The organism is Celerinatantimonas sediminis (assembly GCF_046054195.1).
Taxonomy (GTDB): Bacteria; Pseudomonadota; Gammaproteobacteria; order Enterobacterales; family Celerinatantimonadaceae; genus Celerinatantimonas.
The window spans coordinates 1-56,192 of record NZ_JBEQCS010000023.1; the positions used below are offsets into that span (position 1 = coordinate 1).

Genomic DNA, 56,192 nt, shown 5'->3' on the forward strand with positions numbered 1-56,192 from the left:
CGGAGTAGACGGGACTCGAACCCGCGACCCCCGGCGTGACAGGCCGGTATTCTAACCAACTGAACTACCACTCCGCATCTGTCCTCAGCTGCGGCGCAGATAATACGTATCTGCGCAGAGCGAGTCAACTAGCTTTTCCCTTTTTTCTGTAAAAAATGTGTCAACTGCTGTATAAACAGCCAACTTATTGGGGAGGTGGCTCTTTTTCATCATCTTGAGTTAAATCAGGCTCATCCCCTTCAATGCCTGGCGTAACTGCATCCGAAGGTGCCGTTGCACTATTACCTGTCGCATTCGGCTGTGGATCAAGCTCAATATTTTCATCGGCTTTAATCGATGCCTCTTCAAGTGCTTTTTTAAACGCTCTGCGTTTGCGCCACCAGATCCAAGCAAATCCACCACCGACAAGCATCAACACCACTATAACAACTGCAATAGTCCATCCAAGCCAATGTGATTTAGCTGGCGGCGGTGGCGGAGGGGCTGCCTCAACTGGCACATCAACAACAGGCGCAGGCTCTCTTTTAGGCGCTAGATAGAAGCTTTTTTCTGGCATATCCATCACCACCGCTCTGCCACCAATCGTATCGGCATAAACAGTGGCGTTCATACGATAAGTCCCGGGTTTTTTAGGCGTTGGGAGGGTGAAAATTAGATCTTTAGGCGCATTGCGAGAGCGAACTTCAAAATGCTGATTCAAATCTACATTATTATAAATCCGACCATCGATAATCAGTGAATCCGGGGCAATTTCATCTTTGTTAATCTTTAGCTGCATCTTCAGCGGCTGATCATCCTGCGGGAGAATAAGCTCTGCTGAATATGGCTGATGAGCCACCAGCAAAATTTGCTGATACGCTCGGGTGAAAACATCATTGGCTGTAGAGACTTTAAAATCGTATTTGCCCGCTGGAATATCTAACTTAACGTAGCCGGTGTATATCCCATCGTGGGGATAACCATCATAAGCTTTGCCATTATCAGCTAACGCAGTGAGCTCTTTATGCCCTACCGTAAAGTTTTCATCCTGAACCTTGCCTGCGCTATCAACACTGACGCCCAACAGGACGTTATCCATATATGGGCCAAATACAATCGGTTTGCCACTTTCTAGCAAACTAGCCTTTAGAACGAGTCGCTCACCAACAAAGACTTCCACCGGGAACGGCTCGACATGCAACGCCACGTCACTAATGACCTGCACTGCATTTTTGTCGCTATTGGTTTCAACCAGCGCTTGCCAAGGCCCTGGCATTGGATTGGTAATAGTCACCACATCTAAATTGCGATTTTCCAACCAAGCAACATTCTTTGGCAGTGCCCAAGAATAGACTTTGCTACCATCTGGGCGAACCAATATTCCCGAAGGCGACCCAGCGCGTCGATGCAACATAAATGTTGCCTGCTTTACTTTTGGGTCGATGCGAAAGCGGTTATCAATAAGCGGAATATTATGATTACGATAAACGTCGATAAGCGGCGTGCTATTTGCAGCCCACGCGGATGGAGCTTGAATGCTCCCCAAGCCAATAAGTATGAAAACAAACCAACGTTGCAGGCTCAGCACACAATTACTCCCTTATAGATTCGTCTTGCTCTTCAAGCCAGAGACAGTGACCGCCTTTTTTCTTAACTAATTCAAGTCGCTGTTGATGAGCCTGTAATTCTTCGGCATCGGGTTGCACGACTTTAAGTGGTGGACGATTTTTTGTTAAGCGCTGAATATAACTATCGGCACCACTTCCTTGATCATCAGTTAAATTTAACCGACTTTGACCACCGGTCATTTTCAAAAAAACTTCAGCGAGTAACTCCGCATCAAGTAACGCGCCGTGATAAGTCCTTGAGCTACTATCAACGCCGTAATAATCACATAGGGAATCTAAGTTTTTGCGTGATGGTAGTGGTTTGCCAAGAACCTGCTGAACTTCTCGTCCTAGATATTCCCCTCGCCTTGCCACCATTAAGGAGTCGGTAACCTGACACATATCTTCGATAGTTTCACTGACATTGCGCAACCTTGAGAATTCATGATTCAAAAAGCTAACGTCGAATCCCGCGTTATGAGCGACAATCTCGGCGTCGCGTATAAACGCAATAAAATCATCGGCAATATCTTTAAATTCTGGCTTGTCCGCCAAAAACTCATCGGTAATGCCATGGACTTCTATCGCTTCAGGATCTACGGGACGGTCGGGTTTAATATAAACATGATAGGTTCGCCCGGTTAGTTTTCGATCGATCACTTCCACGCACCCAATCTCGATAACGCGATGCCCTAAATAAACTGGGCCATCATTGTTCATACCCGTGGTTTCTGTATCGAAAACAATCAATCGTTTCTGTTGAATTTGGCTCACTCGTTCACCTATGCGAAACTAAAGATAACTTAGCTAACATTTTATCAAAGCATGACTAAATCAGTGCAACTATTTACCGATGGATCTTGTCTGGGAAATCCTGGACCGGGTGGTTACGGTGCCATCCTACAATATGCAGGCAAAGAGCGCGAATTATCCGCAGGTTTTCGTCTGACGACCAATAACAGAATGGAACTAATGGCAACGATTGTTGGCTTAGAAACGCTCACTCGTCCATGTGAAGTCACTCTAACCACCGACAGCCAATACGTCCGTCAAGGCATTACTCAGTGGATCCATAACTGGAAAAAACGCGGTTGGAAAACAGCGAGCAAACAACCGGTCAAAAATGTCGACTTGTGGCAACGCTTAGATAAAGCAGCGGCTCGCCATCAAATCCAGTGGCACTGGGTTAAAGGACATGCGGGGCACGAAGAAAACGAACGCTGTGATGAATTAGCCCGCAGTGCGGCTTGCTCAGATGATTTGGGCATTGATACAGGGTATGAGCAATCAACTAGCTAATGGCGTTACTGGAATCGCTTTTTTGACCCGCCATTTGTTACTAATCGGTGTCAAAAACGAAGTCCGTTTACGAGCCACAATAAAGTAGCACGATGAAAATGTTCGGGCATAACTACGCCCGCCATTTTCCAGCCACTCGCCGATAGGCTTAACACCTGCGAAGCTAGTAAATGCATAGCGATCATCATGCAACACCTCAAATCCTAAAAGATGTAACCAGTCTTTTACGCGCATGGGAGCAAACATTCGACATGCCCAAGGAATAATCCGTCGGCGTCCCAGATATCCGCGAATGCCCATTAAGCTTAATGGATTAAACCCACTAAGGATAATATAGCCATCACTGGTGAGAACACGCTCAACTTCACGTAAAATTTGATGAGGATCGCTTGCAAAATCAAGGGTATGACTTAGTAAACATAAATCAACACTACTTTGCTGAATTGGCAAAGCAGTGAGCTCAGCTACGATTCCTTTCGTAATATTGGGCGCAGCAGCAACATTAATGTGATTTCGAATCATCGACTGCTGACAATCCATCTCGGTACTTAAATGACCCAGTTTAAGCAAATAATAACCATAAATTTTAGCTAGATAACGCTCCAGAAGCATTTGTTCCTGCTCTTTTAGCCATTCGCCACCAGAGAAGTCCTGCCAATGCAAAGGACTTATGATTTTATGACTAATTTTTGCTGGCTTCATCGTACTCCATCCATTGTTTCTGGCATACTATCAATATGATGCTCCATAATTTTAAAAATTAAGGGAAACGTTACTATGCAAGTTATGACAATCCCCGCATTTAATGATAACTATATTTGGTTACTTCACCAACCAAACGAAACAGCCTGTGCCGTCGTTGACCCAGGAGAAGCAGAGCCTGTTATAGAGCGACTTCAAGCTCTTGGTTTGCAACTTAAATATATTTTACTCACCCACCATCATATGGATCATATTGGCGGAGTTAAACAGCTAAAAGCTTATGCTCCTGAGTGTCAAATTATTGCCGGAGCCGATATCAAGCTACCGTTTCACGCAACGGCGGTCCATGACGGGGATACCATCTCATTGAGCGAATTAAATTGCTCTTTAAAAGTAATGGCAACCCCAGGGCATACACTCAGCCATGTAGTTTATTATACTGATGATATGTTATTTTGTGGCGATACTTTGTTCAATTGTGGATGCGGACGCCTTTTTGAAGGCAGCTGCGAACAAATGCTCGGAAGTCTATCCGCCATTGCCAAACTCAATCCAGAAACTCAAGTTTATGCGGCCCATGAATACACCATGGCAAATCTTAAATTTGCCTTAACAGTTGAGCCTTACAACCCATCATTGCAAGAATATCAAGCCGAGATGCTTAAACAACGCGCCCAGGGGCTACCAACTGTGCCTTTTTCGTTAGCATCACAGAAAAAGCTTAATCCTTTTATGCGTTGTCATGAAACTACACTGCAACAAGCGCTTAGCCACCATTTACAAATAAACTGTGGCACTGAAATTGCTACATTTACGCAATTAAGAGGCTATAAAGACCGATTCTGACTTGAATAGATTAAAAACTATCCGTAACATAGCAGCATTTTTTTCAAGGTGACAAAAAAGACGATGCGTTTAACATTGGTCAGTTTGATGGTGATGGCTTTAACTGGGTGTCAGATGACCCAGCTTCATCATCAAGCAGATACCCCGACTCAAGCAGTAAAGTCGCCGCAGACGCCAACTGAGCCCGATTCAACAAAGACGACCAATGTTGACGTGACCAAGTCTCAGCCAGTCGAAGTGGACAGCGCCGAGCAAGAAGCTCAGCCAGTAGTCTATACCGATATTTGGAAGCGTCTTGCCGATAATATGAGCTTTGATATTCCAGTTCATGACAAACGAGTACAAGCTCAACTGAACTGGTTTCGTCATCACCCTTCTTATTTAAAGCGAGTCTCCAAACGCGCGACTCCTTATATGTATTGGGTGGTCGAGCAGCTGAAGAAGCGTCAAATGCCAATGGAGCTGGCATTATTGCCAGTTATCGAAAGTGCCTATGATCCGTTTGCCTATTCTCATGGGCAAGCATCAGGAATGTGGCAAATTATTCCAGATACCGCCACTCATTTAGGGCTACGCCGAAACTGGTGGTACGATGGTCGCCGTGATGTTGTTGCATCAACGGATGCAGCACTTGATTACCTTGAATGGCTCAATAAATTATTCGATGGCAACTGGCTGAACGCCATTGCCGCGTATAACTCAGGCCAAGGTCGAGTGTTAGACGCCATTCGGGATAATCGCCGTCATCATCGCGCAACTGATTTTTGGCACCTCGACTTGCCTTCTGAAACAGAAGCTTATGTTCCTAAATTGCTCGCGCTATGCGAAGTCATTAAATATCCAGAAAAATATGGAATTAAGCTGCCAATTATTGCCAATAAAGCATATTTGGAATCAGTTAATGTCGGCAGTCAAATCGACTTAGCTTTGGCAGCCAGAATGGCTGGTATGAAATTAGCGCAGCTTTATCAACTTAATCCAGGTTTTAATCGTTGGGCAACCGATCCAAATGGTCCGCACCATTTACTGATCCCAATGGATAAAGTTGATGCGTTTAAAACAGCTCTAGCGAAACTTCCTAAAAGTAAGCGAGTTCAATGGGAGCGCCACTTAGTTAAATCTGGTGATAGCTTAAATAAAATCGCTGCGAATTATCATACAACGACGAAGATGTTGCGCAGCGTTAACCATTTGAGCTCTAACCTGATTCGGGTTGGTCAACATCTGGTGGTACCTGTTTCGGTACGCAAACCAAGCCAGTATATTTTGAGTGAAACGCAGCGACTGGCAAAAATTCAGTCTCGCTCTCATCCATCGACGATTAAGATGCACTATCAGGTGCGCTCTGGTGACAGCTTATGGACGATTGGCCGTAAATTTCATGTCGATTACCACACTCTGGCAAAATGGAATGGCCTATCCCCCAAAGATGCTCTGCACAAAGACCAAAAGTTGGTTATCTGGCAGAAAATATCAGCCAAGAAAACCGGTGTAACCCGCAAAATCGTTTATGAAGTACGCAGTGGCGATTCGCTGTCAGTGATTGCGAACAAATTTAAAGTGCATGTGACTGATTTGGTGAAATGGAACGATCTGAAAAGCCATAGCTACCTGCAACCTGGTCAGAAGTTACGCGTTTATGTCGATATCACTCGTTTGAACGTATAGTCTGAAATGTGGCAAGTAGCGCATTATGATCGGATGCGTCAGTCGTAATCACACGACTACGCACCGATTTCAAACCGCGATAGAACATATGATCGAGAGCGTGGCCAAAAAAACGGCTGCGCTTATCATTTTTAAAGCGCACAGGAATTAACTTATATTTCGACATCCACTCCTGCAATACCTGCTGACGGCGCTTACTCCAAGTATTGAAATCTCCGGCGATGACCAATGGCCCATCATGCTGCTCAATTAAACGAGCTATTTCATTCAATTGCTGTAAATATGGCGCGATTTGCAAAGAAAAGTTGATTGAATGAAGACTAATCACCCAAAGCTCATTGTTTTGATCTGCCAGCGGATAAACACCAACGATCAATGATTTGGGTAGTCGAATTAATGGCTCGCGTTGGCGGCTACCGCAAACCTGCAGAGGTGGTTTGGCTGACGCCAACTGCACACCCACACTTTGTCGCCCCATTGAAAAAGCCTCAAGCATGGTCGCAGACCAACCTAATTGGCGCCAAAAGTTTTGCGTTGTTGATTCGCGAGCTTCTTGCAAAGCTATCACATCAGCCTGGCGCGATAACTTCTCTAAAACCTTATTCCAACCTGTATTTTGCGTTTTATAGATATTCCAGCTGGCGATACTAAATTGCTTTGGCAAAGTAGACACTTGCTCATCGGCTAATTTAACCCAACCGGGACATTCAGCTGCATAACGCTGCTGTTGAACTGTCATAACATTCGTCTTCTGTGGGATATCAAAATATGAAGCTACTGCCACGACACTACCAAACATGCCTACAATAGCAATGATCCACCATAATCTTTTATGACTCTTCGATATGATGACAACTCTCCATGCTCGAAATAAACCAGTTATGTATTCTTATTGCTTATAAAAAGCGTAGATGAGTTTATCGTATTCTGTTCATTGAATACCCTAAACCATATCTAATATGGAGATAACTATCAGAAAAACAAGCGCTCAAAGCTATAATACCAAGCAATAAAGCAATGGGAAAAGAAACCTTAAGTAAGTGACGGATTGGTTCGATGGCGCATTAAACACCATAACGGCAGTGGTAGTGCAGTGACTAGCAATAACCATAACAAGGTATAAACAGAATTCACACCGCTATCTTGTAAGTTAATATAGAGCTTGACCGGGATACCTTGCGGAAAATAACAAAAGACCATGACAACACCAAATTCGCCGATAATACGGCTCCAGGCTAAAGCGGCTCCGGTTGCTAATCCTCGAGCGGACAAAGGAAGGGATAATCGAATAAAAATTTGCCGCCAATTAGCTCCTAGCGTTTGTGCTACATCTTCAATATCTCGCGGAATATGCTCAAATGCAGCTCTGGCACTTAAAACATACCAAGGCATTGCCGCATAGATCTGCGCAAGAACAAACGCTGGGGGATTATTATTTAATGATACTCCCACAAAATGCAGTAAGCGGCCAAGCGAGCTGTAAGGGCCATAAGCAGAAACCAGTAACATCCCCATCGCAAGCGGCGGAGTTAATAGCGGCACTAATACAATAATTTCTGCAACTTTTCGCCAATGCGAATGGCTACGAGCCAGCCACCATGCCAGCGGTGTCCCAAGGATAATAATAAATGCCAGAGCAATACCACCTAAGCCTAGCGATACAATAACAGACTGACTGTCACCATAATCAAGGTGAAAATTGCCCCAAGGGGTGATACAAAATAAAGTGATGAACGGCGCTAACAATAATGCTAGCGCCGGAGTTGACAGAGAGAACGAACGCAAAACTAAATTTTTCCGCCTTTAGGGGCGCTATAACCACTTTTTTCAAGCAACATCAATCCTTGATGGCTCTGCATAAATTTAATAAAAGCCTCCCCTTCTTTTGGTTCTGGTGCATTTTTAAGTACCGCGGCATAGTAAACCAACGGCTGAGTACTCATATGTTCCACTTTTCCTTTAGCATCTTTGATACTAAAGCCGGCTTTGCTATACCATTTAGCAGACATATCTGGGTTACTTAAGTTAATTTGATCAGGCAAACTAATAAATGGCAAACCTGCCGATTTGACCGAAGCTTCATAGCCAGATGAAGCGTCAATTTGCCCGGCTTCAAGACGTGTTAACAAGCCACCCTCAGTGAAAACCTGTTTAGGATTCTGTATGCCACCTAAGACTTTATCCGCCATTTTAGGATGGTGATAATACAATCCGGCTAACTGCATCGTAAAAATGATGTTTCGCCCTTGAGGGTCAGTTTTAGGATCGGAGCGACCAAAACGTACATCTGGTTTTTCCAGCACGGTCCACCATGCATCATTGGGGTTTTTCGCAGCTTGAGCAAATTGTTTCGCATATTTACCTTTAGGATTATATGCGATCACCATACTGGTACTGGCTACCGGCACAGCATGGTCAACTAATCCTGCTTTTTGTAAAATTTCAATAGGTCCAGGAGTAATTGAAACAAATACATCGGCCACAATTTTTTTCGATGCAAGCAGATGCGCCATGCCATAAGCACCTTGCCCCTGGCCTTGGAAATGAACGTCATTTTGTTTCGCAAAAGCAGGCCCTAGCACTTTATCCATCACTACGCCCATTGAACCGGCATAAGTGACATGGACATTTTCGGCGGCTTGTACACCACAACTTAAAACCATTGCAGCAGTCGCTAACGCTAAAGATTTATACCGAAGCATTCGAAAACTTAACTGACTCATAGAAACTCCATTCTTAAAATAGTTTTAAATCTCCTTAATATCTACGACACAAATGACAGTAACAAGCAGAGAAAAAATATATAATATTTTGATTTTATTAAATTATTTTAAGGACTAAAATTCCATATTAGCAATCAAAAAATTCAGTGCTAGTACACTTTCACCGAGAACACCAAGCAATCGTAATATACTAAGATACATAACGATAGTACTGCCGAAGTGAATCATTTTTCCAGTACTTTTATAAAAAATATGGTTTTTATTGCTAAGTAGTTAGCTGTATGATGAAATTTTTTTATCCGAAAAGATAAAAAAATGAAGTTCATTAAGCAACAGTTAAGAAAACCCCGATAGTTTTAGTGATAAATATTGGTAGAATTACGCATCGTTTATCTCTGATGGGGCTCGCTTTGAAAAAAACGCTATTATTACTTCTTATAACCCTTACCTGCACAGTCGTTAGCGGGTGTGGTTATAAACTCTCTGAAGCAGATATCAGTCAGTATCTTCAAAAACATATTGATTATAAAAAATCATACAAAATTGGAGCTCTGGCAGAAGTCGATTCCAACTTAAGTCAATTACACGTGCAAATTGGTCGCGATAATACGCAACAAATTGTGCTGACGGGACAAATTCAACTTCATATCACTAGCATCATTAAAGATTTTGAAGTAACCAGTCAAGGAACCTTTAGCTCCAAACCAGTCTATAACAAAAAAGAGGGAGCGATTTATCTGACAAATTTGCATATCGATCTTAAAGATATCCAACCGGCTAAACTAGCTCCAGTGGTTGAGCGCTTTTTGCCTAAAATTCAAAAATCGTTGGCTATTTATCTCAAGCAAAAACCAATTTACAAACTAGATCCAAATAAAACCAAACAGTGGTTAGCCAAACGCTTTGCCGATGATATTGAAATTACTCCAGGTCAAATCCAGCTTAATTTCAGTTTATAATCAATGACAAGCTGACATTGCGTCAGCTTGCTCCTCTGCACCTTTGAATACAATTGCTACTTCATCTTGGCGCACATATAATGTCTTATCAGTACATTAAACGCTGACTACATCATGGGTGGATAATTTAATAGTGATGTCGCACTATCAATATCTGGCGCTAACCAGCGGTCAGATTGCCAGCTCGATACCTTCTCTCTTAAATGCTGCCAAGCGACAAAAGTGCCAGAGCCCATCAGCTCAGAGCCGATAAACTCAACCGCTTGCGCTGCCAAAATATATTCAATGGCTAAAATATGACGAGTATTGGCAACTACCGAATGCAATTTCAGAGCAGATCTTGTTCCAAAGCTTAAATGGTCTTCTTGTAAAGCTGAAGTGACATAATTATCTAATACAGCTGGTTGAGCAGCCGCTTTATTATCAGCACATAAAGACGCAGCGGTATATTGAGCAATCATCATGCCTGAATTCACGCCTGGCTCTGCAACTAAAAAGGCAGGTAGCTGACTCACTAGTGGGTTAAGTAATCGATCAAGGCGTCGCTCACTCATTGAGCCAATTTCAGCAAGTGCAATAGCCAGTAAATCCGTTGCCATTGCAACAGATTCACCATGAGGGTGAGCTTGTGAAATAACACGCCACTGCTGAACAGATCCTAAAATTAATGGATTATCTGTTGCCGAATTTAATTCACAATTAATCTGTTTTTCACAATGTTCAAACTGATCCCGACAAGCCCCATGGACCTGCGGCATAGAGCGAATACTTAGGGCATCTTGCGTTCGAATCCCCTGACATTGGCTTAAAATTTGACTGTCTTTGAGACACTCTCGAATACGCTTACCGACCGTTTGAATGCCAGGACTTGGTTTAAGCGCAAGCATCTGTTCATCCAGGCAATCTAACTGTCCTTTAAGCGATTCAAAACTCATAGCACCGATAATGTCCGCCCAATCAAGGAGCATACTTGCATCGGTTAATGCCAAACTTGCCAGCCCCGTCATGCATGGCGTGCCATTCACCAGACTTAACCCTTCTTTTGCACCTAGCGTAACCGGTTTTAATCCAGCAAGTTGCAAAGCCTGCTTGGCACTCATGGTTTGATTTTGATAATGAACCTCACCCATGCCGATTAACGCCAAGCTGATATGAGCCATATGCGTTAAATAGCCAACAGAGCCTTGGGAAGGCACTATAGGGGTAATTTGCTGATTAAGCAGCGCAAGCAATGCTTTTACAACATCTGCAGAAATCCCCGAATGGCCATGACTATAATTGGCAATGGCTGCACAGATAATGGCTCTTGTTTGTTCGTCGGTTAAAGGCTCGCCAACACCGCAGGCATGACTTTGAATTGTGTTATGCGATAACTGACTAAGCTTATCTGAATCCAACACCACATCACTTAGAGCCCCTAACCCAGTGGTAATACCATAGGCTCTGGTTTGACTTGTCACAATTTGCTGAACGATATCCCGAGATTGATGAATGCGTTGCCAAACAGACTCAGAAAGCTGCAAAACAAAGTGGTGACGGGCAACATCAACCACATCTTGCCAAGTGATTTTTTGGCCCTGCCACAGTACGGTATTTTTCGATTCGCTCATATATCACTCGTGACTATTAGAAATAAACTGACTAAATCGCTGAGAGCCACCTTGCTTAAACATCTCATCTGGCGTGCCCTGACAATCGATAACCCCCTGATGCATAAAGATCACCTGATTTGACACATTACGGGCAAACCCCATTTCATGAGTCACGACCAGCATTGTCCGACCTTCGTCAGCAAGGCTGCGCATCACTTTTAAAACCTCACCCACTAATTCAGGGTCTAAAGCTGACGTTGGCTCATCAAATAACATCACATCAGGCTCCATCGCCAAAGCTCTGGCTATCGCAACTCGCTGCTGCTGACCACCAGAGAGTTGTTCAGGATAAAAATGACGCTTTTCAAACATTCCCACCCGGTTAAGCAAACTATGTGCTTGTTCGATACATTCAGCTTTAGATCGCTTTAAAACATATCTTGGACCTTCAATCACATTCTGTTCTACCGTTAAATGAGACCACAAATTAAAGCTTTGAAAGACCATTCCTAAACGTGTGCGAATGTATTCGATACGTTTATTGGAAATACTCTGATTCATCTTTTTTTCACGCTCAAAAATGACTTTTTCACCAGCAACATGAATAATTCCTGAATCAGGCTGCTCTAAAAAATTTAAGCAGCGTAAAAAAGTACTTTTCCCAGAGCCACTTGAGCCTAAAATGGAGATGACATCACCTTTTTTAGCCTCTAATGAAATGCCTTTGAGGACCTGATTTGCACCAAATGATTTATGTAATGACGACACATTTAAAGTTGTGGGAAGAACAGAATTCATTAACAAGACTCCTCAGAAATGGCCTTAGGTTCTGCCATTTGGTCAGCCGGTTTAGTATGCACCGTTAGTTTCTTTTCGATACAGCCATAGATTTTCACAATGACATAATTGATGATGAGGTAAATGACCGCCGCACAGATAAATACCTCCATGGTTCGGTATGTTCTTTGAATAATTTGCTGCGCCACACCAGTGACTTCCCAAACCGTAACAAGACTGGCAAGAGTCGTTGATTTGATGAGCATAATTGCTTCGGTTGAATAAGCAGGTAATGCATAACGGATCATAATTGGTGCGATAATACGGCGGATTAACAACGCCCGACTCATCCCACAAGCTTTGCCTGCTTCAATTTGTCCACTGGGAACAGAGAGCAACGCCCCCCGAAAAATCTCTGCAGTATAGCCTGCCGTACAAAGCGCAATCGATAGCACCGCACAATTAAAAGGTTCGCGAAAAATAGGCCACAAGAAACTATTTTGAATCCACTCCAGTTGACCTAAACCGTAGTAAACGACAAATAATTGAATCAGCAGTGGCGTACCACGAAAGATTAAAATATATCCCCGCGCAAAATAGCTTAATAGCGGATTTTGGTTAATCCTAAGAGCTAAAATAACCAGTGCCAAAAACAAACCTAAAATAAGCGAACAGATAAAAAGCTCTAGAGTGATAGGTAAAGCCGCCAGCAATTTCATGACCGTATGATAGATAAATTGAATATCCATTAGGCCGCCACCTCCGCCGCTGATTTAGAACGAACGTGGTTCATTCTTTTTTCCATCCGTTCAAATAGTTGGTTCGTGATAAACGTCAAAATCAAATAACAAGCACCACCAACCATGTAATAACGCAGATATTCGCCAGTCGAACCCGAAATCATTTGGCTGGCACGCATAATTTCGATAACGCCGGTAACTGAGATCAACGCAGAGTCTTTCAGGCTCATTTGCCAAACATTAGCTAAACCGGGAAGAGCATAACGAATAACTTGTGGAACAATAATACGAAGGAAAATAAGCTTTCTATTCATGCCAATAGCGAGTGCTGCTTCGATTTGTCCGGCTGGTTGAGCCGCTTTAGCCGCTCGAAACACTTCGCCTTGGTAGGAGGCACTAATCAGCCCAACGGCTAATCCTCCCACTAAAAAAGGAGGAATTTCGACAAATCCCTGATGCCCAAACATCTTTGCAAAATAACTAACAAATCCAGAACCACCAAAATAAAACAGGTAGATAATTAATAGCTCAGGAACACCGCGAAAAATAATCGAATAACCATTGCCAATTTGATTAAATAAACGACGAGAAGACAATTTACATGAAGCGACCAATGCCCCAATAACCGCGCCAACAATCATCGCAACGATGGATAACAGCAAAGTGGTAATCGTGGCCTGAATAATCAAGCCACTCCAACTGTTTTGCCCAAATATAGATTGAATCAGTGCATTCATAATTACCGCCTATGGGGTAACATCAGTGTGAAACCATTTCTGACTTAATTTTTTAACGGTTCCATCTTTTAATGCAGCTTTAATCGCAGCATCAAATTTAGCACTCAAATCGGTATCTGATTTACGAAAACCTAAAGCTTCACCAGCTCCCCAAATTGAACCACCAATTTTAGGGCCCGCAAAGTGAATGGATTTATTAGCAGGTTTGCTTAAAAACGCATTAGAGAAAGTTACGTCATCAAAAACTGCATCAATACGACCAGAACGTAAATCTAAAATTGCAGCTGCAGCTGAGCTATATTCGCGCACAGTTGACTTAGCAAAGTATTTATCAAGGAAATCGGTATAAACGCTACCTGATTGCATCCCAATAATTTTTCCTTCTAACGCTTTTTGCAGTGGTGCAACAACCGCATCTATTTTCGAGCTACCCGCCGGAATTTTAATAACGTTATCTTGAGCTTTACTTAATAAATCGGTTTTCTTGGTGATAAAACTGGCAGGAGTCGCAGCATAAGGGATAGAGAAGTCGATCACTTTTTTACGTTCGGGAGTAATGACGATTGAGTCCATAATGACATCGTATTTACCAGCATTTAAACCAGCGATCATGCCGTCCCAATTTTGCGTCGTTAATTCGCATTTAATCTTGATGCGCTTACACAGATTCGCCACGAGTTCAGGTTCAAATCCCCCCACTTTCCCTCCTGGAAGGGTCAAGTTCCAGGGTTCATAATTCCCTTCTGTTGCTATTTTGACCGATGTCCATTCTTTTGCATGTGCAGCAAAACTTCCACCGACCAACAAACTCAGAGCAACAGCCGCCATAGGCAGCTTTCGGGTAAACGATAAAGCTTCAGTCATAACTATTATTCCTTGTTAAGAGCAACATTAATTATAGGCCTGTATATACAGGCATTTATTAAGCCAACTATTCAAAGAATTTATAACTCACTGATTACTAAGCGGGGCCAAGTAATCAAACAGTTATCAAGATTTAATGATTGCCCCAGGATGAAGCTTTTTTGCACAAAAAAAGGTAGGGAGATTTTGCTTTTTAACATAAACACAATGAGTTAAGAGAGTAGACATAAATTTTGAATATCATCACAGTCAATGATATTGCACCGAAAAAAAGTGGTGCCCCATAACGGACCGACTGGTGACTATTTAAAATAAAAGTGCCAGATAATCTATTTGACTATCTGGCACTTTTTAATAGGTTTTCACCAAAGACAAGAGTAACTGACTCTTAGCGAATGGATTATCCTAACTGTTTACGGGCATTTCTAAACATCCGCATCCAAGGGCTGTCTTCGCCCCAATCAGCTGGATGCCAAGAGTTAGCAACAGTTCGGAATACACGTTCAGGATGAGGCATCATCACAGTAACGCGACCATCAGTTGTCGTCAGCCCCGTGATCCCATTCGCCGAACCATTCGGGTTAAACGGATATGCCTGCGTTGCTTGGCCATAATGGTCAACAAAGCGCACCGCAACCGTATTGCTCTGTTCAATCGCGCTTAGATGTTCACTGTCGCGAACTTCAACTTGACCTTCACCATGGGCAACAGCAATAGGCATTCTCGAACCTTGCATATCACTAAAGAATAATGATGGTGATGACTGAATTTCGACCAAGCTAAAACGCCCTTCAAACTGTTCTGATTGGTTGCGAACAAACCGCGGCCAATGAGAAGCGCCAGGAATCAGCTCTTTTAAAGTTGACAGCATCTGACAACCGTTACAAATGCCTAAGGCAAAGCTATCTGAGCGTTCAAAGAACTGAGCAAATTGGTCACGAGCTAACGGATTAAACAAAATAGATTTAGCCCAGCCTTCCCCTGCACCTAACACGTCCCCATAAGAGAAGCCGCCACAAGCGACCAGACCACTAAATTTATCTAAAGTTACTCGGCCTGCGAGCACATCGCTCATGTGCACATCAATTGCATCAAATCCAGCTCGGTCAAACGCAGCTGCCATCTCAGAGTGAGAGTTAACACCTTGCTCGCGTAAAATAGCCATTTGAGGACGAACACCACTGGCGATCATTGGCGCGGCAACATCTTCATGAACATCAAAGTTTAAGTGCACATTTAGACCAGGATCTTTTTCATCCTGCTTAGCGACGAACTCAGCTTTAGCACATTCAGGATTATCGCGAAGAGCCTGCATCTGATAAGTCGTTTCAGCCCAGACTTGGCGATAATGGTTACGCGGCTCAGCCAATACAACTTCACCATTACGGGTAAAGCGAATCGTATCGTCATTGTTTACACGGCCAACCACAAAACTGCAATTAACTAAACCGTGACCGGCAAGCGTTGTCATAACGGATTCTTTATCTTCACCAGAAACCTGAATCAATGCGCCAAGTTCTTCGTTAAATAGGACGCTTAAGTCATCGTCAGCCAGTTGGTCTAATGCGATATTCACACCGCAATGTCCAGCGAAGGCCATTTCTGAGGCAGTGGCAAACAAACCACCATCACTGCGGTCATGGTATGCAAGTAATTTACCTTTACCCAACAGTTCCTGAATTGCAAGATAGAAGCCACGCAACAGCGCCGGATCATCGACATCAGGAGCAACATTGCCTAGTTGTTTGTAAACCTGAGCCAGTGATGAACCACCTAAACGATTTTTACCCTGACCTAAATCGATGAGAATCAGTAAGCTTGCTGCATCATTTTTCAGCTGTGGTGTGACAGCTTTACGAACATCAGTCACTTTGGCAAAAGCACTAATAATCAGAGATAACGGAGCGGTAACCGTTTTGTCTTCGCCATCTTGCTGCCAGCTCGTTTTCATCGACATTGAGTCTTTACCAACTGGGATTGTTAGCTCAAGCTCAGGGCAAAGCTGCTCACCGACAGCTTTCACTGCATCATATAAACCGGCATCTTCACCAGGGTGCCCAGCGGCTGCCATCCAGTTTGCTGAGAGTTTAATCTGACTCATTGCCCCAATGGGTGCCGGTGCGATGTTCGTGATTGCTTCAGCAACGGCTAATCGAGCACTTGCAGCATGATTAATTAATGCCGTTGGAGTGCGCTCACCAATTGACATGGCTTCACCAGCATATGTGTCATAACTTGCCGCCGTAATCGCGCAATCGGCCACTGGTACTTGCCAAGGACCAACCATCTGATCACGAGCAACTAAGCCAGTCACCGAGCGGTCACCAATGGTAATCAAGAAGGTTTTTTCCGCAACTGATGGTAAGCGTAAAATGCGCTCAGCAGCATCCGCTAAGCTCATGGCGCTTGTATCAAGCTCAGTACCTTGGAAGCTTAAGCGTTTGACATCACGATGCATTTTAGGTGGTTTACCTAACAACACTTCGAGCGGTAATTGAATCGGTTTATTCGAAAAATGCTCGTCGTGCAAGATAAGATCGCGTTGTTCAGTCGCTTCGCCAATCACCGCATATGGAGCACGTTCACGCTGACAGATTGCATCAAATTCATCAATTCGGTTGGCAGGAACTGCCAGCACATAGCGTTCTTGAGATTCGTTACACCAAATTTCTAACGGCGACATTCCCGGTTCATCATTTGGAACTTCGCGAAGCTCAAATACGCCGCCGCGGCCACCGTCATTAACCAGTTCTGGGCAAGCATTCGATAACCCACCAGCACCGATATCATGAATAAACGAAATTGGGTTTTGATCGCCCATCTGCCAGCAACGGTCAATCACTTCCTGACAACGGCGTTCCATCTCTGGGTTACCGCGCTGTACAGAGGCAAAATCTAAATCTTCAGCCGACTGGCCAGACGCCATTGAAGATGCAGCGCCCCCACCTAAGCCGATATTCATAGCAGGGCCACCCAGCACAATGATTTTAGCTGAAACAGGGATTTCACCTTTCTCAACATGTTCACCACGGATGTTACCCACACCACCGGCCATCATAATCGGTTTGTGATAGCCACGGACTTCGAATCCATTAAAGCTATTCACTTGCTCTTCATAGGTACGGAAATATCCCAGCAAGTTTGGTCGGCCAAATTCATTGTTAAATGCAGCGCCACCCAGTGGACCATCAATCATGATATCCAGCGCGCTAACAATACGCGAAGGTTTGCCAAAATCACTTTCCCACGGCTGGACGAAGCCCGGAATACGCAAGTTACTCACGCTAAAGCCAACCAAGCCAGCTTTCGGTTTAGAACCTCGTCCAGTTGCACCTTCATCACGAATTTCACCGCCAGAACCAGTTGCTGCACCAGGAAAAGGAGAAATAGCCGTTGGATGGTTATGCGTTTCAACTTTCATCAGAATATGAATCGGTTCCTGATGATAACCATACTGATAACTATGACTATCCGGGAAGAAACGGCCAGCGACAGAGCCTTCCATAACTGATGCGTTATCTTTATACGCTGAAAGCACACCTTCACTGTGACATTCAAAGGTGTTTTTAATCATTTTAAACAGCGATTTTGGCTGAACTTCACCATCGATAGTCCAGTCAGCATTAAAAATCTTGTGGCGGCAATGTTCTGAGTTTGCTTGGGCAAACATCATCAGTTCAACGTCATTTGGATTACGGTTGAGCTTTTTAAAGTTTTCAATTAAGTAATCAATTTCATCTTCAGCTAGCGCAAGGCCTAACTCAAGGTTGGCACGCTCAAGTGCTTCTCGTCCCTGACCGAGAATATCAACGCTGACAACAGGAGCTGGAGTTGCGTGGCTAAATAGTGCACTAGCTTGCTCTAATGACGAGAATACCGATTCAACCATACGATCGTGAATCAGTGCTTTAAACTGCGCTTGTTGTAGCTCATTTAAAGGTTGGCTGAACTGGACATAAAAAGCAGTTCCTCGCTCAATACGACTCAGTGCGTCTAACCCGCAGTTATGAGCAATATCAGTTGCTTTGGATGACCATGGCGAAATAGTTCCAGGCCGAGGTGCAACCAAGAATAACTCACCATCAACAGCGTGCTCAGCAATGGTTGGACCATAGCGCAACAGCTTTTCTAGAACGGTATGTTGTTCCTGAGTTAAACTACCTTTTAAATCAGCGAAATGAACAAACTCGGCATAGATATCAACAACCGGTAGCGATTGCTCACTTGCCTGCTTTAACAACTGAGAGATGCGAAATTCAGAAAGTGCCGGAGCACCACGCAAGATTTCCATAAATTGTGTACTCGTATGCGTCTTGTGGCTAAAAGTAATGTTCAAAAAACATCCAATTTAACCGTGGGGGGTAAATTAGACTCTATTATAAAGAATAACAGGGGCTAAAGTCACCGCCTTGAAAGCACAAACTCCATGAATTAGGCCAGAAACTTCTCTCTCGTTTAGAGGCGCTTCACTTTGATGGTTAAATTTTGTTCAAATCAACCTATTTTAAACGAGCCTCATCCGATAAAGGATAAATGAGCAATCAAAGCAGAACGAGACCGAGTTCGAGATGATAAATACCAAGAGAAGTATCAGTAATTGTCTGGTTTTTATGCATTCAAATCTGCTTAATTTCTTAAAAATATTCATAACGCAATGAAATTATTGATGTTTCATTACAAGATCGAATAGAAGATCAATGGTAAACTAGCAGGCTCGATATTTTCAGGATTAAGGCGTTCAGTTGTATAAAACGGATGTAAAAATATACTTACACCCTTTTGTTGGTCTGTTTAAACAGGCAGCGGTTTTGATCCTTTTAGTGACAGTTTTAAGTGGGTGTCATCCACTGCATCAACATCGCTCTGAACTTGAACAGCTGGAGTATCACAAAGAACTCAGAGTAGGCACTCTATATTCGTCTCGCAACTTCTATTACGATCAAAACGATCAACCCACCGGGATTGATTATGAGTTGCTTAATGACTTTGCTCACTCGCTGGGCTTAAGACTGAAAATGATCCCGTTATACAGCCAAGCGGATCTTTATAATGCACTCAAACAAAAGCGAGTCGATCTGATTGCAGCGTCGTTAATCCCAACAGCTCGACTTCGCGAACAGTTTCGTTTTTCACCTGAATTTTATGATGTCGATAGCGTTTTGGTTTACCTAAAAGGTACGCCAGCGCCGCAAACATTAGCAGATGTTGATGACAGCGTCGGCGTCACCGCCGGAAGTTTTCACGAGAGCGTACTTAAACGGCTTAGCAAACGCTTTGCGAATCTAAAAATTGATGCTGACGATCAACTCGATGATGAAGACTTATTGCGAGAAGTCCACCAAGGTCAGCTCAAATACGCCGTGGTTGATAACAAAATCTTAGCGTTAACACAGCGCTATTATCCTAAACTTGCCAGTGCCTTTGTGCTGCGAAAAAGCGTGCCTATTAGCTGGGCGATTAATCGCTCAAAAGATGACTCGCTCTATTCAGTATTAATCGATTTTTTCGGCAAAAAACATCAAGACAGCACCATTGCAAAACTTGTAGAAAAATATTTTGGCCATATAGAACAGTTTGACTATGTGGATACTCGTTCGTTCTTGCGGGCGGTTAAAGCGGTATTGCCCCGTTATGAAAGCTGGTTTAAACGTTATAGTGGTGATTTGGATTGGCGACTGATTGCCGCCGTTTCATACCAAGAGTCGCATTGGGATCCTCGAGCGCGCTCGCACACTGGCGTGCGCGGAATGATGATGTTGACCCTTAAAACAGCACACTTGATGGGCGTGACTAATCGACTCAATGTCGAACAAAGTATTCGAGGTGGTGCCGATTATCTCCAACGGCTGATTTCGCTAGTTCCTGATAGTATCCACGATGATGAAAAAATCTGGTTTGCTCTGGCAGCTTATAATATGGGGTTTGGCCATATGCTCGACGTCCGGCGCATCACAAAACTGCAAGGGGGCGATCCGAATAGTTGGACTGACGTCAAAGAACGTTTACCACTATTAATGCAAAAACGCTGGTATAGAAAGACTCAGTACGGTTATGCCCGAGGCAGCGAAGCATATAATTATGTGAATAATATTCGCCAGTACTATCAAAGCCTTATACTTTTAGATGCGCAGCAACGTTGGAACCAAATTAAACAGGTTCGCTGATAAATGTTCAAAAAATGATAAATTGGTAAAAAAATTGTTGACTGTCACTAACCTGTAATACAAAATTGATAGGTTTAAAAGCGAAAAAAATGTAATACAAAAATAACAATAGAAGGAGGGATGAAGATGGTTAGAAAACGTCATCATGCCACGCATTCACCTCGCCGGCGCATACAACTTGCGCGCCAACATAAAAAAACCCTATGGCGTCAGCGCAGTTTTGCTTTAACTGAGCTGATTGGTGAAAGCGAAAATTAAAAAATCTCAGCTTTGCTGAGAAGTCTTGAGTTTTTTCGCAGCTTTAATGGCTTTTCGCCTGTTGCGGAAAAACTCACTCAGGAGCGCTGAACAGCGTTCCTGCTCCACACCACCCTCAACATCCAATTGATGATTCAACCGCCCATCACCAGTAAGATTAAATACACTCCCAGCCGCTCCCGTCTTTTGATCAAAAGCACCGAATACAAGTCTTGAAACCCGCGCATGCACCATTGCACCTGCACACATCGGACAAGGCTCTAAGGTGACGTATAGGGTTGTATCAATAAGGCGATAATTTTCTAGATGAAGGCCTGCATCACGAAGCGCCATAATTTCTGCGTGCCCTGTTGCATCATGGCTGGTAATCGAATGATTCCATCCCCGACCGATGATCTGTCCATTATGCACGACCACCGCGCCAACAGGGATCTCTCCGTGTTGCTCAGCTTGCTGCGCTAACAATAACGCCTGCTCCATAAATTGGTGATCTTGTGGTGTACTCAAGAGTCATTCCCAAACAAAAACACCATTGTAACATTCCATCATCCAGAACGAACTATCGAAAACTTAAATGCCTAATTCATCCAATAAATCTTGGTCTACAACCTGAGCGACGGGTTTTTCAGCTTGCTGATTGGCTTCGGCAATGATCTGATCAGGGTCAGTTTCTTCAGACTCGGCAATATCGGCAATCTGAATAAATTCGGTTTTATCCATTGCCAATTCCAGATAAAAGATATTGTTATGAGCGGTAACGAATGTGACTCGACGGGCTTGAGGACGATCTAGGTTAGTATCAACCGAGATAAGAACCTGCTTGTTAATCGCCAACATTTTGGGCTGGTTTTGGGTGATACTGGTATGCAGTTCACGGCCAATTTTACCCGTAAAATCACCGATACTTTGGTTCATCAGCTCGCCCATGACATTAGAAACCTCATCGGAAGTATGTTGGGTGGCTAATTCATTTTCTGAGATCCCCATATTTTTCATATAGGTCTGATAAATTTCAAGCGCAGCTTGAGCGGTAAAATTCATCAAGACGAGCCCAGAAAAACCACCATCAAATAAAACAAAACAGCCAATATCTGGTTTTAAACAGGTTTTATGGATTTTTTGTACCATCGCCGAATAATTCACATCGCTGCCAGTGGCGGCACTCAATACTTTGGTGACCGAATTACATAGAGTCAACAAAATATCATCTGTGGAAATAACGCGTGTATTTTTCATCTACCGTCCTTGTCGTATGCGATTAGCAATCTATCCAATTATTATGCGTTAACGTCGGTATTTGTTCCAATTAATCTCTGGTGAAATTTAATCGTGAATGAAAACCTGTCAAAGAAAGTCACCTTTAAGGGTGAACAAGAAGTGCACAATAAAGGATAAAGATTAGTTCTATCAATAAAATATGTGGATTGCACCTCAGTTCAATATAGACACTCTGGTCATAATGGAAACTAATTTTTTTGTATCTGCCAGTTCACTAGGGGCTATTGACCTTTGGTGGTTTAATTTTGTTCAAATTAAGCGCATTTGGAACGCATCGCATTCTGTTTGGCTTTCTAAGTTAAGCAAACAGGATTCAAACCAAGTTCAGGATGCGTTTAAATGAACCCAAAGGTTAATGGCCCCTAGATAAAGATAAATTTTGAAAATAGGGACATTATGATGTTAAAGCAGTTAAATAAATCCTTGCTACGCTTAATTTTACTGGCAACGGCCCTGTTAATTGCCGTACAAACTATAGCGATTGGCTTCTCATCATTTATTCAAATCAAACAACTTCAAGCTTCCATTCAACAATCGTTGAGTCAACAGACCCAATCGATGCAAAAAACTTTGAAACAGAACCAGGAACAACAGATTGCAGACCTGCACCAAACAACGCAAACCCTTTCTGAGGAACTCAATCAATCATTAACACAGTTACTAAACCAACAGCAGCAGGCCCAAAGTCAAAGGCAGATGCAAGCATTTAAAGATGAAGCGGATAACTACAATCAATTGATTGTCACCAGCTCGATTGAAGCTGTTCTTGACAATGATTTAGGCCAAATGACTGACCTTATTCTCGCAGCACAAAAAAATCCCAACGTAATTGTGGCAGCTTTTGTCTCGCCCAAAGGACAATTACTGACGCATTCACTCGATCGCTCAAAACCCAGAGTTCAGCAATTAGATATTAAAGGCAAAGGGAACCGCGCGTTAGAACGCGTTATTAACGCAGCCCAACAAGACCCAGAAATATACTTTACAAAAACGCCAATCAAATTCCAGGGTGGCGTCATCGCCCAATTAGATGTCGCCTATAACATGGGCAATTTTATGGCTGAACAGAAGAAAATACAGGCTGATTCGGCCAAAGCTCGCCAATCAATTGTGGCGCATAGCCAACAATTACTAGCGCAGATGAGTCAATCCAGCCAACAAGGACTGAACGTACTGGCGAGCTCTTTGTTAAAAATGAATCAGAAAAATACCGCTGATTTAACGAGCGCGCTCACGCGCCTATCACATCAAATAACTCAGAAAACAATCGCGATTCAAATTGGCGGTGGGATCTTACTACTGGCAGCAATCGGCATATTGCTAGTCATCCGAGTGCAAAAACGCATTCAAAATTTAAGCTCTAGTTTATCGAAATTAGCCAAAGGTGGCGGCGATCTTACCCAAACGATTCCAACCCATGGGGAAGATGAAATTGCCCACATGGGCAATTCAATCAATCGATTCTTACAAACAACCCGTAAACTCATTCAGAAAGTGAATGATAACGGCCAATCGTCGCAACAAAGCATTAGCCAGCTCAGTGTTCGAAGCGATCATGCCTTTGATTTAGTTTCACATCAAAATCAATCGTTAGAAGAGATCAATGCAGCAATGCGTGAATCTTCTCAAGCAGTGGATGAACAAACTCAGGCAGTATTGGATATCCAACATCACGTTGATACTCTTCGCCAAACCAACCAACAAAATCAACAAATATCAGGGCGAGTCTCGTCACTGATTCACCAATTAGATGATGAGATTGAAAGCGCCAACCAGCAAGTTGCTAACTTCGTCAATTTAAGCGAAGAAATAGCCACCGTTTTAAATGTGATTCAAACGATTGCGGAACAAACCAATCTACTGGCACTAAACGCAGCAATTGAGGCAGCAAGAGCTGGCGATCATGGCCGCGGATTTGCGGTTGTAGCTGACGAGGTGCGCCAACTAGCGGCGAAAACCCAAGATTCAACAGGCAAAATACAACATAGTATTGATGCCTTAAGTGAAGGCGCTAATAGTGCAGCCCAAGCAATGGCCCAAGCAACACAACGAGCCAAACAGTCCAATGATGAACTCTCAGAAGAGGAAAATATTCGGCAGAATGTAAGCCAAGCAGTCAATGCCCTCGCTCAGTTAATTGATCAAATTGCAGCAATGGCAGAAGAACAAAATGCCACATCCACTCAAGTTGCTCAAACTAGCGAACAGATGCATCAACAATCACAGCAGGCGATGCAAGCGGTGAGTGATACTCGAGAACAAAGCCAAAAACTCAATCAACTGTCCAAACAACTGGTCGATGCCATGAGTGCCTTTACCGTTTAACTTTTGTTTGCTTAAAGGCGGTTCCTTTTGTAATTGGTTTTGTGCCAATCTGAGGCGGATTTAGACAAGCTAAACGTTTTGCCAAGTAGTTATTGGTCACCAAGAACGTTTAACACTGGATAAATCGGCCTCAAGTACTGCCCTTTAAGTTCATTTAAATGCATCCGGAACTTAGTTGCCTATTTGCTTAACTCAAAGCTCAGCAGGTTGTGGCACGTTCAAATGCGTTTAATTTGAACAAAATTCAACCACAAGAGTTCAACAACCCGAATTTTAGGCATAAAAAAGCCGGTCCGAAGACCGGCTTTTCGTGCTTGGTGTAGTTTCTTAGTTATTATTTACCCAAGTCTTTTAACGCTTTACCACTCATAAGATTGGCTTCGATATGTTCAAGAGAAACGTTTTTAGTTTCTGGAATCAACATAAAGGTCAGAACAATAAATACAACGTTCAGCGCGCCGTAAATCCAGAAGGTATTTGCATTACCAAAGTGCTGCAACATAGTCAGGAAGGTTGCACCAACGATCATGTTGGCAATCCAGTTGGTTGCAGTTGACACGGTCACACCAAAATCACGACCTTTAAGAGGCTGAATTTCTGAACACAGAACCCAAATCAAAGGACCGGCACTCATTGCAAAACCAACGATAAACATCAGCAACATCGCAATAGCAAAGTATTTAGCACTCATGTCCATAGAGGTAACGCCCATATTCAACATAGCACCTAACACACCCATACCAATCGCCATGACTAAAAAGCCCAGTTTCAAGGTTGGTTTACGACCCCAGCGGTCAACCAGACCAATTGCGATGAATGTAGCCAATACGTTAGTTGCACCAACGATTACAGTTCCCCACATCTGTTCTGAAGTACTGGTAAAACCAGATAAATCAAAGATTTTAGGTGCGTAATACATAATAACGTTCATACCAGTAAACTGCTGAACAACCTGTAATAAAACACCTAAAAAAACAGCTTTACGAAAATAACGGTTAGCACAGAACAGAGCAAAACCACCCTGCTTCACTTTCAAGCTATTGCGAATTTCATCCAGTTCTTGTTTTGCTTTTTCACTGCTATCACGAAGCATTTCTAACACGCGGCGAGCTTTGTTGTCATCACCACGAGCAGCTAACCAACGAGGACTATCCGGAAGGAAAATGACCCCAACTAGCAAAATAATAGCCGGAATCGTAATGACACCCAACATCCAACGCCACATACCATGATAACTAAACAAAGTATCTGAAACGTAAGCGACTAAAATACCGATAGTAATCATTAGCTGATACATTGAAATCATACTACCACGAATATTTTCTGGTGCGATTTCAGAAAGATAAAGCGGCGCAGTGTATGATGCAATACCGATAGCCAGCCCTAACAGAACACGCATAACGATTAAAATTTCAGGTGATGTAGCAAGCGCTGAACCTAAAGATCCAATCACAAATAAGATAGCACCAATCATTAAGCTTTGTTTACGGCCAATAGCAACGTTCAATTGACCGCTACCAATAGCACCAATTGCTGCACCAGCCATCATTGAGCTCACAATCCACTCTTGCTGATGATCGGTTAAGGTAAATGCTTGTTTAATAAATGGGAGAGCACCAGCAATTACACCGATATCTAACCCGAATAGAAGTCCAGCCAACGCAGCGAGAAAACATACAAAGAAAGTTACTTTCTTTGATGATTTATTCTTTGCTGAATACGACATCGTTTGGCTCATCCTGCCTCCAAATAACCTAAAAATTAACTACAATAATATGCGCATTATGATATTTGTTATTTCGTTGTCAAAAAGTGCGTTCGATCACATATCTGTAACCGATTACATATCATTTCAACGTGTTTGTTTATTTTTTGATACATAATCTTAAAATTTATACTAGATCACACTTTAATGATAAATCTATAGTTAAATGTCACATAAAAATAACATTTATCTTAATTTACTAATGTAAACGTTTTCACAAATACTTATAAATCGCAAAGAAATAATATTTATCGGAAATTTTATACGATAAATATTTTTAATGGTTTACGTTTTTTGACAAATCTAGTTTGCCATTTATCAGGCCCTTTACCGTCAAACAGAAAAAGTCTTACTTTGAGTAAGGCCTAACTGAGAGCACAGGGCGTGAAAAGGGGGCTGATGTTAACAAACATTGACTATAAAATGGAGTAAAAAACATCCATTTTATGCAAAGAAAAAGCGGCCTCAATATGGCCGCTTTGGTAAAGTAAGAGCAGAATAAAATAACTACTTATAAAATATAGTTAAAATAATAAACTTCTATTTAACAAATAAATTTATGAAAAACTATTTCAAATAAAATACTTCTTTAAGTGGTTTTTCAATTGGGCTGTTATCGGCATTACTTGGCATAATATCGCACATCATTTTCCACCAGCGTTGGCAAACCTCGGTCTGAGCCATTGCAGCCCAACGCTTTTCATCTTCAATTTCGACATAAGCAAATAGCCGCCCTGTTGGGGCATCTAGAAAAATACTGTAATTATGTGCGCCATGAGCTTTAAGCTCTTGAACCATCTCTGGCCATATTTGTTCGTGACGACGCTGATACTCTTGCGCGCATTCAGGGTCTACAGACATAATAGTTGCTTTACGAATCATAATTTCCTCTCACCTCTCTTTGGCCTGAGCAATATCTATCTCAATAAGACTACTTCTTACTCGCTAGAAATATCTCGTTAAATATAAAGGAGACTCCTTTTGCAGAGCCTCCAAGAGTGGGTTTTAACCAAGACTCTATCCAACAGCCATCCCCGCACCAACAATGTTTGCAGCAGCGACAATCACTAACATGCCCAGACATAAAATTCGCACCGGTCGAGAACCAACTCCTTTCCATTCAGCCAAGGCCAAGCCAACTAATCCACCGCAAAGTACATAGATACTCATATGCAACATCCAGTTGACGAACGAAAGGCTTTGCGGAATGTTGGCTTCTCCCCAGGCATAAAAGAAGAATTGTAAGTACCACATAATGCCACCTAAAGCGGCCAAAGAAGCATTAACTAATAGGCTTTTAAGAGGAAATGACAAGTCATGACGAATAGACAAGTCACGTTTAAAAGCTAGACGGGAAATACAATAACCGAAATTAATCAACGCCCCACCGCCCATGATGATCCCATAGCTGGGTAGCATTGCATACAGCGGGTCAATACCGATTGATAGTGACTGCTGCCGAATAGGCTCTGCGGCACTTAGGCCAAAAGCAAATCCGGCTGAAAAAATACCGCAGAATACTGCCAAAATTAGACCTTTTTTCAGATTAAACTCTTCTGCAGTATTACCCAGTACTTGTTCTTTTTTACGGCCAGCATAGGTAACAATGGCAATACCAAACAGTGCAACCACAACCCCAAGCATGGTGATTTCACCACTTTCAGTTGTGATCAAATGCCAGAATGTACCATTTATAATCACAGGCATAAGTGAGCCGACCACCAGCGTTACCCCAATGGCAATCCCAATTCCTAAAGACATGCCGAGATAACGCATGGTTAAACCATAGTTGACGTTACCAATTCCCCACATGGCGCCGAATAAAAACATCGCCCAAAATGATTTAGCCGAAATACTGCTATAAAAGGTGCCAAAATCTGGAACTAAAAACCAAGTCACCATCCAAGGCAGCAAGATCCAGGAAAAGAACCCTGCAACCGCCCAAGTTGTCTCCCAAGACCATTGTTTTACTTTACTAATTGGCGCATAAAAAGATGCTGCCGATGCAGCGCCTACAGTATGCCAGCCTATTCCAGAAATAATTGAAATCATCGTCTTCGCCTTTTTATTGCTATTTATCACGAGTAACGACTCAGAAAACCTAGCCAGTTTTCCGTATACTTGAATTAAACAATCAAACTCTAAAAAGTACTGTCCATTGGCATCTCCTTCGCTCAAACAGACAGACTTTATAAAGAGTCATTAACGAGTACTTAGCGCTTTCGCTTCGTATTCTTTGACCGTTTGCAGCCAATCTTGGCCAACTGGAACCTGTTCACTTTCACAGGCATAATCCCAAACGGCTTGCCATGGCATGCTTTTATCTTCTTCCATGAGTGCCAATCGCGAGGTGTAATCCCCTTGATTTTCGGCTTTTCTTAGCGCATCAATTGGTTCAAGCAACGCTTTAAGCAACGCTTTTTTCATATTGCGAGTTCCTATCACCCAAGCGGCAATTCGGTTAATCGACGCATCAAAGAAATCCAACCCGATGTGAACTCGGTCAAGTAACTGGCTGCGGATAATTTCCTGTGCAATGGCTTGAGTTTCCTGATCAAGAAGAACGACATGGTCACTATCCCAACGAACCGGGCGGCTTACATGCAGTAATAATTGAGGGACATATAAGGAAGCGGCACTAATTTTGTCACTAATGACCTCGGTTGGGTGAAAATGCCCAGCATCGAGACATAATGCAATTTGCCGGCTAGCGGCATAGCCAAGATAAAACTCGTTGGAACCGACAGTATAAGATTCAAGCCCAACACCAAATAACTTACTTTCAACTGCATCAATGTGATATTGCGGGCTTAATTTCTCATCGATAATTTCATCAAGTGCTTCAATAAGCCGCTGACGAGGCCCGAGCCGGTCAACTGGAATATCTTTCATTCCATCAGGGATCCAGATATTCATCACCGAGGCGGTCCCTAATGATTGACCAAAATAAGCCGATACATCTCGGCATGCTTTGCAGTGCTCGATCCAGAACTGACGGACTTTGTCATCTTGATGAGCTAGTGTAAAACCGTCATTACTTAACGGATGAGAGAAACAGGTTGGGTTAAAATCCAATCCAATCTTCTGAGTTTTAGCCCAATTAACCCAACCAGCAAAATACTCAGGTTGAAGCTGGTCACGCTCTACCGGATGATCACATTCAAGATAAATCGCATGCAGATTGAGACGTTTTGCCCCCGGAATCAATTGCATTGCAAATTCCAAATCCTGACGCAGCTCTTGGGCGTTGCGTGCCTTGCCCGGATAATTACCGGTTGCTTGAATACCGCCACTCAATGGCCCGGCTTGTTGTTCAAAACCAATCACATCATCCCCTTGCCAACAATGCATTGAGACAGGAATATCAGCTAATACATTAAGAGCTTGATCGACATCTACCCCAATATTGGCATAACGCGTTTTGGCAAGCTGAAAAGCACTTTCAATTTCATCTCTCATAATGACTCCTTATTTATGTGGCTCATGCTGCACAAAGCTCTGGACCGGCGTTAACTGCTCAAAACGATTAATCACAGCATCTCGGTCTTTACATGCACGAGGACTATATGTGTCTTTAGAATATTGGCGGGCGATGAGTTGCCGGAGAGTTTCACCATCTTCAATGGCGTGCAGTCCGATTAACTGGTATCCCAAATTTCCCAAAGCCGACGCTTCAACGGGCCCGGTTAATACCACACGCTGACAAACATCAGCACACAGCTGATTCAATAGTTGATTCTGACAGCCTCCTCCGACAATTCGAATTTGTGTAATGGCGTGCTTACTGGCTTTTTCTAACTGACAAATGGCTTGGTGGTAACTCAGCGCTAAACTATCCAATACACAGCGAGCAAGCGCAGCTGGACTATCTTCGATGCTTTGATGACTTTTCTGGCAATAGCTCAAAATAGCTTGGCGCATCGATTTAGGATGGACAAAACTTGCATGATTCGGATCGACTAATGCTTGAAATGCCTGGTATTTAGAGGCTTGTTGAATGAGTTGAGTAATATTGAGTGTTGGCCATTCTTTTAATAGGCCTTCAATCAACCACATACCCATCACATTTTTTAAGATACGATAATTGCGATTGGCCCCACCTTCGTTTGTTAAATTAGCTTTAAAGGCCTGCTCATCAGTTACTGGCACGCTCGACTCAATCCCAATAAGAGACCAGGTACCAGAACTAATATAAGCGGTGTTTGGGCCATCAATAGGGGTCGCGGCAACGGCTGCGGCGGTATCGTGGGTTGGTGGGCTAATCACTGCGACTCTGACACCATTTTTATCTTGCCAATCACCAATGCGCTCCCCCGGATAGGTTAATGGTCCAACCCATTGCGGTTTAACATTTGCCGCTTCAAGTAAATTAGAAGCCCAGTCACGACTCATACAATTGAGCATGCCAGTTGTGCTGGCATTGGTATAATCCCAGTGATAATGACCACATAGGCGAAAGTGGAAATAATCAGGGATCATTAAAATTTTATCGATTTGATTAAGCCAAAGCGCATGGCTATGAGCTTGTGCACGCAATTGAAAAATTGTGTTAAATGGTTGGAATTGAATCCCCGTCTGACGATATAAGCGAATTGGATTGAGCTCATCTAGTAATCTTTGTGCAACCAACGCCGTTCGCTCATCTCGATAACAAACAGCAGGAGCTAAGCGTTTGCCATCCTTATTTAAGCAAACATAATCAACGCCCCACGAATCAATCCCTAAAGAATTTAAAGCAATTCCTCGCTCAGAAATTCGATTTAACCCAGCGAGAATATTAGCTTCGAGCTTATCTACGTCCCAACACAAAAAACCATCTTGATGAATCAGGTCATTATTAAAACGATGAATTTCCTCAATAGATAGCGATTGGGACCATTCGTCAAATGTCCCAAGGATCACCCGCCCACTCGATGCACCTAAATCTACTGCTGCAACTTGATAAATCATATCTAGTCCAACTTATTTAGCCATACATTAGTTATCAAGATAATATTCAGTGCAGTATTCAACCTTTCATTGCGCGTCATTCATTTAAATAAATTGGCAAAAAAATTAAGATTAAATTAGATTTATAATAATTTGTGAAAACGATCACGATATAACAAGCAAAACCTAACCAATAAAAAATAAAATGATTAATCAATAAGTTAAAAACCAACCTTGCATTTATCCGCCTCACCACCAATTAAAAAAACATTCAATAATTTTCGTCATGACATAATCAAAGATATTAACTTGATTTATTTCAAACATTTAAAATTTAATACCAACAGAAATTTAACCAACCCATCATTTCCTTTTCAATTTATATTTAGAAAAACAGAAAATCATCTAAAAGCATTTGTGATCTGCCATAGATAATAAAAATTTATTTTTATTAAACTATAGATTATTGCCAGTTTTTTAATTTGTCAGACCCGATTTTTAAGGCCTTATTTAACTAATTAAATATCTTCATTTTTATAAGTTACAAATAAATAGGAGAATCACAATGGTGTTTGCACTTTGCTTACCCAAAATTAGCCTCAGTGGCACAGGTGCTATAACTGAGCTTGTTGACAGGATTAGTCAGACCGCATCGAAAAAACCGCTGATAGTAACTGAAGCTGCTTTGATGAAAATCTCATTGCCAGAAACGTTACTATCGCAATTAAGAGATCATGGCATAGAACCGGCAGTGTTTGATGGGGTTGTTGCCAATCCAACCGACCATGTTGTCGCGCAAGCTCTACGCTGTTATATCGATAACCATTGCGATTCAATTATTGGGTTTGGTGGTGGCAGTTCGATGGATACAGCTAAGGTTGTACGAGCCTTAATCGCTAATCCGAACAAAACGGTTTATGAGCTTGAAGGCATCGGCAAAATTCAAAAAGAAGGCCCAATGCTTAGTTGTGTTAGCACTACATCAGGGACAGCAGCTGAAGTCACCAGCAATGCGGTCATTACGGATACCCGGCGCAAAGTCAAAATGGTGATTATTGATGCAGCGATTATTCCTGATATTGCAGTGAATGATCCATCATTAATGGTGGGTTTACCCTCTGATGTTACCGCAGCCACAGGGATGGATGCACTCACACATGCAGTCGAAGCTTATGTTTCAACAGGCGCTCATCCGCTAACGGATCACTCAGCTCTAGCGGCTATTACGACCATCAGCCAAGCACTACCCGAAGCTGTGGCAAATGGCTCCGATATTGTTGCCAGAGAGCAGATGGCGCACGGCCAATTTTTGGCTGGTATGGCATTTAATAGCGCCGGGCTTGGTCTGGTTCATTCGCTGGCACATCAACCTGGTGCAACGCACAATCTTCCGCATGGGGTATGTAATGCGATTTTATTGCCAGTATTATGCGAATTCAGCCGCCAAGAACAACCGGAACGCTTTGCTCGCATAGCCAAAGCTATGGGCGTCAATACCGAACAGATGAGCTTAGAGGAAGCCTCAAAAGCTGCAATTACCGCTATCAAAGACTTATCCAAACAAGTGGGTATTCCATCGGGACTTGCTGAATTAGGAGTCGTTGAAAAAGACATTGAAAGGTGGATAGCACCAGCACTGGCTGACCCTTGTGGTGGCACAGCTCCTCGTCCGGCCAATGCTGATCAAGTCAGAGAGTTATATCATCAAGCCTTATAGAAATTAAATAAGGCACTTATAGCGCCTTATTCTTTAATCATTTTAGATAGATACAATGAATAGAAAAGTAGCAACCATGGCTGCTACTTTTTGTTAAAACTCCGTTAGTGGCCTTGTTTCATCTGTTTGTAACGGTCAAAGATAACCGCCAACAGCAAAATAGTACCGCGCACCACATACTGGGCAAATGGCGAAATATTCAACAAGTTCATTGCATTTTCAACGGTCCCTAAAATAAGCACCCCAGCAATCACATAAGAAATTTTACCAATCCCACCTTTAAGTGAGACGCCCCCTAACACACATGCAGAAATAACCACTAACTCAAACCCGATAGATGTCATCGGCTGGCCACTGGTCATACGTGATGCCAAAATAACCCCCGCAAGCGCTGAAATAGCTCCTGAAACGGTAAAGATGATTAGTTTGGTTTTGACCACATTAACCCCTGCCAGACGAGCGGCTTCTTCATTACCACCGATAGCCAGTGTATTGCGACCATAGACTGTTTTATTGAGCAAAAATGCAAAAATAATAAAGCAAATGATGGTCAACCAAATTGGCGTTGGTATACCTAAAATATTAGAGTTACCCAGCTGAAAGAACTCTTCTTCAGTAATCCCAACCGCTTTACCATCAGAGATGATATAACCCAAACCGCGGGCAATTTGCATGGTGGCAAGCGTTGTGATCAGGGCATTAACTTTCAGTTTTGCAATAACAAAACCATTGATTAAGCCAAAGAAAACACCACTTAATACGCCAGCTAAAATTCCAAGGCCAACGCTTTGTGTCATGTTGATGGAGACCGCTGTCACAACCCCTGCACACGCAACAACAGAGGCAACTGACAAATCTAAATCACCACAGGCTAAGCAAAATAAACTGGCACAGGCGATCATTCCGCTCATAGAGACCGCCAATCCCAACCCTTTCATATTGATAAAAGAGGAAAAGTTTGGCACAAAAATGCAGCACACAATAAACAGTGCGACAAAAACCATCAGCATACCAAAGCTATCCCAGAGCCGGTTAAAATCGACTTTACGGTGCGTTGAATTTGAATCTTGTTTATCCGTTTTAGAGACTGATATAGCCATTTCTAGCTCTCCTTTTTCATGCTTCAGGCTGCCTGAGATTTACCAAGCATGGCAAACTCAAGAATACGCTCTTCACTAAATTCACTGCGTTCAAGCTCGGCAGTTAACTGCCCGTCTTTCATCACCATAATGCGATCAGAAATTCCGATCACTTCCGGCAAATCACTTGAAATCACAAGGACCGTGACACCACGCTCAGCCAATGCAAAGATCAGTTCATAGATTTCAGACTTGGCACCAATATCGATACCGCGGGTTGGTTCATCAAGTAAAATGACTTTCATTTCAGTGGACAACCACCGCCCTAAGATAACCTTTTGCTGATTTCCTCCCGACAAGTTACCAATTAACTGGCCCATCGATGGCGTTTTGACATTTAATGAACGAACCTGCTCTTTGGCATTGCTATTTTCCCAGTGGTTATCGATAACACTGCCCATAGACAGATGGTCAGGCCGAGCACTGATATTGGTATTTTCAAGCACCGACAACACCGGTACGATTCCTGAAACCTTACGATCTTCAGGGCAATAGGTTATCCCTGCATGAATCGCATCGGTTGGATTGTGAATATGCACAAGCTTGCCATCGACTTTAATTTCACCTGCAGTTGCCTTCTCCGCGCCAAAGATTAATCGGGTTAACTCTGTACGCCCTGCCCCAACTAACCCAAACAAACCTAGCACCTCTCCTTGCATCACATTTAAAGAAACAGGTGATTTTAATCCAGGCCCTTCAATTTGTTTGAGTTCTAAGCCGATTTGTCCATATTCTCGTGCTCGGTAATGGAAAATATCGTGAATTTCGCGCCCAACCATTAGTTTGACTAATTGGTTGTGAGTCACGTTTTCAATGTCATTAAGAGTGGCGACATGAGCCCCATCTTTAAACACCGTGATAGAGTCACATAACTCAAAAATCTCCTCCATGCGATGTGACACATACAAGATAACTTTGCCTTCATCACGCAACTCACGAATCACTTTAAATAAGCTTTCGATTTCTCGCTGAGACAGGCTACTCGTCGGTTCATCAAAGGCGATGATTTTGGCATTGCGACTTAAAGCTTTGGCAATTTCAACCATCTGCCACTGACCAATAGATAAGTTTTTCAATGAAGTGGCGGGATCAAAGTTCTCTCCCAACCGAGCTAACTGGGTACGGGCTCTTTCATGAAGGCTGCGACTATCAATCATTCCCGAATGAGTGGGAAGCTGACCGATAAATATATTTTCTGCAACGCTCAGCTCAGGAACTAAGTTAAGTTCCTGATAAATAATAGCCACCCCAGCATCTAATGCATCCGAGGCATTATTAAATGCGGCATCTTCTCCCTTAATTTTCAGACATCCACTCGTTGGTTGATAAATACCGCTTAACACTTTTAGCAGTGTTGATTTTCCCGCGCCGTTTTCCCCTAATAAAGCGTGAATACGCCCTTCCCCTACGCCGAAACTGATATCGCTTAAGGCTTTCACGCCAGGAAAAACCTTTGTAACGTGGTCAAATTCTAGGAAGTAATTTTGATTGCTGCCCATAGTAAACCTCATGGCACTCATAGAATTAAGGTGCCTGATGAGGCACCTTATTTGAGTTAATTTTTAACTAAATCACCTAAGCCTTTTTTCTCAAGCTCAGCACGGAAGTTATCGCGAGTAATGAGCACAACTTCTTTTACTTGGGTCATATTGGGTGGACGTTTATCGTCGTGAACCCAGTGATAAAGCATTTCAATACTTTTGAATCCATGAATATCAGGGCTTGGCAGCAAAGACCCATAAAACCCTGTGGCTTCTTTTTTAGAAAGTTCAGAAATTGCACCAACCCCGTTAATCCCAATACCAATTACGTTAGATGCGTTAAATCCCTGCCCTTCAGTGGCACGAACGCCACCTAACACAGTATTGTCATTCATCCCAACAACTAGCCACTGTTTGACATCTGGATGCTGTACCAACAGCGAGTTACCAGCATTAAACGCGCCTGGAATGTCGTTTGATTTAGTTGGAACTCGGTAGATTTTTGCAACCGGGAAGCCCAAATCTTTTAGCGCCTTAATCGAGCCATCAACGCGGCGACGCGCGGTATCGAGCTCATCGGCGGTAATTGCCATGACAGCTGTCGTTTTGACATCCCATTTGCGGTTTTGCATCTCTTTATAGAGCGCTTCACCTTGGTGATAACCAATTTCACTTGCCGCCATCATAATCAACGGCACAGTTTCCATCGGCTTGCCCTTAGCATTTAAAAATTGGTCATCCACCGTGACTACTTTTAGTCCATAGCTTTTGGCCTTCGCCATAATAGCTGGCCCCAGCTTTGGATCAGGCGTACAAATAACAAACCCTTTAGCGCCTGAAGCTGCTAACGTATCAATAGCATTTAAGGTTTTTTCCCCATCAGGAACCGCCATTTTTAGAACATCAAAATGATATTTTTCACCTGCTTTATCGGCGAAGGCCCATTCAGTCTGGAACCATGCTTCTTCAGGTTGTTTTACTAAATATCCAAGCTTAAGTTGATCATCCTTACTACTTCCCCAAAACGCATTTGCTGATTGGCTCAATAACGCAGCACTTGCCAGAGCTGCAGCAATCAATCCCTTGGTCAAAGCTTTCATTGTTGTTACTCCAAATGTCATTGATACAGAGTCATAATCTAAATAGTAGAAGATTGAAATTTAGGGTAGTGACCCTTATCACAAGTCAATTAGATAGCAATAAAATCCATATTTATAGCAATATTAACTATGATTAAAATCCCAATTCTTTAATAAAAACTTATAATTAGATCAATTAATAACCGTTTTGAGTGAAATGTGAGCGAACCGTTGGTTTTACTTAAAAAATTTTTCGTCATTACCCAGAGTGTTGCTTAGATCTCATTTAAATCACCGCAGCAATTTCGTCCATATTTGTAGCTAGATATCGTATGGGAATAGCCTCTTAAGATGCTTTTAATAAAACACATTAATTATTTAGTTTCGTGGAGCATCACATGGCAGCGACTCAACCTAAAGCTTATGTTATCGGCCTTGATTTTGGATCGGACTCTGTTCGAGCACTCGTGGTTGATACAGCGAACGGCGCAGAGCTTAGTAGCGGAGTAAGTTATTATTCACGTTGGCAAAAAGGGCAATTTTGCGACGCCCCTCATACTCAATTTCGACATCATCCGTTGGATTACATGGAATCGATGACCCAATCGATTCAAACAGCTCTTGGTGAATTACCTAAAGAAGCAGCTTCTTATGTTGTGGGCATCGGTGTTGATACAACCGGTTCAACACCGGCACCTATCGATGCGGATGGGCAAATTTTAGCGCTTCGCCCAGAGTTTGCAGAAAATCCAAATGCGATGTTTATCTTGTGGAAAGACCACACCAGTATTGCCCAAGCTGAACGAATTAATGAGCTGGCTCACGGCGGAAAATTCCCCGACTACACTAATTTTGTCGGTGGCGTTTATTCTTCAGAATGGTTCTGGGCTAAAGCCGCAAACATTATGGAAGCTGATGCATCCGTAGCGAAAAATGCCTATAGCTGGGTTGAACTAGCCGACTGGATCCCCGCTCTTTTAAGTGGCAATACAGCTCCTCATCTTCTTAAACGCGGGATCTGCGCAGCAGGTCATAAAGCGCTTTGGCATGACAGTTGGCAGGGGCTTCCCGCACAAGACTTTTTAAGTGCCATCTCCCCAACATTTGAGGGCATCCGCGAGCGGATGTTTGACAAAGTTTATACCGCCGAAGAAAAAGCTGGAGAACTGTCCAAAGAGTGGGCTGAAAAACTTGGATTAAACGAAGGAATAGCTATTGCTATTGGTGAGTTTGACTGCCACATGGGGGCTGTGGGCGCTGGTGCAGGTGAAGCCGATCTAGTCAAAGTAATGGGCACCTCCACTTGTGATATTTTAATGGCCCCTCAAAACGTGATTGGCGATAAAACCATTAAAGGTATTTGTGGCCAAGTCATAGGCAGTTCACGACCAGACATGGTTGCTCTGGAAGCAGGTCAATCTGGTTTCGGTGATATCTATGCTTGGTTTAAAAATATGTTGCTCTGGCCACTTGCCAGTTTAGCTAATGCCCAAGCCGAAACTCAGCAGTTAATTGGTGAAATTGCCGATCAACTGATCCCGCAGTTAAGTGAAGCTGCGCAAGCTTATCAACCTGACATGCACTCACCACTGGCTGTCGACTGGCACAGTGGTCGGCGTACACCTTACGCCAACCAGCGAGTTACAGGCGCCATTACCCAGTTAAATTTAGGCAGCGATGCGCCTGCTGTTTTTCACGCCTTAGTGGAATCAACAGCCCACGGAGCCAAAGCAATTATGGATTGTATGACCAGTCAGGGAATGGATGTTAAACGTGTGATAGCGATCGGTGGGATTGCTAAAAAATCGCCATTTGTTATGCAAATCTGTGCCGATGTCATGGGCCAGCCAATCGCAGTCGTTGAATCAGAACAGTGCTGCGCACTCGGAGCTGCTATTTTTGCGGCAACGGCAGCTGGCGTCTATACCGATAGCAAAACTGCCCAATCAGCAATGGCCAGCCGAATTTGCGAACACTATCACCCCGATGAACAGCGTCATGAGTTTTATCTTAAACGCCATCAGAGTTATCAAACTCTGGGCAAATACGTTGAAACTCAGGCCAATGCAACAGAGGAATGATTGTAATGAGTGATGTATCGATAGAACAATTACGTCATCAAGTCTGGCAAGCGAACATGGATCTCGAACGTTATCACTTGGTGACGTTCACCTGGGGAAACGTCTCCGGGATTGATCGTGAACGAGGCATTATGCTGATTAAACCCAGCGGAGTACCGTACTCTGAATTAAGTGCCGACAATATGGTGGAAGTGAGTCTAGAAGACGGCAAAGTGGCTGGTGGACAGATGAAACCATCTTCTGATACAGCAACTCACCTGGAGCTTTATCAACGTTTTCCAGAAATTCAGGGGATTGTGCACACCCACTCAACACATGCCGTTGCATGGGCTCAGGCAGGTATGGATATTCCAGCTTTTGGGACCACCCACGCTGACTATTTTTACGGACCGATTCCGTGTACGCGAGCTTTAAAACAGCAAGAAATTGACAATGCTTATGAGCTCAACACGGGAAAAGTCATCGCCGAACATATCGACGAAAATCAAGTAATGGCGATTCCAGGAATTGTCGTTAAAGAACATGGGCCGTTTGCATGGGGCACTTCCCCAGCCAATGCTGTTCATAATGCCGTAGTTCTTGAAGAAGTCGCTCGTATGGCACTTTATACCCTACAAATTAATGCCGCGACGACACCTGTTAATCAAGGACTGCTGGATAAACATTATCTACGCAAACATGGCAAAAATGCGTATTACGGCCAATCTACCAACAAATAATATATGAGGTCACTATGAATAATTCTACCCAACAACAGCAACTGTGGTTTGTCACAGGTTCTCAGCACCTATACGGACCAGAAGTTTTAAAACAGGTCGCAGCTGACAGTGAACAGATTGTCAAAGGCCTCAACGAAAGCAACGATATTCTGTTACCGCTGGTTTATAAACCAACAGTAAAAACCCCAGATGAAATTCTGACAGTCTGCCGTCAGGCTAATAACGATCCAAACTGTGCTGGTTTGATTCTTTGGATGCATACTTTCTCTCCAGCCAAAATGTGGATTGCTGGTTTAACTGAACTCAACAAACCATGGGCGCATCTGCATACTCAGTTTAATGCTGAACTGCCATGGGGCGAAATTGATATGAACTTCATGAACACAAACCAAAGTGCTCATGGGGACCGCGAATTTGGATTCATCGGAACTCGCCTTGATCTTAATCGCAAAGTTATCGTTGGCCACTGGCAAGATAAACGCGTTCACCAGCAGTTAGATGACTGGGCTCGCGCAGCACTTGGCTGGGCAGAAGGTCATCAGCTCAAAGTTGCTCGTTTTGGCGATAACATGCGTCAAGTCGCAGTTACAGAAGGCAATAAAGTTGGGGCGCAAATTCAATTTGGCTATGAAGTTAACGCGTATAGCTTAGGTGAACTGGCAGAAGCTGTAAATGCTGTGGCTGATGCCGATGTTAATGCTCTGCTTGAAGAATATGCAACAACATATGATGTTGCACCGGGTCTTTTGACTGACAGTGCAACTCGCAAAATTATTGCTAATGATGCTCGTCTAGAATTAGGCATGGAAGCATTCTTAAGCGATGTAGGTGCCAAAGCTTTTGCCAATAACTTTGAAAACCTCGATGGCTTAACTAACTTGCCAGGGCTTGCAACACAGCGACTAATGGCGAAAGGTTATGGTTATGGCGGTGAAGGTGACTGGAAAACAGCAGCGATGACCCGCATCATGAAAGTCATGGGCCAAGGACGTAACGGTGGCACTTCATTTATGGAAGATTACACCTACAACTTTGGTTCAACTGACCAAATTTTAGGTGCACATATGTTGGAAGTTTGTCCAACTATTGCCGATGCAAAACCAAGCTTGGAAATTCATCGCCATACAATCGGTTGTAACTGCGACGTCGCTCGCCTTATTTTCAACGGCAAAAAAGGCCCAGCAATTAACGTAGCACCGATTGATTTGGGAAATCGTTTCCGTTTAGTCGTTAACCAGATTGACTGTGTGACTCCTGAACATGACCTGCCTAAACTGCCAGTTGGTCGTTCACTGTGGCAGCCTCAGCCTAACCTTGAAACAGCTGCAGCAGCGTGGATCTATGCCGGTGGTGCTCACCATACAGTCAGTAGCCACGATGTCAGCCTTGACACTTTAATTAGCTATGCTGAATTGGTTGATACTGAAATCGTTATTATTAATAACGATACAACCGTACAGGGCTTCAAAAACGAACTGCGTCAAAACAGCTTGTATTATCGTCTAAAACAAGGGATTTAATCTTTATAAAAATACATCAGGCCCTAAATGGGCTTGATGTTTTTTATTTATAGCTCATGAGGAGCCACTTTTTATGCTAAGCACCGATGATATATCCGATACCCCTCCCGAGACGCCTTATCTTCCCTGTCTTAGTAATGAGCATTATCAGCTTCAATTATCTAATAGTGGCGAATTTAAACTGGTTGGTCCTCATTGTGAACCACTTGGCGCAACATTAGATATCCAATTAAATCATGTTCCCATCGTTCCAGCAGAGCTTATATGGCACAGCAGAAGCCATGAATCACACCATGAAATTTGGAGCTTTTGCCCACAGGAACGGCTCTCTTTGAGCCTCACTTTTTCCTTATCGAACACCCAGCTAACGATTGATTATTTGGCACGAGTTGAAAGCCCAGCCCATATTCAACTGCAGCATAAACTGAATTTTGCACAGTACGATAAGCGCCCTTCAGCATTTTATTTAACAGATGATGCGTATTTCGTTCATAGTTCAAGAAGCCAGTTCAGCCGAATTCCGGAAGCACTTTTTATTTCCGATCATTTCGCAGCGACATTATCCATATCTTTTAATCAGAATGTGACATAGATATGTGTGTTTAGATAAAGAATTTTATATCCTTATCTCAAGGTGTTAATGCAATGTTGAGTATTCATGCAACAGACTGATCCGCTAAAACCTGGTTATAATTTTGATGCCCATCTAGTCGCTGGCTTAACGTCAATCATTGAAGGTAATGACCTAGACTTCACGATTGATCGCCCCGGCGGGATGAAAGGCTATATCATTAATTTGACGATTAAAGGACAAGGCCGTATTTTTTCAGCAGACAACGCCTTTGAGGTCAAAGAAGGCGACCTGTTACTGTTTCCGCCTGGTGTTGCCCACTTTTATCGGCGACAACCCAGCTGTTCAAACTGGTTTCATCGCTGGATCTATTTTCGGCCAAGAGCATTTTGGTCCGACTGGTTAAACTGGCAAAATAACCAGCAGGGAGTTTTTGTAACCCGCAATCTAGAACCAGAGATTATGACCAAGCTTGAGCCACTATTTGTCGATATTGAACATTCGGCAAAAAGTGACAATCCTTATCACAATGACTTGGCACTAAACCTACTGGAACAATTATTAATTCGCTGTAAAACATTGCAGCCAAATGTAATGTCACGACGTATTGATCCACGTATTCTTGAAGTGGTTCAACATATGTCTCAGCATCTTAATGAGGATTTTTGTAACGATGAGCTAGCCGCAATGGTGTGTATATCATCCTCAAGGCTGGGACATCTTTTTAGCGCTGAAATGGGAATGACGATCACTCAATGGCGAGATGATCAACGCATTACTCGAGCGAAACAATTACTCTTAACCACAAACCATTCCATCAACAAAATTAGTCGTATGATTGGTTATAGCGACCCATTATATTTTTCTCGCGTCTTTAAACGCATCGCGGGTGTGAGCCCGAAAAAATTTCGCGAACAGATTAGTTAAACGATAAAGAGGTAGCAGAAAGCTACCTCTTCTACGATTAGGCGATAGCTGCCAAGTAACGTTTTTCAACTTCGGGCCAGTTAATTACATTAAAAAATGCTTGGATATATTCTGGGCGTTTGTTTTGATATTTTAGATAATACGCATGCTCCCACACATCCAAACCTAAAATAGGCGTATGAGCTTGCATTAATGGACTATCTTGATTGAGCGAGCTTTCAACAACAAGTGTCTTATCCTGCGTTACTGATAACCACGCCCAGCCACTACCAAAACGAGCAACTGCAGCCTGAGTAAATGCATCGCGAAAAGCCGCAAAACTACCCAAATCTTTATTAATAGCGTTTGCAACTACTTCTGTTGGTTCTCCCCCACCATTAGGCGACATTACTGTCCAAAACAATGAGTGGTTTGCATGCCCGCCACCGTTATTAATAACCGCTTGGCGTTTATCTTCTGGCAATTCATTCAGTTGCGTAAGTAATTCTTCAACGCTGAGCTTCTCAAATTCAGTTCCATCAATAGCGGCATTCAATTTATTGACGTAGGTTTGATGGTGGCGCGTATGGTGAATTTCCATGGTCCGGGCATCGATATGTGGTTCAAGAGCATCATAAGCATAAGGTAGTTCAGGTAATGTATAAGACATTTATCTCTCCTATGAACACAAAATTTAAATAATTACTATTAACAAATGCAAATGATAATGCTTATTATTACTAAAATTCAATATCTTTATAAATTAGTTAACAAATTTTTTACTTATATTTTGAATGAGAATTGTTTAATGATGAAATAAATATTTGAATGAACGTTCAATAAATTTTTATTATTGAATAAAATCAATATGTTATATTTATATTTTGGTTTGATGAATTCGTTAATTAGCGGTATAATGCAGCAATATTTAATTTATGTTCTTTAACATTAACCCTGCATTGTATGAGGTTTTGTTGTATGCAAAATAACGCTCAAATTGTCTTTAATGCGATTTGTCGCTTTATCTTATTTTCTGTATTTATTGCAGGAATGTTTGGGATTATGTATGTCGATATTTCAATTTTTCACGACCAAGTAAAGGAGATATCACTTACTGAAGTCACTCAGGAAACATTTCTGGGACTTATTGTCGTAACTTTTATCTATCTAGCTGTATATAAACCAGACCATCGCGGTTTTTATGGGTTAGTTGCAGGCTTCTTCGCAGCCCTGCTTATTCGTGAATTAGATGATCTATTTGATCTTGTCTGGCACGGCTTCTGGGTCTATCCAGCCTTAGCGGTATCGCTTGTTGCCATTGCTCTAGCTCGTCATTACCGAGGCAGCGTATTAAATGGATTTGCTGAATTTTGCCAATCCAAATCTTATATCATGATGGTGTGTGGCCTCGTGACGCTTTTAGTATTTAGCCGGTTATTTGGTATGGGGGAATTCTGGAAGGTCATTCTTAGCGATGGCTATGTCAGAGTCGCGAAGAACATTGCTGAGGAAGGTGTCGAACTACTCGGATATGGCTTTGTACTGGTTGCTAGCGGCAAATATCTTTTAGCACAAATGGGCTGGAGTTTTCGCATTGAGCAAGCGCTTACAAAACGCCTGCAGAGCAGTCCAATTTTTAGTAAAGAGCAATCATAAAGAGTCCTGTGCAAAAAGCCAGTTGGAGCCATTCTAACTGGCTTTTTCATTTTTATAAGCCCACTAATCTGGCCTGTTATAAGCTCTCAAACAGGTAATAAAAATCCGATACCATAACGATATCGGATTTAAACTATTAACTTGCTATCTGCCCGCTCTTTTAATGAAAGAACATGGCTGAATCACTGTTCATGAACCAATAGAGCTTTGGCTCGCCGAGCAATCATCTGCCGAGTCATAATCGCCGCGATAAACACTAATCCACCGGCATACAGATAGATAGAAGCCAGCCCAGTGTAACTAATTGCCACCCCGGCTAGAGGCGCAGCTACCGCCAAAGAGAGATCAAAAAAGGCTGAATAAGTACCTAGTGCAGACCCTTGGTTCTCAGCACTAACCTGTTTAACCGCTTCAACCCCTAACCCTGGGAAAATCAAGGAAAAACCAGTCCCGGTTAAAAATGCGCCAACTACAGCGGCCCAAACATTTGGGGCAAAACCAATTAATAATAAACCAACTGTTTCAATCACCAATGATGATAATGATACCCGTAAACCGCCATAACGGTTGATGGTTTGGCCAAACAAGAGCCGCATGCCCATAAACCCAACACTAAACAAAGTTAGCGTATAAGCGGCCCCTAACCAATGGTGGGCGGCAAAATACAAGGTAATAAACGCCGTAACGACTGAAAACCCAACTGATGACAGCGCCAAACCCATACCAAATGGCCAGATCCGACCAAGGACTTGATGAAATGGAATTCGTTTACCTGCAACCACTTTCACTGGAGCACGTTTTAAAGCCAAGGCAAAAGCCACTAGACCAACGACAATGACGAAAATACCAAGCCCTTGTAGTTGCCAGCCACTTTCAATCCAAACCCCAACAGGTGCCCCAATAGCGATTGCACCATAAGTTGCAACCCCATTCCACGAGATCACCTGCGCGATATGTTTAGAACCGACCAGTGTCGAGCCCCATAACATTGAGCCGGTACTGGTAAAGCTTTCGCCCCAACCCAGTAATAAACGACCAATAAAGATAATCCCTAACGACATCCAAGGCGTTGCTTTAAGCCAAAAACCAAAGACATAAAACAAGCCGCTTAATGCGCAGCAAATAAGGCCGATCACCACAACCTTTTTAGCACCAATTAAATCCGCATAGCGCCCCGCTTGCGGACGGGTAATCAATGTTGCAATCGACTGAGCACTGATAATAAACCCAGCCATAAATGGGCTAAACCCAAGAGTGTGATAAACAAATGAAGGTAATACTGCTAAAGGCAGTGCAATGGAAAAATAACATACAAATGTATATACAACGACTGAAAAAATTTGCCCAAGGCGCCGGGAGGCCGACAACTCGCCATCCATAATAAAAATTCCACCAATAACTTATTGAGTTATATTACGCCTTATTGGCTGTATCGCCAATCACGTTACGGATATACAAGGCGATTTGTTGTATCGTAAAAACTCATTTTCTCATCGGCTTTTTCAATGAGCAGACAATAAAGCTGCAATTCATCTCGATAACTTGAAATATTCTCAGTATAGGCGGCAATGACATAACGCTGCGCTTTATCGACTGCCACAAACTCACAGAAATCTTCATACAAGCTCAATGCATCGATAACGTTCGCCCCAACCTCCACATTTACCAGCATCCATTGATCTAAAGAGTCAATTGAGATCATCCAATCCATCGAATCCGGCAGAGCAGCATTAAATTGACGCAATTGTTGCCAAAGCTGACTCGATGCTTGAGCTGAAACAGGAGCAATCTCATTTTTTATCTCAAATTGAGCAAAACCGCTTTCACCAATTAAAATAGTTGGGAGCCAAAATGGATGGCGTTCTTGGATATTTGCAACCCGTTCAGATAGATAGTTCATCTTGGGATAGTTACGCAAATTTTCTTTAATATCTTGATGATCTTGTTTTGAATAACTCATTAGATTTTTACTTCGTTAAGTCGCTTATTGATTGCGACCTTTGAAAAAGTTGTACATCGCTGCGATTAAAAGCGTATAGCGTCTAATCATACTTTAGCTACGCTCAGAATTATCTATTGGTTTATTTTTAATTGACAACTAAAACAGTACAAGTTAGCTTATGTCGCCAATTGCTTTACCCACTTTTTATTTTAAGGACATAGTTATGTAATGCCTCGCTTAACCCAATGCTATCTCGGTTATAACTGAGAGGATATTGGGCACCTGTTTTTTAATTTTGTATAAACAGCGAGGAAAAATAATTATGCGCTTTAAATATCCTAGGACCCCTCATCTGCCCTGGTCAGAAAGTTTAAGTAGTGATGATGTTAAATTAACAACACCCAATCACTTTCAGGGAAAAAACATCGTCGTCACCGAGAAAATGGATGGCGAAAATACCACTTTGTATCGAGATGGATTACACGCCCGCTCCATTGATAGCCGCTATCACCCATCGCGAAGTTGGGTAAGCGCCCTGCACGGTAAAATTGGCTGGCAAATTCCAGAAGGTTGGCGCATCTGCGGCGAAAATCTCTATGCCCGCCATTCAATCAGCTATGATGAGCTTCCCAGCTACTTTATGGTGTTTTCTATCTGGAATGAACAAAACATTTGCCTAAATTGGCAAGACACCTGCCAGATGGCTAGCGAACTTCGCCTTTGCACAGTGCCAGTGCTCTATCAAGGATTATGGGATGAAGCGAAGCTGCGCCAATTAAAGCTCGATACAACACACCAAGAAGGTTACGTTGTGCGTATCCAAGATCACTTCCATTTTGATGACTTTAGCCAAAGCATCGCCAAATGGGTACGCCGAGGACACGTCAATACGACAAAACATTGGATGTTTCAAACCATTAGTGCCAATGGCCTAAGGAGTCGTGATGACTCTTAACGATTGGCTTAATTCACTTAAATATGAAGCAACACCTGATTTTGCTCAATGTCAGAGCTATCTGTCGGCAACCATTAAGTTATTAAATGAGCTTCAAGCAACTGAACAAGACGCACAATGGCATGCGGAAGGTAATGTGGCTATTCATACCGATATGGTGTTATCGGCGTTATACCGGCTTTTAACAACCCAAGCTTCACATATAAAAGACAATCAAAGACAAGCGATTATTTTAGCGGCGTTACTACACGATATTGCTAAACCTTTATGCACAAAATCGCGGCTGATTAACGAACAAGTTCGCATTGTTAGCCCTCATCATGAACAAGTAGGACGAGATAACCTCGTCTATCCTCTCATGGAGCTCTGTCTTGAATATGAGACTGTTGAGCTAATTTTGCAATTAGTGGGTTATCACCACATACCGAAGCTTCTGGTTATAAAAAATGAATCTTTTGGTCAGTATCTGAAATTAGCGCTCAACGCTGACTGTGAGCTGCTGTATTGGTTGGAATATGCCGATATGCAAGGCAGAATTTGCGCCGATAAAACCGAACAACTAATGCTATTAGATGAATTTAAAATGTTTTGTCAGGAATACCAACTTTGGGGCAATTCCCATCAAGAGATTTTCCAAAACATCTGCCAACCACTTGAGAAAAAGCCAAGCCCCTATCAACAGCACTACCTCGAGCATTATGCCGTGGATGAGCTAATTAGTGAGAAGATCTTACTCGCGCAAGAAGCTCAAGGGCGCACCCATCAACACGCTCAAAGCTACAGCGAGGTTTATATTCTATGCGGTCCAAGCGGCAGCGGTAAATCAAGCTGGATTAAAGAGCATGTCGACCAAGGGTGGCTAATTATCTCATTAGATGCCATTCGTAAAACCTACAATGGCCATCGCCAAAGCCAGAAAAATCGTGGGCAAGTGATGCAAATAGCCAAAGATAGCTTTAAACAAGCGCTGGCAAAAAAACAAAATGTCGTGTGGGATGCAACCAATTTGCGCCGTGATTTTCGCAGCCAAATCATTAACACGGCTAAACGTTATCATGCGCTTACAACATTAGTTGTGTTTCATTTAAAAAAAGAGACAATTTTAAAACGCAACGCATCACGCGCCCAGCACAAACAAGTCGCTAATAGTGTTATCGAAAAACAGCTCACCCAGTTTCAGTGGCCCGATAAAACCGAGGCGCATCGATTTATAACAATAACAGAGCCCTAATTACTTTAATTACAAACAATTATAGCGAAAATATCGCATGGGCATTTTCCCTAATGGCTTGAAAAAGAAATTATTGATAAATTCATAAAATGATAACCGAAGAACTTGCGTTGCATCGGCTAAAGATGCTGCAAGTTCTGCTTAAAAGCCGCAATGAGTACTTACAAATGCAATGGATAGAGCAATCAGTTAAGTTAGAAAACTTAGAATTGGAAATATGTTTTCCCCTACAAGATGATTTTTATATTGGGGATCCCAACGACCATCAACAACTCCAAGATGAACGTTATTATAAAACGTTAGAGCTTCCTAAATTTCAACGTGTTGTTGAAGTAATGGCGCGAAGTGGTGAAGCATTTGAACACCAACAAGAGTTAGCAACTTATTATCAAACTATTGTTGAAGAAGCTGAATTATTAAAAAAATCGTTTGAACAAATCAGACATTATTTCTGGTTACGGCTGTGGATTTGGAATACTCCCAATAACATTCATATCTCGTTTCCTTGGTATGATAGCTTATCTGAGATACAGAAGTTTTTCGCTTGGATAAAAACCCCCAGTGATAAAGCCTTTATCGACATGGACCAAGGCTGGCAAATTGAAGCCATCCAAACGCAAGATGCGATTCATATCCGTCAAACAGACCCTGATTTTGATGAAGAGTTGGCAAATATTGCCGTTCCTAAACAGCCATTTGTCGAATTAGTCAGCCAAGTTGAAGCAAGAACGCAAAGGATTATTGACAATCTAAGTCGTACGCTTGGTGCTGATGTCTGGTCGCAATACCAAAATGAAGTTCATTTTGGTACACCGACGTGGAGCCCGAAAACAACTAAATAGCTTTCACGCTAGAGCGATTATCAAGACTCAAGCGAAATGCAAATAGAATCAGAGCATTTGCGCCCTGATTCTATTTATCGATGATTAACAACCGTAAGTCTGTGCAATATAGCTTTCAAATTGCTGATATAAGTGGTCATCACCGTGCGTATTTGCAGCGATTTGCGTATCACCATCCACAATACGAATCGATGCATTCAGCGCTTTTGCACTAACGCGCTCGCGAGAGTTCAAGGCAGCGATTTTCTGCTGCTGAGCCAGCCAAGCCTGTTCAGTTGTCAAATTACAGACATCTGCCAAATATTTGGCATTAAACCCTTCCCCACACAAACTCTGAATACACGCATCAAGCGACTGGCTATTGCCGTTATTCCAGTAATGTTTTGCTAACATTGGACCAATTTGCGCATTGTCGGTTAAATACCCAAACTGACGAGTAAAGAAATCTCGCGTCTGATAAACCGCCATATGAGCGAGCAAATAACCTTGGTAAGAACATGCCGATTCATCACTAAGCAGATGAGGAATCGCCATCAAAGGTCTAGGACTACAAGCAATTCCTAGGATTTGTTGCTCACACTCACGCGCAAGCTTTGTCACACGCTCTGGGGTAAGCTCATTGTCATCTAGCTGATAAAGCGCGCGCTCAAAATAAGGAACCACCAAGATGCTACGCTCTTCGTAAGCTTTAAATGGCTGATTTGCATTAATCATCGCCTGAATGACTGAATCGGGAATGACCTTGCCATTGGCATCTTTAGCATAGGTTTTTAGCCAATCTGCATCACCTAACAAGCTGTCACAAAACATCGATTGAGTTTCTGCATAAGCCATTGAGGTAGGGGCAAATTCCTGAGAGAAACAAGGCGCATTCATCTTCACGTTGGCAAAATGCGCAGCATGTCCCCCCTCATGAAAGAGGGTATTGATACCGCTATACCCACTGCCAATCTGGTCCGGTTTAGCATTGCTGGTAAAGTTAACTTTGGCGGCAATCCATTTATCTTGATCATAAAACGACGGTATCGGCCCGTGGCAAAAGCCATTTTGGTACTTCCCTTTACGATCTAATAAATCTAACGTTAACTCAGCTTGGCTATAATCGATGCCCAATCGGCCAAATGACTCAACCCAACGCCGCAGTGACTGCGAAAAAGGAACGTATGGGTCTAGCTCCCGCATCACATCGCCCGCAAAGGAATACACAAAGTTATGTGCTTTAAGTGACTGTTCGCCTTTATTTTTTGATAATTCACTTAAGCTGCGTAAATTTGCATCTCGAGTACGCTGCTCAAAATCATCCAAAATACTAAACAGCTCAGTTGAGCTCATATGTTCAGTTTTCGTCACTGAATAATCAAAAAAGTTATCAAACCCGAGCGCTTTGGCAAAAGCATTGCGCCGTTTAACCAGCTCTAAAAAGCCGTTTTCAAGTAGCCATTGCTCGACATCAAGTAGCGCTTGATGTGCGCTCTGTCGCACTTTTTCATGAGTATTGGTGTTCATCACAGTGCGCAGCAGCGGCAACGAAGCTTCAACTTTTTGCCCATGTTCATCGAGATAGCTCATGACATGATTTTGTTTTTTCTCAAATAATTTGGCTTCAAAAGCAATCAGTTCATCTTTGAGCTTTTTAGCCTCTGCCGATTCAATCGCATGCGCTTCGAACATCGCCTGCCATCCACTGAGCCCCTGGATAGTTGCCTGACGCTCACGCTCATCGGTTATTAGCGAAGCTTTCGCCAATTGTTCTTTAATCGCGCTCAGATAACTGGCATCACTTAAAAAGTTAGTCCAATCCGCTAGTGCTGCCGCCGCACCTTCATGGTCATCGCTAATGCCCATGTATGTCTGCCAAAACAAATCTTCTTTGCGACGGTGAATTGCTAAATAGCGATGGTTTAGATCATTCAAATAATCGGTAGCGCTCATATAATTTTTACCTTTAAATTTAATTAGTTGGCAGTTAAAAATGCTCGGGGACACCAACTCATTTAGTATGTATATACGGTATCTTGATGATGTTATGCACTGAATTCGTTCATCATCGTAGATAACTTATCGAAAACCTCAGCTGACTGGCGAATGCCATCGTGCTCGAACTTATCCGTCACCCAAGTTTGGACATTAGCGGTTAACTGGGCGGTTCTTTTACTTAAAGAGAGCGGCACATACATATCATTGGCATACACCGCTGCCACAACGGGCACTTCATTAGCAGCCAAACGAGTTAAATCATATAAAGGAGAATAATCATTAAAGCTTGCCAAAGAATCCGCAGCGAGCGCAAATGGCTTAAGATACCCAACCTGCTCAAACATCCACGGATAGATCATCTCGCCAGTTAATGGCAAAGATTCAGCATTGCCTTTCAGACCGCCTAATTGGCCTCGTACACGCTGCGCAGCCCAGTTGGTAGCCTGTTGCCCTTGTCCATAAATACTCTCTTGCATAACGGCGTACAGTGGGTTATCCCAATAGTTTACCAACATCATAACCTGCGCTAAAAACGTATCAGATAATGCCTGCCGATCATGCTCTAAGAATGCTTCATCAATGAGATAATAAAGCGTTTGCATGCCGCCACCTGTGCCAAACAAAATACCTAAAGACTGAAACCGCTCAGGCGTTAGCCGCTCGCCATCCGGCATATATACATTTTCATTAGCAAGGCACTCGCCAATTTGAGCTAACCGTGCACGAGCATCGGGATAACGCTGATAAAAAAGCTCGGTTTTATCCCAAACAGATTGATAGGTTAGCTGATAAATTTGCTCAGCACTGGCATCAATCCCGGCTAGGCCACCTGCGACAAAACATCCGGCTAATGCTTGCGGGGCATAAGAGAGGTAACTTAAGGTGATAAAGCCACCATAGCTTTGCCCTAACGTATAAAACTGTTGAGATTGATAACGGCACTTACGGATATATTCGCAATCTTTGACAATACTATCTGCACGAAAGTTAAGAAGATAATCACGTCCTTGTTCGGCGGTTTTTTGCGCCATTAAAGCCGCGTCAATACGGCTACTACGTCCGGTCCCTCGTTGGTCGAGCAAAATAACGCGATAAGTTTCTAGTGCTTGAGTTAACCAGCACGGGTTACCGGGCTGTGGCCTTGGTGCTTTGCCGCCCGGCCCTCCTTGCAAAAACAACAGAAGAGGCAGATTTTCGCCAGCGCGCGCGGCATTAACCACCTCCCGATAATAAACTTCGATAGTTGGACTCTGCTCAGGATGGCGCCAATCTAAAGGGACACTAACTTGATGCTCACTAATGAGCATATCTGATAACTGAAATTGCTTTGCGCTCATGCTTTGGCCTGCTAACAAATATAATTGCACTAATGCTCAATACCATATCGGTTCGTGAGCTTGAAAACCAGCAGCTATGATATCGAGCTATTGCATCTTGATGTGAATTATTCAATGATAAAAATTAAACAAAACAAACACAAACGGCTTTATGAACGCTCTTGCGCCACTAAAAATTGCTGCAGACTTACCTTCGATTCGCCATCAACTACACAAAATAGCGGAACTTTCTGGCGCCGAGCATAAAACGCGAGAGTATTTGACTCAAGAGTTGGCAAAACTTAACGCCTTTACCACGCAATTATTACCCTCTGGCTCTTTGTTATGTTGCATGGATAGCCACCAGATAGGAGCAACGCTCTTGCTTCGTGCAGATATGGATGCTCTGCCAATTCAAGAACACAATCAACACGATTATTGCTCCCAAACACCAGGAGTGAGCCACTTGTGTGGTCATGATGGTCATGCAACATCACTGCTTGGTTGCGCTCATCTGTTAGCTCAAACGCCAATATCAAATGGCAAAGTTTATCTACTATTTCAAAGCGCTGAAGAAACAGGTGAAGGAGCGCCTCTGGCACTTGAAGATATGCGCGCTCTGGGACTTAAGTTTGATTTTGCATTTGCCTATCATAATATTCCGGCACAGCCGATTGGCCAAATTATCTTAAAAGAACAGGCAATGACAGCGGCCGTGCAAAGCCTGAATATACAACTCACAGGACGCACAGCACATGCAGCAGAACCTGAGTCCGGCATTTGTCCGGCCAATGCGATAGCGCAGCTCATCGAATTTGCGCAAACGCTTAATTGTACAGACCTCTCTCAGAGAGATTTTACGCTAGTAACACCAATCTGTATTCAGATGGGCGAACCAGCCTATGGAACAATGCCCGGCGATGGCCGCGTTGATTTCACGATTCGTTGTTGGCAAAACCAGCAAATGAAGATTGTTGCAAAACAGCTAGAGAAAAAGCTTATTGAGATTTGCTCATCAGAGCATCTTGATTATGACTTTCAATGGCTTGAATCTTTTACCGGATGCAATAATCACCCCGCAGCGGTAGAGATAATTCAACGCAGTGCCAATGCATTGAATTTGGACTCTATCGTTCCCGAGCACCCTTTTAAATGGGGTGAAGATTTTGGCTCTTTGATTGCTCATTGGCCCGGTGCATTATTCGGCATAGGCTCCGGTGAAAACTTAAGCCCATTGCACCATGTTGATTACGACTACCCCGATCAATTGCTACCCATAGCGGCGAGCATGCTCGCACAAATCGCTTATCAGGTATTAGCAACAGAGCAATCGGTTGGCGCTTAAATTAAAACTCACGGGTTTTTCACGTTAAGTAGAACGCTCTCAAAGCAGACGTAATGCCTGCTTTGAGAGTGATTAAATGAGCAGGTTTAGTGTGAATGGCTAACGATTAATGGCTCAATGTCACTTTCTTTATGAATAACTAGTCCTTCATCGCCACGCAAGCACGCGCCGCCATAACTGCCTCCGACAGTAAATGTGCAAACTTGCAGATATTTCCCCGCAACATTGGGCAGGCACCAAAGTTGTTGATAGACATTCGTGCGATCCACAAACTGACCACTGGTTTTATCGAGCACTTCATCTTTAGCGCTGATTAAATCGATATTATTTCCGCAGCGGCCCGAAATAGGTTTTACGGCATAACCAGTTTTGGCCAGGCTTTCATTCACTTTAAAATCGGTATCGAGTAAATAACGATGGTTTGGAAACAATGACCACAAAACGGGCAAAATTGCTTTGTTGCCTGGAATTACTGTCCATAACGGTTCAAAAACTAAGACTTCGGGACGCATCAGCACATCAATTAAACGAACTTCATTTTGCGGATGCCCAGTGCGGATCGGCACTGCAGCATACTCAGTTTCACTCACTTCACGAATTTGCTCAATTGCGCTTTCCCAGGCCCACGTTTTCCAAACACAGTTAACCAATCGCCCTTCATCATCAATTAGCTCACCTGTGCTATTCCAACCTAAAGACGCAAGCCCAACGACGAGCTTGCTTTCAAAGCCAGCATCATGCAGCGCTTTTTGCATAAACAAAGCGTGATAGCGTTCTTCATCATCATCATCGAGCATAATGTGTACAAATTCTCGTGCATCACTGTGTTTCCACGCTCCAGTAAGCTCTTCAAGTAACCCCTCTGATGGCACATAACCCAATGGATTTTGGCCATAACCGGTGTTTGCCCATTGCGGTAAAATAAGCCCCCCTTCAGTATGACAAGATGCGGAATCAGCATTGTACTCATAGACTTTGAGCCCACGTTCATCCATACAAAAGTCCAATCGCCCGGTGATCATATGGTGGCGACGCTGCTGCCATGACATTCGTAATCGAGGCCAAAGAATTTTCGGGATATCAAATAGCTCCAGCAGACTGTCATCTTTTAAGACGGTATCAGTTGCATGCAGATACATTAAGTGAAGTTCATTGGTAGCTTTGACAAGCTCTTGGTGGGCATCTTCGGTTATCGTAAAATAACGATAAGGATCTTGATTGATGGTATAGCCATTTGCCGCAATATAGGCTTTTTGCACTGGTTCATGCTCATCAAGCCAATGCCCCTGAAACTGATCGTTGCGCTCAAAATGAGCACAATGCATGGCAAGTTGTTCAGGCGCAACAGACGGCTGTTTAAGTGTTCCAAGTGCATTATCTGTTTGGATCATCCAACCCAGAATAGTCGTATCACTGAAGGTATCTTGTAGCGTGTAATGACCATTTTCGATATGTAGTGGCAACTCACGAGTCCACTGCTGGCCTGCAGGCAAAACATGATGGAGGACATTTTGTTCAGCAATACGAACTTTGTCTTTAAGTAACTGCGTAATGACTGCAACATGGCCGGTGCGTTTAAATTCCCCACCTTTTTGCCAGATTAATAACCCTCCGACAACAGGTGCTCTTGTCGAGCCATTGGCAACCGCCTGCAACGGTAATAAATTATCGTTGACCACTTGGCGTAAAAACCGCAGCGAGAAAATCTCGTATGCCATGCCAACATCGGTAAAAACCATGCCATAGTTTAAAAACAAAAAGCGCCGAGCAAACTCAACGCATTGCCATTTATGGCCCATATATTCACTACCGATATAACTGCGAAAGTGCATATCATCGGGAAAATTTTGCGGATCTAAGCTGCTGTAGTTAGAAGAATAAATAGCTACCCCGCCAGGTGCATAACCCAATAATGTACCAAATGGCGCATCACACCCGGTTGTCTGTTGACTCATGTGTTGACCTTATCGACAAATATGCCTAAGTCTTTTTACAGCGTGTCCGTCCCCATACGTTGGCTCAGGCACAATCTAGACGGAGAAGCGATAATCATAGCACCGCGTTTGTTTTTGCCAATAAACTTCAGCATTAGGTGTAAATTAAAACCAATAGCAGCTAAGTATTAAAATGCATTTAATAACTAGAGTCATATTGAATTAAGCAAACGACAAGGGGCAATCCAACAACAGATGTGCTTAAGGAGCAATATTTAAATTGAACAGGAGTTTTGTTTAGGAAGCTAAATATATGGTGGGTCGTGCAGGATTCGAACCTGCGACCAATTGATTAAAAGTCAACTGCTCTACCAACTGAGCTAACGACCCATAAATGATGGTGGGCTGTGCAGGATTCGAACCTGCGACCAATTGATTAAAAGTCAACTGCTCTACCAACTGAGCTAACAGCCCTAAAAGATATCGGTGATGGTGGGTCGTGCAGGATTCGAACCTGCGACCAATTGATTAAAAGTCAACTGCTCTACCAACTGAGCTAACGACCCATA

46 protein-coding genes and 4 tRNA genes are annotated in these 56,192 nt (G+C 42.9%); 18 read left to right on the plus strand and 32 right to left on the minus strand.

Features of this window, described 5'->3' with window-relative positions; genetic code table 11:
• The 3 genes from ABTQ23_RS19120 to dnaQ all read right to left on the minus strand — a co-directional run bounded on the left by ABTQ23_RS19120 (position 1) and on the right by dnaQ (position 2,360).
• Positions 1–74: transfer RNA gene (locus ABTQ23_RS19120), tRNA-Asp, on the minus strand.
• 110 nt (positions 75–184) lie between these two features.
• Positions 185–1,567: a hypothetical protein gene (locus ABTQ23_RS19125; protein ID WP_408617363.1), complete on the minus strand. Its 1,383-nt coding sequence runs from the start codon at positions 1,565–1,567 to the stop codon at positions 185–187.
• Between the two features lie 4 nt (positions 1,568–1,571).
• The gene (gene dnaQ, locus ABTQ23_RS19130; RefSeq protein WP_408617364.1) at positions 1,572–2,360 is read right to left on the minus strand and encodes a DNA polymerase III subunit epsilon; all 789 of its coding nucleotides are present in this window, start codon (positions 2,358–2,360) and stop codon (positions 1,572–1,574) included.
• Between the two features lie 51 nt (positions 2,361–2,411).
• Here dnaQ and rnhA point away from each other — a divergent pair, with 51 nt between their 5' ends.
• The gene (gene rnhA, locus ABTQ23_RS19135; RefSeq protein WP_408617365.1) at positions 2,412–2,885 is read left to right on the plus strand and encodes a ribonuclease HI; all 474 of its coding nucleotides are present in this window, start codon (positions 2,412–2,414) and stop codon (positions 2,883–2,885) included.
• Here rnhA and ABTQ23_RS19140 read toward each other — a convergent pair.
• Positions 2,874–3,587: a class I SAM-dependent methyltransferase gene (locus ABTQ23_RS19140; protein ID WP_408617366.1), complete on the minus strand. Its 714-nt coding sequence runs from the start codon at positions 3,585–3,587 to the stop codon at positions 2,874–2,876. The two genes, rnhA and ABTQ23_RS19140, sit on opposite strands and share 12 nt — an antisense overlap.
• A gap of 75 nt (positions 3,588–3,662) precedes the next feature.
• On the opposite strand from ABTQ23_RS19140, the gene gloB reads away from it, so the two are divergent.
• The gene (gloB, locus tag ABTQ23_RS19145) at positions 3,663–4,433 is read left to right on the plus strand and encodes a hydroxyacylglutathione hydrolase (RefSeq protein WP_408617367.1); all 771 of its coding nucleotides are present in this window, start codon (positions 3,663–3,665) and stop codon (positions 4,431–4,433) included.
• 63 nt (positions 4,434–4,496) lie between these two features.
• Entirely contained in the window at positions 4,497–6,101 is a 1,605-nt protein-coding gene (locus tag ABTQ23_RS19150; protein ID WP_408617368.1) for a LysM peptidoglycan-binding domain-containing protein, read from the plus strand.
• On the opposite strand, the gene ABTQ23_RS19155 is transcribed toward ABTQ23_RS19150, so the two are convergent.
• From ABTQ23_RS19155 to ABTQ23_RS19165, 3 genes are all read right to left on the minus strand, one after another.
• On the minus strand, positions 6,082–6,984 hold the full coding sequence (locus ABTQ23_RS19155; protein ID WP_408617408.1) for an endonuclease/exonuclease/phosphatase family protein: 903 nt from the start codon (positions 6,982–6,984) through the stop codon (positions 6,082–6,084). The genes ABTQ23_RS19150 and ABTQ23_RS19155 overlap by 20 nt on opposite strands.
• A 149-nt stretch (positions 6,985–7,133) precedes the next feature.
• Complete coding sequence (locus ABTQ23_RS19160; RefSeq protein WP_408617369.1) at positions 7,134–7,886, minus strand: molybdate ABC transporter permease subunit; 753 nt, start codon at positions 7,884–7,886, stop codon at positions 7,134–7,136.
• 2 nt (positions 7,887–7,888) lie between these two features.
• The gene (locus ABTQ23_RS19165; protein ID WP_408617370.1) at positions 7,889–8,824 is read right to left on the minus strand and encodes an extracellular solute-binding protein; all 936 of its coding nucleotides are present in this window, start codon (positions 8,822–8,824) and stop codon (positions 7,889–7,891) included.
• A 410-nt stretch (positions 8,825–9,234) separates the two neighbouring features.
• Here ABTQ23_RS19165 and ABTQ23_RS19170 point away from each other — a divergent pair, with 410 nt between their 5' ends.
• Positions 9,235–9,783 (plus strand): DUF1439 domain-containing protein, encoded by a 549-nt coding sequence (locus ABTQ23_RS19170; RefSeq protein ID WP_408617371.1) that lies wholly within the window; start codon positions 9,235–9,237, stop codon positions 9,781–9,783.
• 107 nt (positions 9,784–9,890) lie between these two features.
• Here the strand turns inward: ABTQ23_RS19170 and hutH are convergent, their stop codons facing one another.
• The 6 genes from hutH to purL form a co-directional block, all read right to left on the minus strand.
• Positions 9,891–11,393 (minus strand): histidine ammonia-lyase, encoded by a 1,503-nt coding sequence (hutH, locus tag ABTQ23_RS19175; RefSeq protein WP_408617372.1) that lies wholly within the window; start codon positions 11,391–11,393, stop codon positions 9,891–9,893.
• A gap of 3 nt (positions 11,394–11,396) precedes the next feature.
• Entirely contained in the window at positions 11,397–12,173 is a 777-nt protein-coding gene (locus ABTQ23_RS19180; RefSeq protein ID WP_408617373.1) for an ABC transporter ATP-binding protein, read from the minus strand.
• Positions 12,173–12,901 (minus strand): ABC transporter permease, encoded by a 729-nt coding sequence (locus ABTQ23_RS19185; RefSeq protein WP_408617374.1) that lies wholly within the window; start codon positions 12,899–12,901, stop codon positions 12,173–12,175. The genes ABTQ23_RS19180 and ABTQ23_RS19185 overlap by 1 nt, the downstream gene beginning before the upstream one ends.
• A complete protein-coding gene (locus ABTQ23_RS19190; RefSeq protein WP_408617375.1) occupies positions 12,901–13,629 on the minus strand; it encodes an ABC transporter permease in 729 nt (242 codons plus the stop codon). The genes ABTQ23_RS19185 and ABTQ23_RS19190 overlap by 1 nt, the downstream gene beginning before the upstream one ends.
• Positions 13,630–13,638: 9 nt before the next feature.
• A complete protein-coding gene (locus tag ABTQ23_RS19195) occupies positions 13,639–14,493 on the minus strand; it encodes a transporter substrate-binding domain-containing protein (protein WP_408617376.1) in 855 nt (284 codons plus the stop codon).
• Between the two features lie 400 nt (positions 14,494–14,893).
• The gene (gene purL / locus ABTQ23_RS19200) at positions 14,894–18,784 is read right to left on the minus strand and encodes a phosphoribosylformylglycinamidine synthase (protein ID WP_408617377.1); all 3,891 of its coding nucleotides are present in this window, start codon (positions 18,782–18,784) and stop codon (positions 14,894–14,896) included.
• 451 nt (positions 18,785–19,235) lie between these two features.
• On the opposite strand from purL, the gene mltF reads away from it, so the two are divergent.
• Positions 19,236–20,657: a membrane-bound lytic murein transglycosylase MltF gene (gene mltF / locus ABTQ23_RS19205; RefSeq protein ID WP_408617378.1), complete on the plus strand. Its 1,422-nt coding sequence runs from the start codon at positions 19,236–19,238 to the stop codon at positions 20,655–20,657.
• Between the two features lie 126 nt (positions 20,658–20,783).
• Entirely contained in the window at positions 20,784–20,915 is a 132-nt protein-coding gene (locus tag ABTQ23_RS19210) for a hypothetical protein (RefSeq protein ID WP_408617379.1), read from the plus strand.
• A 6-nt stretch (positions 20,916–20,921) separates the two neighbouring features.
• Here ABTQ23_RS19210 and tadA read toward each other — a convergent pair whose 3' ends face one another.
• Together tadA and ABTQ23_RS19220 are read right to left on the minus strand one after the other, a co-directional pair.
• Positions 20,922–21,422 (minus strand): tRNA adenosine(34) deaminase TadA, encoded by a 501-nt coding sequence (gene tadA, locus ABTQ23_RS19215; protein ID WP_408617380.1) that lies wholly within the window; start codon positions 21,420–21,422, stop codon positions 20,922–20,924.
• A gap of 63 nt (positions 21,423–21,485) precedes the next feature.
• On the minus strand, positions 21,486–22,151 hold the full coding sequence (locus ABTQ23_RS19220; protein WP_408617381.1) for a DUF3334 family protein: 666 nt from the start codon (positions 22,149–22,151) through the stop codon (positions 21,486–21,488).
• 438 nt (positions 22,152–22,589) lie between these two features.
• Here ABTQ23_RS19220 and ABTQ23_RS19225 point away from each other — a divergent pair, with 438 nt between their 5' ends.
• Positions 22,590–24,518, plus strand: a complete 1,929-nt coding sequence (locus ABTQ23_RS19225; RefSeq protein ID WP_408617382.1) for a methyl-accepting chemotaxis protein — start codon at positions 22,590–22,592, stop codon at positions 24,516–24,518.
• A 334-nt stretch (positions 24,519–24,852) separates the two neighbouring features.
• Here the strand turns inward: ABTQ23_RS19225 and ABTQ23_RS19230 are convergent, their stop codons facing one another.
• The 5 genes from ABTQ23_RS19230 to rhaB all read right to left on the minus strand — a co-directional run bounded on the left by ABTQ23_RS19230 (position 24,853) and on the right by rhaB (position 31,233).
• The gene (locus ABTQ23_RS19230) at positions 24,853–26,256 is read right to left on the minus strand and encodes a sugar porter family MFS transporter (protein ID WP_408617383.1); all 1,404 of its coding nucleotides are present in this window, start codon (positions 26,254–26,256) and stop codon (positions 24,853–24,855) included.
• A gap of 594 nt (positions 26,257–26,850) precedes the next feature.
• Entirely contained in the window at positions 26,851–27,165 is a 315-nt protein-coding gene (gene rhaM / locus ABTQ23_RS19235; protein WP_408617384.1) for an L-rhamnose mutarotase, read from the minus strand.
• A 135-nt stretch (positions 27,166–27,300) separates the two neighbouring features.
• The gene (rhaT, locus tag ABTQ23_RS19240; protein ID WP_408617385.1) at positions 27,301–28,335 is read right to left on the minus strand and encodes an L-rhamnose/proton symporter RhaT; all 1,035 of its coding nucleotides are present in this window, start codon (positions 28,333–28,335) and stop codon (positions 27,301–27,303) included.
• A 150-nt stretch (positions 28,336–28,485) separates the two neighbouring features.
• Positions 28,486–29,742, minus strand: coding sequence for an L-rhamnose isomerase (locus ABTQ23_RS19245; protein WP_408617386.1), 1,257 nt, complete (start codon positions 29,740–29,742; stop codon positions 28,486–28,488).
• A 9-nt stretch (positions 29,743–29,751) separates the two neighbouring features.
• Positions 29,752–31,233: a rhamnulokinase gene (gene rhaB, locus ABTQ23_RS19250; protein WP_408617387.1), complete on the minus strand. Its 1,482-nt coding sequence runs from the start codon at positions 31,231–31,233 to the stop codon at positions 29,752–29,754.
• Positions 31,234–31,777: 544 nt separating this feature from the next.
• Between rhaB and ABTQ23_RS19255 the strand changes: the two genes are divergently transcribed.
• Positions 31,778–32,929 (plus strand): iron-containing alcohol dehydrogenase, encoded by a 1,152-nt coding sequence (locus tag ABTQ23_RS19255; RefSeq protein WP_408617388.1) that lies wholly within the window; start codon positions 31,778–31,780, stop codon positions 32,927–32,929.
• Between the two features lie 104 nt (positions 32,930–33,033).
• On the opposite strand, the gene araH is transcribed toward ABTQ23_RS19255, so the two are convergent.
• The 3 genes from araH to ABTQ23_RS19270 are packed head-to-tail and all read right to left on the minus strand — an operon-like array spanning position 33,034 to position 36,649.
• On the minus strand, positions 33,034–34,029 hold the full coding sequence (gene araH / locus ABTQ23_RS19260; RefSeq protein WP_408617389.1) for an L-arabinose ABC transporter permease AraH: 996 nt from the start codon (positions 34,027–34,029) through the stop codon (positions 33,034–33,036).
• 23 nt (positions 34,030–34,052) lie between these two features.
• On the minus strand, positions 34,053–35,567 hold the full coding sequence (gene araG, locus ABTQ23_RS19265; RefSeq protein ID WP_408617390.1) for an L-arabinose ABC transporter ATP-binding protein AraG: 1,515 nt from the start codon (positions 35,565–35,567) through the stop codon (positions 34,053–34,055).
• Positions 35,568–35,623: 56 nt separating this feature from the next.
• On the minus strand, positions 35,624–36,649 hold the full coding sequence (locus ABTQ23_RS19270; protein WP_408617391.1) for an arabinose ABC transporter substrate-binding protein: 1,026 nt from the start codon (positions 36,647–36,649) through the stop codon (positions 35,624–35,626).
• Positions 36,650–37,026: 377 nt separating this feature from the next.
• Between ABTQ23_RS19270 and ABTQ23_RS19275 the strand changes: the two genes are divergently transcribed.
• From ABTQ23_RS19275 to araC, 5 genes are all read left to right on the plus strand, one after another.
• Entirely contained in the window at positions 37,027–38,709 is a 1,683-nt protein-coding gene (locus ABTQ23_RS19275; RefSeq protein ID WP_408617392.1) for a ribulokinase, read from the plus strand.
• Positions 38,710–38,714: 5 nt separating this feature from the next.
• On the plus strand, positions 38,715–39,428 hold the full coding sequence (locus tag ABTQ23_RS19280; RefSeq protein WP_408617393.1) for an L-ribulose-5-phosphate 4-epimerase: 714 nt from the start codon (positions 38,715–38,717) through the stop codon (positions 39,426–39,428).
• Positions 39,429–39,442: 14 nt separating this feature from the next.
• Positions 39,443–40,948 (plus strand): L-arabinose isomerase, encoded by a 1,506-nt coding sequence (gene araA, locus ABTQ23_RS19285; protein ID WP_408617394.1) that lies wholly within the window; start codon positions 39,443–39,445, stop codon positions 40,946–40,948.
• A 73-nt stretch (positions 40,949–41,021) separates the two neighbouring features.
• Entirely contained in the window at positions 41,022–41,540 is a 519-nt protein-coding gene (locus ABTQ23_RS19290; protein WP_408617395.1) for a hypothetical protein, read from the plus strand.
• Positions 41,541–41,606: 66 nt separating this feature from the next.
• On the plus strand, positions 41,607–42,446 hold the full coding sequence (gene araC, locus ABTQ23_RS19295) for an arabinose operon transcriptional regulator AraC (RefSeq protein WP_408617396.1): 840 nt from the start codon (positions 41,607–41,609) through the stop codon (positions 42,444–42,446).
• A 37-nt stretch (positions 42,447–42,483) separates the two neighbouring features.
• Here araC and ABTQ23_RS19300 read toward each other — a convergent pair whose 3' ends face one another.
• Positions 42,484–43,095: a superoxide dismutase gene (locus ABTQ23_RS19300; RefSeq protein WP_408617397.1), complete on the minus strand. Its 612-nt coding sequence runs from the start codon at positions 43,093–43,095 to the stop codon at positions 42,484–42,486.
• Between the two features lie 308 nt (positions 43,096–43,403).
• Between ABTQ23_RS19300 and ABTQ23_RS19305 the strand changes: the two genes are divergently transcribed.
• Positions 43,404–44,081, plus strand: coding sequence for a hypothetical protein (locus ABTQ23_RS19305; protein WP_408617398.1), 678 nt, complete (start codon positions 43,404–43,406; stop codon positions 44,079–44,081).
• 182 nt (positions 44,082–44,263) lie between these two features.
• On the opposite strand, the gene ABTQ23_RS19310 is transcribed toward ABTQ23_RS19305, so the two are convergent.
• Together ABTQ23_RS19310 and ABTQ23_RS19315 are read right to left on the minus strand one after the other, a co-directional pair.
• The gene (locus ABTQ23_RS19310; RefSeq protein WP_408617399.1) at positions 44,264–45,460 is read right to left on the minus strand and encodes an MFS transporter; all 1,197 of its coding nucleotides are present in this window, start codon (positions 45,458–45,460) and stop codon (positions 44,264–44,266) included.
• Between the two features lie 65 nt (positions 45,461–45,525).
• A complete protein-coding gene (locus ABTQ23_RS19315; protein ID WP_408617400.1) occupies positions 45,526–46,041 on the minus strand; it encodes a hypothetical protein in 516 nt (171 codons plus the stop codon).
• A 304-nt stretch (positions 46,042–46,345) separates the two neighbouring features.
• On the opposite strand from ABTQ23_RS19315, the gene ABTQ23_RS19320 reads away from it, so the two are divergent.
• From ABTQ23_RS19320 to ABTQ23_RS19330, 3 genes are all read left to right on the plus strand, one after another.
• Positions 46,346–46,978: an RNA ligase family protein gene (locus ABTQ23_RS19320; protein ID WP_408617401.1), complete on the plus strand. Its 633-nt coding sequence runs from the start codon at positions 46,346–46,348 to the stop codon at positions 46,976–46,978.
• Entirely contained in the window at positions 46,968–48,209 is a 1,242-nt protein-coding gene (locus ABTQ23_RS19325) for an AAA family ATPase (protein WP_408617402.1), read from the plus strand. Before ABTQ23_RS19320 ends, ABTQ23_RS19325 begins: the two co-directional genes overlap by 11 nt.
• Before the next feature lie 89 nt (positions 48,210–48,298).
• On the plus strand, positions 48,299–49,051 hold the full coding sequence (locus ABTQ23_RS19330) for a hypothetical protein (RefSeq protein WP_408617403.1): 753 nt from the start codon (positions 48,299–48,301) through the stop codon (positions 49,049–49,051).
• A gap of 84 nt (positions 49,052–49,135) precedes the next feature.
• Here the strand turns inward: ABTQ23_RS19330 and ABTQ23_RS19335 are convergent, their stop codons facing one another.
• The gene (locus tag ABTQ23_RS19335) at positions 49,136–50,983 is read right to left on the minus strand and encodes a M3 family metallopeptidase (protein WP_408617404.1); all 1,848 of its coding nucleotides are present in this window, start codon (positions 50,981–50,983) and stop codon (positions 49,136–49,138) included.
• Between the two features lie 92 nt (positions 50,984–51,075).
• Positions 51,076–52,365: an alpha/beta fold hydrolase gene (locus ABTQ23_RS19340; protein ID WP_408617405.1), complete on the minus strand. Its 1,290-nt coding sequence runs from the start codon at positions 52,363–52,365 to the stop codon at positions 51,076–51,078.
• Between the two features lie 151 nt (positions 52,366–52,516).
• On the opposite strand from ABTQ23_RS19340, the gene ABTQ23_RS19345 reads away from it, so the two are divergent.
• Positions 52,517–53,689 carry a M20 metallopeptidase family protein gene (locus ABTQ23_RS19345; RefSeq protein WP_408617406.1) on the plus strand — a complete coding sequence of 391 codons (1,173 nt, stop codon included), beginning with the start codon at positions 52,517–52,519 and terminating at the stop codon, positions 53,687–53,689.
• Positions 53,690–53,775: 86 nt separating this feature from the next.
• Here the strand turns inward: ABTQ23_RS19345 and gss are convergent, their stop codons facing one another.
• From gss to ABTQ23_RS19365, 4 genes are all read right to left on the minus strand, one after another.
• Positions 53,776–55,644: a bifunctional glutathionylspermidine amidase/synthase gene (gss, locus tag ABTQ23_RS19350; protein ID WP_408617407.1), complete on the minus strand. Its 1,869-nt coding sequence runs from the start codon at positions 55,642–55,644 to the stop codon at positions 53,776–53,778.
• A gap of 293 nt (positions 55,645–55,937) precedes the next feature.
• Positions 55,938–56,013: transfer RNA gene (locus ABTQ23_RS19355), tRNA-Lys, on the minus strand.
• Positions 56,014–56,021: 8 nt separating this feature from the next.
• Positions 56,022–56,097, minus strand: a tRNA-Lys gene (locus ABTQ23_RS19360).
• A gap of 16 nt (positions 56,098–56,113) precedes the next feature.
• Positions 56,114–56,189, minus strand: a tRNA-Lys gene (locus tag ABTQ23_RS19365).
• Positions 56,190–56,192 lie beyond the last annotated feature (3 nt).

Bases quoted from the DNA above. Each gene is read 5' to 3' on its own strand.
- rnhA (WP_408617365.1), top strand. From the start codon at position 2,412: ATGACTAAATCAGTGCAACTATTTACCGATGGATCTTGTCTGGGAAAT.
- ABTQ23_RS19140 (WP_408617366.1), bottom strand. From the start codon at position 3,587: ATGAAGCCAGCAAAAATTAGTCATAAAATCATAAGTCCTTTGCATTGG.
- gloB (WP_408617367.1), top strand. From the start codon at position 3,663: ATGCAAGTTATGACAATCCCCGCATTTAATGATAACTATATTTGGTTA.
- ABTQ23_RS19150 (WP_408617368.1), top strand. From the start codon at position 4,497: ATGCGTTTAACATTGGTCAGTTTGATGGTGATGGCTTTAACTGGGTGT.
- ABTQ23_RS19165 (WP_408617370.1), bottom strand. From the start codon at position 8,824: ATGAGTCAGTTAAGTTTTCGAATGCTTCGGTATAAATCTTTAGCGTTA.
- hutH (WP_408617372.1), bottom strand. From the start codon at position 11,393: ATGAGCGAATCGAAAAATACCGTACTGTGGCAGGGCCAAAAAATCACT.
- ABTQ23_RS19180 (WP_408617373.1), bottom strand. From the start codon at position 12,173: ATGAATTCTGTTCTTCCCACAACTTTAAATGTGTCGTCATTACATAAA.
- ABTQ23_RS19185 (WP_408617374.1), bottom strand. From the start codon at position 12,901: ATGGATATTCAATTTATCTATCATACGGTCATGAAATTGCTGGCGGCT.
- ABTQ23_RS19190 (WP_408617375.1), bottom strand. From the start codon at position 13,629: ATGAATGCACTGATTCAATCTATATTTGGGCAAAACAGTTGGAGTGGC.
- ABTQ23_RS19195 (WP_408617376.1), bottom strand. From the start codon at position 14,493: ATGACTGAAGCTTTATCGTTTACCCGAAAGCTGCCTATGGCGGCTGTT.
- purL (WP_408617377.1), bottom strand. From the start codon at position 18,784: ATGGAAATCTTGCGTGGTGCTCCGGCACTTTCTGAATTTCGCATCTCT.
- ABTQ23_RS19210 (WP_408617379.1), top strand. From the start codon at position 20,784: ATGGTTAGAAAACGTCATCATGCCACGCATTCACCTCGCCGGCGCATA.
- ABTQ23_RS19220 (WP_408617381.1), bottom strand. From the start codon at position 22,151: ATGAAAAATACACGCGTTATTTCCACAGATGATATTTTGTTGACTCTA.
- ABTQ23_RS19225 (WP_408617382.1), top strand. From the start codon at position 22,590: ATGATGTTAAAGCAGTTAAATAAATCCTTGCTACGCTTAATTTTACTG.
- ABTQ23_RS19230 (WP_408617383.1), bottom strand. From the start codon at position 26,256: ATGAGCCAAACGATGTCGTATTCAGCAAAGAATAAATCATCAAAGAAA.
- rhaM (WP_408617384.1), bottom strand. From the start codon at position 27,165: ATGATTCGTAAAGCAACTATTATGTCTGTAGACCCTGAATGCGCGCAA.
- rhaT (WP_408617385.1), bottom strand. From the start codon at position 28,335: ATGATTTCAATTATTTCTGGAATAGGCTGGCATACTGTAGGCGCTGCA.
- ABTQ23_RS19245 (WP_408617386.1), bottom strand. From the start codon at position 29,742: ATGAGAGATGAAATTGAAAGTGCTTTTCAGCTTGCCAAAACGCGTTAT.
- rhaB (WP_408617387.1), bottom strand. From the start codon at position 31,233: ATGATTTATCAAGTTGCAGCAGTAGATTTAGGTGCATCGAGTGGGCGG.
- ABTQ23_RS19255 (WP_408617388.1), top strand. From the start codon at position 31,778: ATGGTGTTTGCACTTTGCTTACCCAAAATTAGCCTCAGTGGCACAGGT.
- araH (WP_408617389.1), bottom strand. From the start codon at position 34,029: ATGGCTATATCAGTCTCTAAAACGGATAAACAAGATTCAAATTCAACG.
- araG (WP_408617390.1), bottom strand. From the start codon at position 35,567: ATGGGCAGCAATCAAAATTACTTCCTAGAATTTGACCACGTTACAAAG.
- ABTQ23_RS19270 (WP_408617391.1), bottom strand. From the start codon at position 36,649: ATGAAAGCTTTGACCAAGGGATTGATTGCTGCAGCTCTGGCAAGTGCT.
- ABTQ23_RS19275 (WP_408617392.1), top strand. From the start codon at position 37,027: ATGGCAGCGACTCAACCTAAAGCTTATGTTATCGGCCTTGATTTTGGA.
- ABTQ23_RS19280 (WP_408617393.1), top strand. From the start codon at position 38,715: ATGAGTGATGTATCGATAGAACAATTACGTCATCAAGTCTGGCAAGCG.
- araA (WP_408617394.1), top strand. From the start codon at position 39,443: ATGAATAATTCTACCCAACAACAGCAACTGTGGTTTGTCACAGGTTCT.
- ABTQ23_RS19290 (WP_408617395.1), top strand. From the start codon at position 41,022: ATGCTAAGCACCGATGATATATCCGATACCCCTCCCGAGACGCCTTAT.
- araC (WP_408617396.1), top strand. From the start codon at position 41,607: ATGCAACAGACTGATCCGCTAAAACCTGGTTATAATTTTGATGCCCAT.
- ABTQ23_RS19300 (WP_408617397.1), bottom strand. From the start codon at position 43,095: ATGTCTTATACATTACCTGAACTACCTTATGCTTATGATGCTCTTGAA.
- ABTQ23_RS19305 (WP_408617398.1), top strand. From the start codon at position 43,404: ATGCAAAATAACGCTCAAATTGTCTTTAATGCGATTTGTCGCTTTATC.
- ABTQ23_RS19310 (WP_408617399.1), bottom strand. From the start codon at position 45,460: ATGGATGGCGAGTTGTCGGCCTCCCGGCGCCTTGGGCAAATTTTTTCA.
- ABTQ23_RS19315 (WP_408617400.1), bottom strand. From the start codon at position 46,041: ATGAGTTATTCAAAACAAGATCATCAAGATATTAAAGAAAATTTGCGT.
- ABTQ23_RS19320 (WP_408617401.1), top strand. From the start codon at position 46,346: ATGCGCTTTAAATATCCTAGGACCCCTCATCTGCCCTGGTCAGAAAGT.
- ABTQ23_RS19325 (WP_408617402.1), top strand. From the start codon at position 46,968: ATGACTCTTAACGATTGGCTTAATTCACTTAAATATGAAGCAACACCT.
- ABTQ23_RS19330 (WP_408617403.1), top strand. From the start codon at position 48,299: ATGATAACCGAAGAACTTGCGTTGCATCGGCTAAAGATGCTGCAAGTT.
- ABTQ23_RS19335 (WP_408617404.1), bottom strand. From the start codon at position 50,983: ATGAGCGCTACCGATTATTTGAATGATCTAAACCATCGCTATTTAGCA.
- ABTQ23_RS19340 (WP_408617405.1), bottom strand. From the start codon at position 52,365: ATGAGCGCAAAGCAATTTCAGTTATCAGATATGCTCATTAGTGAGCAT.
- ABTQ23_RS19345 (WP_408617406.1), top strand. From the start codon at position 52,517: ATGAACGCTCTTGCGCCACTAAAAATTGCTGCAGACTTACCTTCGATT.
- gss (WP_408617407.1), bottom strand. From the start codon at position 55,644: ATGAGTCAACAGACAACCGGGTGTGATGCGCCATTTGGTACATTATTG.